Origin of the sequence: Caballeronia choica (assembly GCF_001544535.1) — a bacterium.
In the GTDB taxonomy this organism is placed as follows: domain Bacteria; phylum Pseudomonadota; class Gammaproteobacteria; order Burkholderiales; family Burkholderiaceae; genus Caballeronia; species Caballeronia choica.
In genome coordinates this window covers 1-47,010 of record NZ_FCON02000061.1, presented here as the reverse complement: position 1 = coordinate 47,010, position 47,010 = coordinate 1, and the positions used below count along the sequence as shown (strand labels likewise).

At 64.7% G+C, this 47,010-nt stretch carries 39 protein-coding genes and 1 pseudogene; 15 read left to right on the top strand and 25 right to left on the bottom strand.

The window, feature by feature from the left end; translation table 11 throughout:
- Positions 1–562: 562 nt before the first annotated feature.
- Together AWB68_RS24230 and AWB68_RS24225 are read right to left on the bottom strand one after the other, a co-directional pair.
- Positions 563–3,742 (bottom strand): bifunctional diguanylate cyclase/phosphodiesterase, encoded by a 3,180-nt coding sequence (locus AWB68_RS24230; protein ID WP_087646881.1) that lies wholly within the window; start codon positions 3,740–3,742, stop codon positions 563–565.
- Positions 3,739–4,533, bottom strand: a complete 795-nt coding sequence (locus tag AWB68_RS24225; protein WP_087646880.1) for a substrate-binding periplasmic protein — start codon at positions 4,531–4,533, stop codon at positions 3,739–3,741. The genes AWB68_RS24230 and AWB68_RS24225 overlap by 4 nt, the downstream gene beginning before the upstream one ends.
- A gap of 418 nt (positions 4,534–4,951) precedes the next feature.
- Here AWB68_RS24225 and AWB68_RS48315 point away from each other — a divergent pair, with 418 nt between their 5' ends.
- The gene (locus tag AWB68_RS48315; RefSeq protein WP_160110054.1) at positions 4,952–5,407 is read left to right on the top strand and encodes a universal stress protein; all 456 of its coding nucleotides are present in this window, start codon (positions 4,952–4,954) and stop codon (positions 5,405–5,407) included.
- 41 nt (positions 5,408–5,448) lie between these two features.
- On the opposite strand, the gene AWB68_RS24215 is transcribed toward AWB68_RS48315, so the two are convergent.
- Positions 5,449–6,768, bottom strand: coding sequence for an MFS transporter (locus tag AWB68_RS24215; protein ID WP_087646878.1), 1,320 nt, complete (start codon positions 6,766–6,768; stop codon positions 5,449–5,451).
- Positions 6,769–7,268: 500 nt separating this feature from the next.
- Here AWB68_RS24215 and AWB68_RS24210 point away from each other — a divergent pair, with 500 nt between their 5' ends.
- Both AWB68_RS24210 and AWB68_RS24205 read left to right on the top strand, forming a co-directional pair.
- Entirely contained in the window at positions 7,269–7,916 is a 648-nt protein-coding gene (locus tag AWB68_RS24210; protein ID WP_235028477.1) for a hypothetical protein, read from the top strand.
- A 25-nt stretch (positions 7,917–7,941) separates the two neighbouring features.
- Positions 7,942–8,301 (top strand): hypothetical protein, encoded by a 360-nt coding sequence (locus AWB68_RS24205; RefSeq protein ID WP_087646877.1) that lies wholly within the window; start codon positions 7,942–7,944, stop codon positions 8,299–8,301.
- 11 nt (positions 8,302–8,312) lie between these two features.
- Here AWB68_RS24205 and AWB68_RS24200 read toward each other — a convergent pair whose 3' ends face one another.
- From AWB68_RS24200 to AWB68_RS24180, 5 genes are all read right to left on the bottom strand, one after another.
- Positions 8,313–9,866 carry a phospholipase D family protein gene (locus tag AWB68_RS24200; protein WP_087646876.1) on the bottom strand — a complete coding sequence of 518 codons (1,554 nt, stop codon included), beginning with the start codon at positions 9,864–9,866 and terminating at the stop codon, positions 8,313–8,315.
- Positions 9,867–10,096: 230 nt separating this feature from the next.
- Entirely contained in the window at positions 10,097–10,390 is a 294-nt protein-coding gene (locus tag AWB68_RS24195) for a hypothetical protein (RefSeq protein WP_087646875.1), read from the bottom strand.
- A gap of 76 nt (positions 10,391–10,466) precedes the next feature.
- Positions 10,467–13,121 carry a glycoside hydrolase family 15 protein gene (locus AWB68_RS24190; protein WP_087646874.1) on the bottom strand — a complete coding sequence of 885 codons (2,655 nt, stop codon included), beginning with the start codon at positions 13,119–13,121 and terminating at the stop codon, positions 10,467–10,469.
- A 37-nt stretch (positions 13,122–13,158) separates the two neighbouring features.
- Positions 13,159–14,268, bottom strand: a complete 1,110-nt coding sequence (locus AWB68_RS24185; protein WP_235028476.1) for an extracellular catalytic domain type 2 short-chain-length polyhydroxyalkanoate depolymerase — start codon at positions 14,266–14,268, stop codon at positions 13,159–13,161.
- A gap of 258 nt (positions 14,269–14,526) precedes the next feature.
- Positions 14,527–16,104, bottom strand: coding sequence for a sensor domain-containing diguanylate cyclase (locus AWB68_RS24180; protein WP_087646873.1), 1,578 nt, complete (start codon positions 16,102–16,104; stop codon positions 14,527–14,529).
- A 374-nt stretch (positions 16,105–16,478) separates the two neighbouring features.
- On the opposite strand from AWB68_RS24180, the gene AWB68_RS24175 reads away from it, so the two are divergent.
- Positions 16,479–17,669, top strand: a complete 1,191-nt coding sequence (locus tag AWB68_RS24175) for a chromate transporter (protein ID WP_087646872.1) — start codon at positions 16,479–16,481, stop codon at positions 17,667–17,669.
- Here the strand turns inward: AWB68_RS24175 and AWB68_RS24170 are convergent.
- Complete coding sequence (locus AWB68_RS24170) at positions 17,666–18,493, bottom strand: ProQ/FinO family protein (RefSeq protein ID WP_087646871.1); 828 nt, start codon at positions 18,491–18,493, stop codon at positions 17,666–17,668. The two genes, AWB68_RS24175 and AWB68_RS24170, sit on opposite strands and share 4 nt — an antisense overlap.
- A gap of 391 nt (positions 18,494–18,884) precedes the next feature.
- Here AWB68_RS24170 and AWB68_RS24160 point away from each other — a divergent pair, with 391 nt between their 5' ends.
- From AWB68_RS24160 to AWB68_RS24135, 5 genes and pseudogenes are all read left to right on the top strand, one after another.
- Positions 18,885–19,757 carry an aldo/keto reductase family oxidoreductase gene (locus tag AWB68_RS24160; protein ID WP_087646869.1) on the top strand — a complete coding sequence of 291 codons (873 nt, stop codon included), beginning with the start codon at positions 18,885–18,887 and terminating at the stop codon, positions 19,755–19,757.
- Between the two features lie 390 nt (positions 19,758–20,147).
- Positions 20,148–21,209 carry a DMT family transporter gene (locus AWB68_RS24150; RefSeq protein ID WP_087646867.1) on the top strand — a complete coding sequence of 354 codons (1,062 nt, stop codon included), beginning with the start codon at positions 20,148–20,150 and terminating at the stop codon, positions 21,207–21,209.
- Between the two features lie 86 nt (positions 21,210–21,295).
- Positions 21,296–21,601 carry a panthothenate synthetase gene (locus AWB68_RS24145; RefSeq protein WP_087646866.1) on the top strand — a complete coding sequence of 102 codons (306 nt, stop codon included), beginning with the start codon at positions 21,296–21,298 and terminating at the stop codon, positions 21,599–21,601.
- Positions 21,523–22,038 (top strand): annotated as a pseudogene (locus AWB68_RS51110) (DUF6632 domain-containing protein). The gene AWB68_RS24145 and the pseudogene AWB68_RS51110 overlap by 79 nt, the downstream one beginning before the upstream one ends.
- 92 nt (positions 22,039–22,130) lie before the next feature.
- Complete coding sequence (locus AWB68_RS24135) at positions 22,131–22,805, top strand: HAD family hydrolase (protein ID WP_087646865.1); 675 nt, start codon at positions 22,131–22,133, stop codon at positions 22,803–22,805.
- A gap of 293 nt (positions 22,806–23,098) precedes the next feature.
- Here AWB68_RS24135 and AWB68_RS24130 read toward each other — a convergent pair whose 3' ends face one another.
- A complete protein-coding gene (locus AWB68_RS24130; protein ID WP_087646864.1) occupies positions 23,099–23,518 on the bottom strand; it encodes a DUF3597 domain-containing protein in 420 nt (139 codons plus the stop codon).
- A gap of 409 nt (positions 23,519–23,927) precedes the next feature.
- On the opposite strand from AWB68_RS24130, the gene AWB68_RS24125 reads away from it, so the two are divergent.
- Positions 23,928–24,218, top strand: coding sequence for a hypothetical protein (locus AWB68_RS24125; protein ID WP_087646863.1), 291 nt, complete (start codon positions 23,928–23,930; stop codon positions 24,216–24,218).
- An 86-nt stretch (positions 24,219–24,304) separates the two neighbouring features.
- Here AWB68_RS24125 and AWB68_RS24120 read toward each other — a convergent pair whose 3' ends face one another.
- Positions 24,305–26,239: a glycoside hydrolase family 28 protein gene (locus tag AWB68_RS24120; RefSeq protein ID WP_087646886.1), complete on the bottom strand. Its 1,935-nt coding sequence runs from the start codon at positions 26,237–26,239 to the stop codon at positions 24,305–24,307.
- 612 nt (positions 26,240–26,851) lie between these two features.
- On the opposite strand from AWB68_RS24120, the gene AWB68_RS24115 reads away from it, so the two are divergent.
- The 3 genes from AWB68_RS24115 to AWB68_RS24105 all read left to right on the top strand — a co-directional run bounded on the left by AWB68_RS24115 (position 26,852) and on the right by AWB68_RS24105 (position 30,046).
- Positions 26,852–28,171 carry an MFS transporter gene (locus tag AWB68_RS24115; RefSeq protein WP_087646862.1) on the top strand — a complete coding sequence of 440 codons (1,320 nt, stop codon included), beginning with the start codon at positions 26,852–26,854 and terminating at the stop codon, positions 28,169–28,171.
- A gap of 84 nt (positions 28,172–28,255) precedes the next feature.
- On the top strand, positions 28,256–29,068 hold the full coding sequence (locus AWB68_RS24110; protein WP_087646861.1) for an NAD-dependent epimerase/dehydratase family protein: 813 nt from the start codon (positions 28,256–28,258) through the stop codon (positions 29,066–29,068).
- A gap of 192 nt (positions 29,069–29,260) precedes the next feature.
- Positions 29,261–30,046: an HpcH/HpaI aldolase family protein gene (locus AWB68_RS24105; RefSeq protein WP_087646860.1), complete on the top strand. Its 786-nt coding sequence runs from the start codon at positions 29,261–29,263 to the stop codon at positions 30,044–30,046.
- A gap of 63 nt (positions 30,047–30,109) precedes the next feature.
- On the opposite strand, the gene AWB68_RS24100 is transcribed toward AWB68_RS24105, so the two are convergent.
- Positions 30,110–31,099, bottom strand: a complete 990-nt coding sequence (locus tag AWB68_RS24100) for a zinc-dependent alcohol dehydrogenase family protein (RefSeq protein ID WP_087646859.1) — start codon at positions 31,097–31,099, stop codon at positions 30,110–30,112.
- 640 nt (positions 31,100–31,739) lie between these two features.
- On the opposite strand from AWB68_RS24100, the gene AWB68_RS24095 reads away from it, so the two are divergent.
- Positions 31,740–32,114 (top strand): DUF3564 family protein, encoded by a 375-nt coding sequence (locus AWB68_RS24095; RefSeq protein ID WP_087646885.1) that lies wholly within the window; start codon positions 31,740–31,742, stop codon positions 32,112–32,114.
- Positions 32,115–32,601: 487 nt separating this feature from the next.
- Complete coding sequence (locus tag AWB68_RS24090; protein ID WP_087646858.1) at positions 32,602–33,030, top strand: phasin family protein; 429 nt, start codon at positions 32,602–32,604, stop codon at positions 33,028–33,030.
- Between the two features lie 146 nt (positions 33,031–33,176).
- Here AWB68_RS24090 and AWB68_RS24085 read toward each other — a convergent pair whose 3' ends face one another.
- From AWB68_RS24085 to AWB68_RS24025, 13 genes are all read right to left on the bottom strand, one after another.
- Positions 33,177–35,075 carry a DUF3857 domain-containing transglutaminase family protein gene (locus tag AWB68_RS24085; protein ID WP_087646884.1) on the bottom strand — a complete coding sequence of 633 codons (1,899 nt, stop codon included), beginning with the start codon at positions 35,073–35,075 and terminating at the stop codon, positions 33,177–33,179.
- 127 nt (positions 35,076–35,202) lie between these two features.
- Positions 35,203–36,006 (bottom strand): transglutaminase-like domain-containing protein, encoded by an 804-nt coding sequence (locus AWB68_RS24080; RefSeq protein ID WP_087646857.1) that lies wholly within the window; start codon positions 36,004–36,006, stop codon positions 35,203–35,205.
- Entirely contained in the window at positions 36,003–36,986 is a 984-nt protein-coding gene (locus AWB68_RS24075; protein ID WP_087646856.1) for a transglutaminase family protein, read from the bottom strand. Before AWB68_RS24075 ends, AWB68_RS24080 begins: the two co-directional genes overlap by 4 nt.
- Positions 36,987–37,394: 408 nt before the next feature.
- The gene (locus AWB68_RS24070; RefSeq protein ID WP_087646855.1) at positions 37,395–37,745 is read right to left on the bottom strand and encodes a Rieske (2Fe-2S) protein; all 351 of its coding nucleotides are present in this window, start codon (positions 37,743–37,745) and stop codon (positions 37,395–37,397) included.
- 1 nt (position 37,746) lies between these two features.
- Positions 37,747–38,835, bottom strand: a complete 1,089-nt coding sequence (locus AWB68_RS24065) for a branched-chain amino acid ABC transporter permease (RefSeq protein ID WP_087646854.1) — start codon at positions 38,833–38,835, stop codon at positions 37,747–37,749.
- A gap of 21 nt (positions 38,836–38,856) precedes the next feature.
- Positions 38,857–39,723, bottom strand: coding sequence for a branched-chain amino acid ABC transporter permease (locus AWB68_RS24060; RefSeq protein ID WP_235028474.1), 867 nt, complete (start codon positions 39,721–39,723; stop codon positions 38,857–38,859).
- Entirely contained in the window at positions 39,720–40,427 is a 708-nt protein-coding gene (locus AWB68_RS24055) for an ABC transporter ATP-binding protein (protein WP_087646853.1), read from the bottom strand. The genes AWB68_RS24060 and AWB68_RS24055 overlap by 4 nt, the downstream gene beginning before the upstream one ends.
- Before the next feature lie 2 nt (positions 40,428–40,429).
- Positions 40,430–41,152, bottom strand: a complete 723-nt coding sequence (locus AWB68_RS24050) for an ABC transporter ATP-binding protein (RefSeq protein ID WP_087646852.1) — start codon at positions 41,150–41,152, stop codon at positions 40,430–40,432.
- A gap of 16 nt (positions 41,153–41,168) precedes the next feature.
- Positions 41,169–42,467: an ABC transporter substrate-binding protein gene (locus AWB68_RS24045; protein WP_087646851.1), complete on the bottom strand. Its 1,299-nt coding sequence runs from the start codon at positions 42,465–42,467 to the stop codon at positions 41,169–41,171.
- 71 nt (positions 42,468–42,538) lie between these two features.
- Positions 42,539–43,597: a maleylacetate reductase gene (locus tag AWB68_RS24040; RefSeq protein ID WP_087646850.1), complete on the bottom strand. Its 1,059-nt coding sequence runs from the start codon at positions 43,595–43,597 to the stop codon at positions 42,539–42,541.
- Between the two features lie 4 nt (positions 43,598–43,601).
- On the bottom strand, positions 43,602–45,065 hold the full coding sequence (locus tag AWB68_RS24035) for an aldehyde dehydrogenase family protein (RefSeq protein ID WP_087646849.1): 1,464 nt from the start codon (positions 45,063–45,065) through the stop codon (positions 43,602–43,604).
- A 123-nt stretch (positions 45,066–45,188) separates the two neighbouring features.
- Entirely contained in the window at positions 45,189–46,181 is a 993-nt protein-coding gene (locus tag AWB68_RS24030) for a hydroxyquinol 1,2-dioxygenase (RefSeq protein WP_087646848.1), read from the bottom strand.
- Between the two features lie 55 nt (positions 46,182–46,236).
- On the bottom strand, positions 46,237–46,728 hold the full coding sequence (locus AWB68_RS24025; protein WP_087646847.1) for a cupin domain-containing protein: 492 nt from the start codon (positions 46,726–46,728) through the stop codon (positions 46,237–46,239).
- Positions 46,729–47,010: the final 282 nt, after the last annotated feature.

The following is a 47,010-nucleotide window of genomic DNA, read 5'->3' as shown; positions in this document are numbered from 1 at the left end:
TAGCGGGGTTTCATCGTTGTTGGCATGTAGAAGAGGCGCGCACGTCGCACCGCCATACGAAGTGGACCAGCAGTCATACATCCCGCCTCGCGCTACGCGCTCACCCGTTAGGTAAAACCGAAACCCATCGGTGAATCTGCGTCGTACTTCGTGCTGCCGCATGCTTCAATTCACCACCGCTTCGCAGACCTGTCGTCGGGCACGAAGTGCCAAGACGGATGAATGACTGCTGATCCACTCCGCGAAGCGGTGCGACGTGCGCGCCTTTTCTACATGCCAACAACGATGAAACCCCGCTAACGACACTCCCCCGGTTGGACCACTCCGAGGGAGCGGTCTGGAGGCGCATGGCAAGCATTGGCGGTGGGAAGCTGCTTTCTTTGCTTACTTTCTTTGCAGCAGCAAAGAAAGTGAGCCCCGCCCCGGACAGGGGCAGAGCTAATAAACCAAAACCAATACAAGTTCCATGGAAGCCTGAGTGCATCAAACGGCGTAACCCCCAACCCCACCCCACCCCAAGCGCCAGCGACCCCTGAAGTGCGGTGAGCTAAGGGTCTCGGCTTCATTCCGTCTCAATCCCATCACGCGATTCGACGTGCACCAGCCGTCCCTTCGCAAGCCGTTTCCGCTCGTTCGACAACCGCTGCCACGGATCGAACCTCCTCGTGAATTCCTCGAAGCCGTCGATCGGCAGCGGCCGGCAAAAGTAGTAGCCCTGATAGGCATGACATCCCGCGCTCGCGAGGAAGTCCCGCTGCGCGCCGGTCTCCACACCCTCGGCGATGACCCCGAGTCCGAGGCTCTGCGCGAGCGCCACGATCGTCTTGGCGATGGTCGCATCGTTCGGATCGACAAGCACATCGCGCACGAACGACTGGTCGATCTTCAACTGATCCAGCGGCAGCCGCTTGAGATACGAAAGCGACGAATAGCCGATGCCGAAGTCGTCGAGCGAGAAGACCACGCCCTTCGCCTTGAGCGCGTACATCTTCTGGATGATGTCCTGCACGTTGTCCACCAGCACGCTCTCGGTCAGTTCCAGCTTCAGCCGGTTCGCCCGCGCGCCGGTCTGGTGGATCACCGTCAGCACCTTGTCGACGAAGTCCGGCTCGCGCAACTGCTGCGCGCTGACATTGACCGCGATCGTCAGATGCGCCGTCTCCGGCCGCATCGACCAGAGCGTCAACTGCGTGCACGCGGTTTCGAGAACCCAGTTGCCGAGCGCGAGGATCAGGCCGGTTTCCTCGGCAAGCGGAATGAAGTCGGCCGGCGGCACGATGCCGCGCTGCGGATGCCGCCAGCGCACGAGCGCTTCCGCGCCCGTCACGCGGTCGCCATCGGCGACCTGCGCCTGATAGTGGAGCAGGAACTGATCGTCCTCGATCGCCTTGCGCAAGTCGGCTTCCAGGGCGGCGCGCTCGACCACGACCGTCTGCATCGCCGGATCGAAGAAGCACAGCGCGTTGCGCCCGCGTTCCTTCGACTTGTACATCGCGAGGTCGGCCTGCTTGAGCAGTTCGTCGATCGAGGTCTGATGGCCCCTGAACACCGTGGCGCCGATGCTCGCCGTGCTGCGGTACTCGACATCGTCGAGCTGGTAGGTGTTGCCGAGCACCGCGAGAATCTTCTCGCCGACGGCCTCGGTCTGGATCGCGGCCTCCTGCCGGTTTTCGTGCAGGCTGCCCAGCACCACGACGAATTCGTCGCCGCCGACGCGCGCCACCGTATCGCTCTCGCGCACGCTCGCGGCGAGCCGCCGCGCCACTTCCTGCAACAGCCGGTCGCCCTTGTCGTGGCCGAGCGTATCGTTGAGCGTCTTGAAGTGATCGAGGTCGATGAAGAGCAGCGCGCCGCACGTTTCGCTGTGAGCGCTCGCGGTGATGGCCTGCTTCAGCCGGTCGAGCAGCAGCGAGCGGTTCGGCAGGCGGGTGAGCGCATCGAAAAAGGCCAGCTCCTTGATCCGCTCTTCCGCGATCTTGCGTTCGGTGATGTCGTGATGCGTGACGACATAATGGCTGACGATGCCGCCGTCGCCGCGCACCGCCGAGATCGTGAGCCACTTCGGATAGATCTCGCCGTTCTTGCGGCGGTCCCAGATCTCGCCCTGCCATCCGCCGTCGCGATGGATCGTCTCCCACATCTCGCGGAAGAACGCTTCGTCGTGTCGGCCGGAGCGCAGCACGCGCGGCGACTCGCCGACGATTTCCGTGGACGTGTAGCCGGTGCACTCGGTAAACGCCGAATTGACGCGCAGGATCGTGTGGCTCGCGTCGGTCACCATCATCGCTTCGAGCGAATCGAACGCGACGGCCGCGATGCGCAGTTCGGCTTCGAGCTGCTTGCGCTCGGTGATGTCGCGCCCGCTCGTGCGAAAGCCGGTAAACGTGCCCTTCGCATCGCGGATCGGCGCCCACGAAACGGAGAACCAGACAATCGAGCCGTCCTTGCGGACGCAGCGGAATTCGAGGTCGTCGCCGCGCAAGCCCTGCCGTCCCTTGAGGAACTCGGGCGCGACGCGCGGCATGTCTTCGGGATGGATCAGCGTGCCGGCGAAGTCGGGCATCGCCATGCATTCGTCGACGGTGTAGCCGGTGTACTCGGTCACGGACGGGTTGATCCAGCGCGGCTTGCCGTCCGGCCCCCACCAGACTTCCCAGTTCACCGTGCAGTCGGCGATCGCGCGGAACTTCTCCTCGTTCTCGCGTAGCTCGCGAGTCATCGACGACGCCATTTGCATCGCGCGGCGGCGGCCCGTCAGCGTGAGCCACGCAAGCAACGCGAGCAGCAGGCTCAACCCCGTTCCCGCGACGGCGATCAGCATCTCGGCGTTGCGGCCGAAACGGGCCTTGAAACCGTCCTGGGCGGTCATCGAAAGCGTCCAGTCGTGTCCCGCGATGACGAGGTACTCGTTGGCCGAGGCGCCCGCGGGCAGATGCCGCTCGCCCCAGTTGCCCGAGCGGTAGAGCAGCGTCGCGGCCGACGGTTCGACACCGTCGTAGATCGCGAGCGCCACGCCCGGCGGGCGCTCGCCGTACAGGCTCGCGATCACGTCGCTCATGCGAAACGACGCGTACACCCAGCCGAGCAGATGCGCGCGGCGCTCGCCGACGCTGTCCTGCGGCTCGCCGCGCGCGTAGATCGGAAGGTACATGACGAAGCCGGGACGCGCATCGGCATCGGTATCCACGGTCAGGCGGACTTTGCCGGTGATGGCCGCCATGCCGGAATCGCGCGCCCTCTCCATCGCCGTCCGCCGCGCGGAATCGGCCCAGGCGTCGAAGCCGAGCGCGGCGCGATTGCGGCCGATGTACGGCTCGCGCTGCACGATCGGCGCGTAGTCCTGGCGCCGCCCTGCGGGCTGGATCGCGTAGTCGGGAAAACCCAGCCGCTGCATCCCGGCGACGTGGCTTTCGCGCCGCGCCTCCGGCACCCACTCGACGATCCCGATCGCCTGCACGCCCGAGAAATTCGGGTCGAGCGTGAGCGAGCCGACATAGTCGCGAAAGCTGTCACGGTCCAGATGATCGTTGGCGGCAAAAAGGCTCTGCACGCCGCGCAGCATGAGTTCGTAGGTCGCCATGCGCTGTTCGACCCGGCTGACCGCATCGCCGAGCGAATAGTTGAACTGCGAGTGCAGTTCATTGCGCGAGGCTTGCCGTTCGTGTTCCCAGACTGTCCAGGTGACGCCGAGCGCGGCGGTCAGGATCAGGATCGGCAGCAGGATCAGGCGCGCCCAGTTCACGGCGTCGACGCGAAATCGACCATCGAACGCGCGAGGTCCGGCCGGAAGTATTTCTCGAAGATGCGGCGCACGGTGCCATCGGCGCGCATCTCGTCAACGAGTGCGCGCCACTTGCCCTGCTCGCTCACCGACAGCGACTTCTTCGACATGATGAGACCGTGCGGCACGGCCGGATCGTTGAACTCGATGATGGTCGTGACGTCGCGGATCTTCCGTTCGTCGAGCGCGGGATAGTCGAACGGCTCGATGATCATGCCCTGGATGCGCCGCAGCATCAGTGCCTGGTACAGCGGATCGAGGCCGCCGGCGAGCGTCGTGCGGTTCGCCGCCGAGAGTTCGTCGACCACCCGGTTCGCCGAGTCGCTATAGCGGAAACTGCGGATCACGCCAAGCTGGAAATGGTCGTTGTGCTCGAAATCGGCCAGTTGGCGGATGCCGGCGTCGTTGCGCACGAGCAGATAGTATTTGTTGCTGAAGTACCATGCGAACGACGCGTAGCGGTCGCGGTCGGCGTTGGTGATGCCGGAGAGGCTGAAATCGAGCGCGCCGGATTCGATCAGTTGCCAGATGCGCGCGCGCGACATCAGGCTGACGCTGACCCGGCAGCCGCTGCGGCGGATCAGTTCGTCCGCGAAATCCTTGTCGATGCCGGTGTCGGTGTCGGCGGAATACAGCAGGCCGTGATCGTGCAGCGCCAGCGTGAACGGGCGCGAGCAGTCGGGACCGGCCGCCTGCGCCTGACCGAGGCAGCACAACGCGAGCAGCAGGCCGCCAAGTCCGTGTCGGATCACAATCTCTCCAATGATGATGACGCGTTTTCGATGCAGCCATGCGTTCGCAGGCTGGTTCGACGGCGCGATTGATCGTCTGTCCGCTTCGTTCGCGGATCGTTCCAGCGCGGCCTCTCGCGCAATCGCCCCGGCGGTAGGTCGCTGCCGGATGGCTCTCCTATCCATTGTCGGCACCGTTGCGCCATTCTTGAGGGGCAAGCGCCCGGTTTCGAAGGGTTTTTTCGACTGGGGACGGAGGTTCGTCAGTATCCTCGTTGCGCGTTCGGGCGCCATGTTGTTGGCGTCTGCGCTGCAAGCCTTGAGCTTTCGCCCTTCGGATACCTGCGTTCGGCGAGGCCGGGACCCCCCGCACGACGGGTGGCCTCCGCGCGCTGAATCCCAAAGAATGACGCGACAACGACATCTTCAAGGGCATCTCATGCGCTGCGTTCTGGTGGGATTCAACGGTTCCGACTGCGCTCTGGCGGCCGTGCTGCGTGCCAGGGATATCGCGCTCGAACGCGCCGCGCGCCTCCATATTCTGAGCGTCGCGACGGTGCCCGCATTCGGCTTCGACGCCTGCATGGACGACGTCATGGAGCAGCAGATAGCGCATTGCGAAGCGGCGCTTCAGTCGCTGAAGGCCCGGCTGCCGGAGACGCGCGACATGATCCGGTTGTCGCTGCGAATCGGCGATCCGTGGCGCGAGGTCGTCGACTACGCGGCGGAGTATGGCGCGGGGGAGATCGTCGTCGGGTGTCGCCGCCAGTGGTTTCAGCGCTGGCCGGCAAGCCGTGTCGTCCGGCGGATCGTCGCGCACGCGCCGTGCGCGGTCACTGTCGTCATGAACCAGCGATACGCCCCGCTTACTTCACCGCGCGGCGCCATTGCTTGATCAAAGAGGGCGAAGCGCCAGCGCTCCGCCCTCGGCGCGTTTCACCCAAGGCCCGCCTGCAACTCCGCCGCGCCGCCCCGCCGGTACAGCGTGAGCGTCGCCACGAACCCGCACAGCGCCGCGAAGATCAGCCAGTACGCGGGCGCTGCCTTGTCGCCAGTGGCCTGGATCAGGTACGTCGATACCGCCGGCGTGAAGCCGCCGAACACCGCCGTCGCGAGACTGTACGCAAGCGAAAATCCCGCGACGCGAACGTTCACCGGCATCACCTCGGTCAGCGCCGCGACCATCGCGCCGTTGTAGAAGCCAAAGAAGAACGAGAAGTACAGCAGCACCGCGAGCATGCGCAGGAAGCTCGGCGCGTGCGCGAGCCATTCCAGCGCCGGATAGGACGTCACGATCGCGAGTCCCGAGATGACGAGCAAGAGCGGCTTGCGTCCGATGCGATCCGACAGCGCCCCGCCGATCGGCAGCCAGATGAAGTTCGACACGCCGACGAACAGCGTGACGATAAGGCTGTCCGACGTGCTCAAGTGCAGCACCGTCTTGCCGAAGGTGGGCGTATAGACCGTGATCAGGTAGAAGGTGGTCGTGGTCATCGCGACCATCATCATGCCGGCGAGCACGGTCTTCCAGTTGGCGAGCATCGACTGGAACACTTCGGACGTGCTCGGATGATGACGGCGCGCCTGGAATTCGACGGTTTCCTGCAGCGAGCGGCGCAGGACGTAGAGGAACGGCACGATCGCGCAGCCGATGAAGAACGGAATGCGCCAGCCCCATGCGCCGGTCTGTTCCTGGGTCAGCATGACGTTGAGCGCGAAGCCGAGCGCCGCCGCGACGACGATCGCCACCTGCTGGCTCGCCGACTGCCACGCGGTATAGAAGCCTTTGCGGCCGGGCGTCGCCATTTCGGCCAGGTAGACCGACACGCCGCCGAGTTCCGCCCCGGCCGAAAAGCCTTGCAACAGGCGCCCGATCAGCACGAGCAACGGCGCGAAGAGGCCGATGGAGGCATAGCCCGGCACGCAGGCGATCAGGATCGTGCCGCTCGCCATGATCGACAGCGTGACGATCAGGCCGAGGCGCCGCCCGACCTTGTCGATGTATGCGCCGAGCACGATCGCGCCGAGCGGGCGCATCAGAAAGCCGGCGCCGAACACGGCGAAGGTCAGCATCAGCGAAGCGAAGTCACTCCCGGCCGGGAAGAACGTCTTGGAGATGAAGGTGGCATAGAAGCCGAAGAGGAAAAAGTCGAACTGCTCGAGAAAGTTGCCGCTCGTCACGCGCAGTACCGCGCCGAGCTTCGATGTGGTCGACGCGACGGCGCCGGCCGCAGGCGTTCGGGGATCTTGTGCCATGTCATCTCCAGATTCGTATGAAGGCGCCGTTGATGTTTGTTGGTTCGGCGCCGGTTTGCAACCGCCATCTTAATCCTGGATGAGCGATTCGCCGGGGGCTGCTGTTTCGGGTGGCTCGGTTTGGTGTAGTCGCACTGGGAAGATGTTGTGCGTGGGTTTTTTGTAAGCCACTGTAAGGCACGGGAAGGGCAGGCGAGCGGCGCGGAGCCAACACCACAACTGGCGGAACACGGCTAACGAACGACCTTGCCGCACTAAGTTCGCGATCCTATATTTACAGGCGGGCGGCGAGCAGTTTACAGAACATCCACGCAGCCGCGCAACCCACGCGCGCCACGAGCGTCTGCCGCCCTCCCCGGTTCCCGACTGAAAACTGCGGCAACCCCCGGCGCTGAATCACCCGATCGATACCCTTGCGAATCCACCTCGCAACAGGTCGAGCCCGCACCTGCGATCGAAGTGCGGCCGCCGAAACGTTTCGTTCAACGAGCGGAGTCCCCATGACAAGAAACCGGAACCGGCCCTGCCATCGACGCTCCGCATGGTTCGTCGCGCTGCTCTGCGCCACGATGCTGTTCGCGAGCGCCTGCACCGTGCAACTCGCGCCGCCCTACGATCAGTCGCTCATCGACGGCATTCGCGGGGTAAGTAACGACATCATGGAGATGTACGCGTCCACCAGCATGGGCGTGGCGAAGACAACCTTCGGGCAACGGGTGGACCGCTACAACCAGATCATCGGCCGGGCGGACGCGCTCGCGTTGCAGTCGCAGAACCGGCCCGTCGCCGACAGCGCCCTGCGCGACAAGGCCGAGCAAGCGATCAAGCAGAAGCTCGCGATCAACCCGCTGCCGACGTCGATGTCCGATGATGCGCTGACGATGGCCGCCAACGAATGCGCCGACGCCCGTCACGTGCCGCGCATGCCGGTCTTGCCGTCGTTCGGCCCGCTACCCGGCAGCGGCCAGCAACAATCACAACCTCCGGCGAGCGCCCTCGCCCTCACGCAGATCTCCCGCGCGATAGCGCTCTTGCGCGACACGGACTGCGCGCATGGACTGAACGGCGCCGAGGTGGCCGCCAACAAGGGATACGTCACGCACTTCGTTGCGGAAGCGCTCTTCTACGAGAACTTCCTGCAACGGTAATCGTCGCGTCAAACAAGGAGTCGTCATGGCACTCGATCTCACCAACGTCGCGGATGTCTTCAAGGACAGCATTTCGAACGCGGTCAAGACATCCACCAGCAAGGACCTCGCGAGCTTCACCGACTTCGCGCGCAGCCAGTTCCAGTCGCTCGTTCACCAGGCCTCGCTCGTCGCCGGGATGATCGAAGCCAACGTCTTCACGCCCGCGGAGCAATCGTTCTATCTGGACGGTCTCGGGCAGATGGTGCAAGGGTTCGCCGAGACGATCGTGCAAACCCTCATCGTGGAACTGGAGAAGGTGATCAACGCGGTGGTCGAGGCGATCTATTCGTCGATCAACAGCGTGGCCGGCGTGGCACTGGCCGTGCCGCGCATGGCGGCATAGCGCGAGGCGCATCACAACTGCGATTCGATCGGCAGGAGCCCGAGGAACCAGATGCCGGTGCGCCGCAGCGCCGAGACGTCAGGCTCCTGGTCGAGTTCGGTCACCGTGCCGTTCGCCGCGGTATCGATCCACACGATGTGACTACCGCCGTTCGCATCGGCGCGCAGTTCGAGCCGCCACGCGACGCGGTCGAGATTGGCATTGATGCCGTCGACCACCTCGCTCGCCGCCGCCCCGCTCTCGCAATAGACGCCGATCTCCGTGTTGAGCTCGACCGAACGCGGGTCGAGATTCATCGAGCCGATGAAGATGCCCGTGCGATCGAACACGTAGGTCTTCGCGTGCAGCGATGCCTTCGACGAACCGAACGTCGACTTCTTCCCCGCCGCTTCGGCGGTGGCGACGGGCTTCAGTTCGTAGAGCCGCACGCCGGCTTCCAGCAGATCCTTCCGGTAGCGCTGATAGCCCGCGTGCACGGCGGATACGTCGGTGGCCGCGAGCGAGTTGGTCAGCACCGTCACGCGCACGCCGCGCTTCGTCATCGCGCTCAGCCAGTCGACGCCGGCCCGCTGCGGCACGAAATACGGCGAGACGACCAGCATCTCGCGTTCGGGCTGAAGATCCAGCGCCTTGAACTGCGACATGAGATGCCCTTTTGCATCGGTCGGCGCACGCGTGATCTTCGATGGATCGTCGTAGAGCAGCGTCGCCTTGCCCCAGGAGAACTGGGCGCCGCGGGTCTGGAGCACGTCGGTCAGGCGCTCGCGCGCCTGCGTGAAGTACGGCGTGGTCCGCTCGGAGGCGAGGTACGCGTCGAGCCTGGCCCGGTAGCCCGCGAGCGCATCGGGGTCGGCGTGACGGCCCGTGAGGCTCTCGATCGGATAGGCAGCCTGCGAGTTCCAGTATTGATCGAAGGCGTTCGACACCTCGCGCACCACCGGCCCGTGCACGAGCACGTCGAGATCGCCGAACGCGACCGTCGTCGACGCGCCGAAGTATTCGTCGCCGATATTGCGGCCGCCGAGGATGGCGCCCTGGTTGTCGGCGATCAGCGACTTGTTGTGCATGCGCCGGTTGACGCGGAAGAATTCGAAGGCCGAGCCGAGCGTCTTGAAGCGGCGGCTCGCGACCGGATTGAAGAGCCGTACCTGCACGTTCGGATGCGACGCGAGCGCGAGCAGCACCTCATCGTCCGCGTTCGTGCCGAGGTCGTCGAGCAGCAGGCGCACCCGCACGCCGCGATCCGCCGCGCGCAGCACCGCGGCGGCGAGCGTGCGTCCGGTGGCGTCGTCGTGCCAGATGTAGTACTGCATGTCGAGCGTGCGGTCGGCGGCTTCGGTCAGGATGATGCGCGCGACGAGCGCATCCATCGCGTTGGGCAGCAGGTGGAACGCGTTGCTGCCCGGATGCGCCGCTTCACCGGGCGCAAAGGCGATGCCGAGCCGCGTGCCGGCGGTGTCCTGCACGGCGTGCGTCTCGGTGCGGCCGGTTTGCGGCGGCAGGCTCGCGCATGCGTTTAGAAGCAACGCGAGCATGAGCGCGATGAGACGTCGAAGGTGGATCATGTACGGCTCTCCGCCAGGCTGAAGGGCATTGATCGATATCGGACCCACGCGGTCCCGAGCGCTTTGGAAGCGTTGGGTAGGAGTGTAGCGTCAGTGGTTGAGCGCATGGGCGCGGGATTGCCGCTGGCGCTTGGGGTTGTGCTGTTCAAACCGGTGATGCGCTCAGACTTGCTTGGAGAAGCCTGAGCGCATCAACCGCTGCAAACACAACACCCGGAATCGAAGGCGGCTTATTCGCTCTTGTCCGGCAGCGGCTGGTCCGTGCCCGGTTCCACCGGCGTGGGAATCGCATCGCCGACCGGCTTCGAGATATCGTTACCCGGTGCGGTGTCCGGTTCGGCATCATCCCGATCGCCCGCCGCTGGCGTGGCGCCCGCCGACGCGTCGTTCTTTTCCGGGAGCGGCTGGTCGAGGCCCGGTTCGACGGGCGTCGGAATCGCATCGCCGACAGGCACCGACACGTCGGCCGGCGGCGCTTCCTTGTCTTCTTCCGGGCTTGCTGTTGCATCCGAGGGGGTTGTCATCAGCGTCTCCTGCCGGCAATTGTGATGACAACAACCCTGCGCAATCTTCGTACCACCGCCTTTCCCTGACCCACTGTTACCAACCGACCGTGTCGTTCAAGGCCACGCCTCCCGAGGCCGGCAGGTTCAGCGTGCGATTGCCGCCGCCGGGAAGGTTCTCCCACGTGACGCTGCCGTCCGCGTTCTTGCGGTAGTACTTGTACTCGACGCTGCCGCCCGCCGGCAAATTCACGGCGTTGCGCCATACCGGATAGGTGGCCGGGTCCACCGGCAACCCGAGATCCGTATTCCAGTTGCCGAGCGCGGCGACACTGCCCGTGATGTACATGTACTGCCCCGGCTGCGTCGCGGCGTCGACGCCGATCGTGGCGCCCACCTCCCCGCTCGACGGCGCGATCACGCAGTTGCTGTAGCGCGCACACACGACCGAAGGTATATCGACCACCCTGCCCGCCTGGATCGACGCGAGCAGGCTGATGTATTCGCCCATCGCCCAGTTGAGCGGCGCCATCGATCTGGTCGGCACGCCCGCCATGTATCCGGGCGGCGTCACGACTTGCCAGTTGCCGGGCAGGGTCTTCGTCTGCGTCCAGATCTGCTCGGGGATGAAACCCTCCGGGGTCGCGTAGGTTTTGATCGCGGCAAGGTACGCGCTGCCGCTCGCGCCGATGCCGGTGCTCGCGATGCTGTACATGCCGCGCTCGGCCGTGAAGATGGGCCAGTCGCGGCCGACGCCGGTGCCGTCGAAGTCGCTGCCATCGTTGTGTTCGCCGTAGCCATCGAAGTTGTAGCGGAACCATGCCTGGTCTGAGCCCTTGATGGTCGTCGCGAGCACGGCGTCGTAGGCGGCGAGCGTCCCGGTGATGGTCGGATCGCTCGCGCGCTTCACGCCCATGCGCACCAGCTCGAGGAATCCGCCATCGACCACGGCGCGTTCATCCCGCGTGCCGCCGCCGTTCTTCACGAGGAAGGTTTGCCCGGAGTCGGGGTAACTGACCGGCTCATAGACTTGCGGGCCGTTGCCCGATTGACGCTTGCTGGCCGGATTGATCCGCACGTAGTAGTGACCGTTGCCGTAGAAGCCGGTGTTGGTGTAGGTCCATCGCGTGACGTTCTGCTGCCAGTAGTCGGCGGCGGCGAGGTAGCGGCCTGCCCGCGCGGTGTCGCCGTTGTCTTCGGCGATGCGCGCGGCGGCCACGAGGCCCGCGACTTCAGCGGCAATCGTCGATGGCGAATATCCCGCGCCCTCCTCCCATCGATCCTGATAGGTCCACGGCCCCGTGGCGAGAATGTAGTCGGCGGTGAGACGGATCTGCGGCCACAGCGGGTTGTACACGCTCGGGCCGAGCCGCCACGCCAGCAGGATCGGCATCGCCTGCTCGTCCATCTGCGTGCCTTGCCAGTAGGGCCAGCCGCTCACCCACGAATTCTGCGGAAAGCGCCCCGCGCGGCTGAACCCTTGCGCGCAACCGTCGGCATCGTATTCGGCGGCGCCGCAGGCGGTCTTCTGCTGCTGCGTATCGAAGAGGTAATGGACGACCGTGGCCGGCGTCGCGGTATCGCCGGCCGTGATCAGCGCGTTCGCGAACTTGAACAGGTCGCGCGACCACACGAGGTGATAGCCGCCGAGGTTGCCGTCGCCCTGCGTCTCGCCCCACGGCGTGCCGATGCCCGCGATCATCGCGCCGTTGCTCTTGTCCTGCATCGTCTTGAGCGTCATCGCGGCGAGGTAGTACTCGTCGTCCGCGGTGTTGCCCTGCGTCGAAAGACCCGAGGCGTAGCCGTGCCACGCGTTGTCATAGTGCGCGCGCAGGCTGTCGAGGTTGTCGCCGAGCGTGCTGGTCGCGGTTTGCATCGCGCTCGTCGCGGACACGCTGTCGAACGAGAGCACCACGTTGAACGAGATGCTGCTCGGGTTGCCGTTGCCGTTGCCGTTGCCGTGGCCGAGGTCGAGCCAGCCCATCTGGGCGATGTTGCCGTTGGTCGCCGACGTGTAGGTCCAGTCCATCTTCCTGTCCGGCGACGTCCCGCCGAGCAGGTCCGTCCAGCCATCGCTCTGCGCGACGAAGCCGTTCGACACCATCGTCGTGCCGCCCTGAACCTTCCATGGCAGCGAAGCCGCGAGCGCCGAATAGCGCGCGTTGTGATTGCCGACCAGCATCACCCGTCCGTTGGCGGCGGTGGAAGTCGTCGCGGTGTTGCCCGAACCGGCGTTGTCGAGGTGCGGCTTGAACAGAAGATAAAGGTTGTAGTCGCTTGGACGCGTACCGTTCAGCGCCATGAACGTGACGCGCTCGATCAGCGAATTGCGCGTGGGATCGGTGTAGATCGTCTTGACGATCTGCCAGTTGTGAGCGGCATTGCCCGTCTTCACTTGCCAGCTCATCGTGCGCGAATCGGTCTGCGCAGCCGTATAAGGCTGGAGTTTTTCCTCGTCGACGTAAGTGCCCGCTGCATCGCCGACCAGAAACTGCAGGTCGACGGTTTCAGTCGTGTCGAGCACCGGGTAATACACCTCGGACACGATGCCGCGATAGCCCGTGAAGTACACCTGCGAAGCCGGGGTCAGCGCCGTCCCGAGAAAGGACTTTTGCGCGGGTCCATGCACGGGCGCAGCACCGGGCGTTCCGAATGCCTCGCCGGAAGTCGTCGCGTGAGCGGCGCCGAGCAGCAATGCGGCGCTAGCCGCGATGGCCCAGCGAAGCAGGGTGTCGAGTCTGATGGCGTGCATTTCCGTTTGGTGCCGTTGACACCCCAAGCGCCAGCGATCACCCGCCCTGCTTCGAAGCCAGCCGGTCGATCATGTTGCGGATCGCGCGCATCTGAACGCCTTGCTGATCGGCAAAATGCGCGCCGGTATAACCCCACCAGTCCCAGCATCCATTCGGATTGAGCCCGGGAATCGACACCGCCTGCGGAAACAGCACGACGATCCGGTTGTTGTCCGCCCAGGGCTCATAGCCTGCGTGACGCACGAACGTCGTGCCATAGAAAAGCCCGCCACCCGGCGGCGACTTCAGCGGCAAGTAGTCCTGCCCCTGCTCGCAGCCATGCAACACGATGTGCAGCCGGCAAGGCGCGCCGGTATTGCACGCAGCCGGCACGTAGAGCCAGCCGGTCGTGTCCATGCCGGTGGTCCAGGTGAAAGTGGAAGGCCGGTCGGCGGGCAGATAGCGGGTCTGGTCGAAGCGGATGTAGCGCCCCTTCGGCGTCGTGGCGGTGGGTGGCGCCAGCGGACCGGGGCCGTAGATCCAGCCGAGCATCGCCTTCGCGCCATCGACCTGACACTTGCCGATGTACGGCGTCTCCGATTCGCTGCATGCAACGCCGTAATTCAAGGTCGGCATCGTGTGCCCTGCATTGGGGATTCCGACCTTCAACATGTTTTGTGCCGGCACGCCGAGCGCGGCGTAATAGTCCTGCAGTTGCGCGACCACCGCCGGCGGCACGGTGGCATCGTCCCCGCCCGAGACCGTGACGACGCGTTGCGCAGCGATATTCGCGGCATCGTCGATGACATGACTCGCGGACGACGCCTTCGTGAACGCGACGAGCTTCGGCACCTCGGTACTCGTGGGCGTGACGGCGCATGCGCTCGCGGGCTGGATCGTGCACGAGCACCGGGTCGTCGCGATCACCACGTTGTTCTGCGCGCAATAGTAGGGACCGGCGGCGACGACGCCCACGCCCTTGATGATCGACGAGTACGCGACCGCAAGCTGCACCGCCATGAAGCCGCCCGACGAGAGCCCGGAGACGGAGGTCTGCGTGATATCGACGTTGAGCGCCGGCAACGGCGGGTACGTGGTGGAATCAGCGAAAGAGGCCGGCGACAGCGTCGCGAGCACAACGGCGCAAACACACAGGATGGCTTTCATCGGCTTGACTCGCGCGCGGTTCGATGTGCTTTTCGTGAGCATCGCGAAAGAAATCGCTGACCTTGCACGAAGGCCATCTCGCAGGCGTCGCGGCATTCGTGCGCGGATGCATCGCATTCATCTTAGTCAATAAATCGCGCCGGGGATCGAAGTCTTTTTGTCCCGGCGCGACGCGCACCAGATGAGGGAACGGCCAACTTTCTTGAATTCGCGACGACCGCTTATTCTAAAGACGCAGGACAAGCACGACGGCGGCGCTCAACGAAGCAGCAAGCCCTGTTCGATCGCAGGTTCCGCATCGTCCACCGCGACTTCGCCGGCGCAGGGATTCGCCACCGCCACCGCGTTTCTTCCCATCGCCTTCGCCCTGTACAGCGCGCGGTCCGCGTCCTTGATCATGTCGGACACGTCCATGCCGGACCCGGGTTCCCAGCTCGCGCTGCCGATGCTCGCCGTCACGCATCCGTACTCGCTGCCCGCGTGATCGAGCGACAAGTCGCAGATCGCCGCGCGGATCTTCTCGGCGATGAAGGACGCACCGGACGCGGGCGTGTTCGGCAGCACGACGACGAACTCCTCGCCACCATAGCGCGCCGCCGTATCGCCGGGACGCCGGATGCTTTCGCCGATGCACTTCGCCACCGCTGCAAGCGCGTGATCGCCGGCCTGATGGCCGTAAGTGTCGTTGTAAGCCTTGAAGCGGTCGATATCGACGAACAGCAGCGAGAATACGCTGCGGGCACGGTGTGCGCGGCGCCATTCCAGATCGAGGATCTCGCCGAAGGTGCGCCGGTTGTTGAGGCCGGTGAGCCCGTCGGTTCGCGCCAGCAACTGCAACTCCGATTCCGCGCGCATGCGCCGCCGCAACTGGCTGCCGAGCATCGCCGACAATCCGACGAACGCGCCGCCGAACGCCGCCATCAGCGAGCCGATGGTGAGCGCCCGGCGGCGCCAGCTGGCGTAGATGTCCTGCTCGGCCACGGCCACCATGATGATGAACGGCAGATGTGGCAGGGTCTTGAACGTATAGAGGCGGCGGACGTTGTCGATGGAAGCCGTGTCGCTGAAGTCGCCTTCCTTCTCGGCGATGAAGCGGCGGAAGGTGCTCGCGGTGCTGATGTCGCGTCCGATGATCCGCACGTCGTAGGGCTGGCGCATCACCATCACGCCGCCATGCCCGATCACCGAGGCCGACCCGCGCGCCCCGAGTGACAGCCCGGCGAAGAGATTGCGGAAATAGTCGAGGTTGACCGCGATCATCGCGATGCCGCCAAATGAGCCATCGGGGTGCGAGATGCGCCGGCTCAGCACGATGCTCGGCATGTCATGCGCAAGCGAGAAGCGCAGCGGATCGCTGATGAAAAGCCCCGCGTCGCGGTTGTCGCGCTGCGCGGTGAAGAATTTGCTGTTGGAGAAGTTGGCCTCGCGCGGAACGTCGCTGGTGGAATCGACGACGATATTGCCCTCGGCATCCAGCACCAGCAATGCTTCGAGGTACTTCGCAGTGGCCGCGCGATCGAACAGCACATCGCGCTTCAAATGCGCCGGAAGCGCGCTGACTTCAGGTTGCTGCAACCCTCCGATCACCGCCTGCAGCGAGAGATCATAAAGCTCGAAGTTGCGGACGATGTCACGCTCGGCGATCAGCGCGACGTTGCGCGACGATTCCCGCGTCCTTTCGAATGCATCTTCGCGGCTCTGATAAAGAACGAGTCCGCATAGCCCGACCATCACCAGCGCGATCAATGCGGCGCCATAAACAATGCCGTGAAGCGCAATGGACTCCTTGCATTTGAATCGTTCTCGCTGCCTAATAAACCATCCGTTCGTTTTCATTGACCTGATCTTTGAAACGTTTGCTCGACGATTCTATTTATAAACACACTTCAATGCTATTAAAAAAAATCTGACGAAACGTTTTCGTTGGATAAATCACGACGCGATGAAACATTGCCCGTTCGGGTTGCATTCTGTGTATTCGTCTGAGCTAGTATCGCTTGGCGCTCAGGCCCGCCACGCGGGGCTGAGCGGGACTGCGGGTTCGCCCGCGTTGTGCCGCGCCCCGGAACACGTTATGTAGCACGAACATTCGTAATGCTGTGAATGCGCTTTTCGTCCGAAGCGCATTTATTACCGGTCGATTACCGCACGCGCGGCGCCGGACAAAAACTGGCGGACGGTATTTGCATTTCTGAAACACGAACAAAAAGATGACAACCGTAGATATCAAGCTGAAGCGCGAGCATGAATCGCTTTGGCGACTGTTCTGGACCGTATGCGGCTTATCGTCGGTATCGTGGGGTGGACTGGCATTGATGGCGCAACTCGAACGCCATTACGTGGAGCGACAGCAGCGTCTCTCGGCATTGGCATTCGCCGATCTGACGGCGCTGGCATGGATGGTGCCCGGCCCGGTCGGATGCAACGTGGCCGTGCAGCTCGGGCATGTGTTGCGCGGCCGCGCGGGCGCGTGGGCGGCGGGCATCGCGAGCGTCCTGCCGTTTTTCCTGCTGATGACGGTCTTCGCGATCTTCTATCGCACGCCGCTGATTCGTTCGCTGACGTCGCCGACGCTCGTGAATCACTTCAGCGTCGTGCTGGCCGTGCTGATCGGCGTGACGTGGTACAAGCAGACGCGCACGATCCTGCGCGGCAAGATCGAATGGGCATCGGCGGCGTTCGCTTGCGCCACGCTCGCGCTGGCGCATGGTCCGGCGGCCTACGTGCTGGTGCTCGCGAGCACATTTGCCGCGGGCTGGATGCTGGAGGCGGAGCGCGAGACCAGCGTTGAAGTCGTGAAGGCGCGGCGGGACTGGCGACTGCCGGTAATTCTGCTTGCGCTGCTGCTGGTCTTCGCGCTGCCCCTGCCGACGCCGTGGCAATTCACGCTGCTGTGGCCGCGGCTCGCGGGCGCCGGGCTGACGCTCTTCGGGGGCGGCTTCTCGGCGCTGCCGGTGCTGAAGGCGCTATTCGTGAGCCCGCTGACGGGCGTGTCCGACAAGGACTTCACCCTTGCCTTCGCGCTCTCGCCGATCGCACCGGGCCCGTTGCTGAACGTGATCCCGTTCTTCGGCTATCTGATCGATGGGTGGGTTGGCGCGTTGATCGCGACCGTCGCGCTGTTCGTGCCTTCCGGGTGCCTGGTCATCTTCGCTCAGCGGCATCTCGCGGCGCTCAAGACCTACCCTCGCTTCGAGAACGGCATGCGCCTGCTGCGCGCGGCGACGACCGCGTTTCTCGCGATCGCGGTATTGAAGATCCTGTTGCATGTACCGCCGCAGCCCGCTTATCTCGTGACGGCGGCTTTCGGCTGCATGTGTCTCGCCAAGCTGAAGCTACCGGTTTACGCGGTCTATGCGACTGTCGCGGGGGCGTTTGGGGTGTGGCTGTTGTGCCATTAGGACGTGGCTCCTGAGGTCTGCTCCTGCGATACCGGTTCTTGCCGGGGCGCGTGCTCGTCCTGAGCCGCCTGTTCTTGCTGAGGTGCCTGTTCTTGCTGAGGCGCCTGTTCTTGCTGAGGCGCCTGTTCTTGCTGAGGCGCCTGCTCTTGCTGAGGCGCCTGTTCTTGCTGAGGCGCCTCGGCTTGTCCTTGCGCTTCCTGTCCTGCCTTGCGCGCCGCCTTGGCGGCACGATTGGACTCCGAGTTGCGGGCGCGAACCGAGTCTTCCGCCGATACGGCACCGGCTGCATTGCCGTCGAGGTCCATGCGCGGTGCGCCCTCGACAAGACTCGACCAGTACCGGCTGCCCCGGCACCAGATCTTGATGGCGTCGCGCAATTCCGCTTCGGTCAATGACAGCTCACCGGCCAGCGCGACCAGATCCTTGAAGATGCCGACCTTGAGCGGCACCTTCGCTGCCGGCTTCTTCGGAAACGCTGCCGGGAAACGATTCTGCAGCTTGCGGATCGTGAGGACGGCGGGGTCTGTCGGCTTCGTGTCCGCCGGTTTGGCTTGCACCGTCCTGGCTCGCGTGGGCCTCGCCTGTGCAGCTTTGGCTTGAGCGGCCTTCGCGTGCGCGCCTTTGATTTGCGCGCCTCTACCGTGCGTCGCATGGGCTTGCTTGGCTTTCGGTGCACCCGCCTTCGTTTCAGCCGCCTTCGCGTCTATAGCCGGCGCGTTGCGCTGCGGCCGATGCGGACGAGCCGGCTTTGCCTCTTTCGGCGGCTGTGATTTCGCCCGCTTGGCAAGTTGCTCTTTCAGTACGGCGAGTTGTTCGAAGCCCATGGTGATGCCTCAGGAAGTTGTCGATGCTGGTCGTGCGCAGGCTGACGCGTACAAAAAACCGGACGCCGCGCGACCGAAGAATGCACATGATACGCAACCGATTCACATCGTGTCGCAAACGGCGCCGAACGGTCGTGCCCGTCGGGGCGCGCCGCGGACAAAAAAAAGCCCGCGCAGGGTGGCGGGCGCAATCCATATCGGTTGAGACATGGAGGAGACAGCGTCAGTATAAACCCGAATCGCGATGACCGCTACTTCACGGCGTGGGCAGCGTTTTTCGCCGGAACTCATTGTGCGAACTTTCGCACGACCTGTACGAAGTGCCCGGCCTTATCCCACCGCGGTCAGGCGCCTATAGTGGTCTGCGTGCTCTCAACCACGGAGAATTTTCATGACTTCCTCGGCCAATCCCGGCGGCAGTTTCACGTTGGCAGGCGGCGCGATCACGGTGAACCGCATCGGTTACGGCGCGATGCAACTGGCCGGCCCTCACGTCTGGGGACCGCCAAAAGATATCGATGCCGCGATCGCGGTGTTGCGCGAGGCGATTACGCGCGGCGTCGATCACATCGATACCTCCGATTTCTACGGCCCGCACGTCACGAACCAGATCATCCGGCAGGCGCTGCATCCGTATCCCGACGATCTTGTGATCGTCACCAAGGTCGGCGCGAGGCGGGAGGCGGACCAGTCGTGGCCGGTCGCGCTCTCGCCGAAGGAACTCACCGATGCCGTGCACGACAACTTGCGCAATCTCGGACTCGAAGCGCTCGATGTGGTCAATCTTCGGGTGGGAGGCGTCGCCGGGCCGTCGTATGCGCCCATCGACGAACCGCTCGAAGTGCTTGCCGACCTCAAGCGTCGCGGACTCGTGCGGCACATCGGATTGAGCAACGTCACGTCGCGGCAACTGGAGGAAGCGCAGGCGATCACGGAGATCGTGTGCGTGCAGAATCACTACAACGTCGCACATCGCGACGACGATCCGATGATCGACTCGCTGGCCGCACAAGGCATCGCGTACGTGCCGTTCTTTCCGCTCGGCGGGTTTACGCCGTTGCAGTCGTCGGCGCTCGATCGCGTCGCGGCGTCGGCCGGGGCGACGCCGATGCAGGTCGCGCTCGCGTGGCTGCTCCAGCGCTCGCCGAATATCTTGCTGATTCCGGGGACTTCGTCGGTCGGGCATCTGCGTGAGAATCTGGATGCCGCGTCCTTGAAGTTGACGCCGGACATGTTGGCGGAGTTAAACGCGATTGGGCACTGAATAACCGGCGACCCGTTCGGGGATGGCTCCAGTGAAGCGTTTTCCGGTGAAACGCCTTGTGCGCATTCAAAACGCCGCGGGCCAAAACGGCACCTCGTCGCTCAAGTTTTGTCAAACGTTCCCTTGCGGGATGGCGCCCGGGAGCGTGGCGCCGTCCACCTGCGTTGCTGCATTTCGAGGAGAAACGCATCTTGAACCTGCACGTGGAGGTGTCGGGACACGACCGTTAGTTGCGAAATATGCGCACGTGGCCGCTCCCTCGCGAGATAGGCGCCCCGCCTCTGCGCGACCATCACGTCCACACTCGCCGCGTCGCGCTTGCATCGACGGAAACGTCGCGGCACGCCGGCCGACGTAGTAACGTGGTGTCCGACCCACGCATCCGCCACCATGACATCTCGATTCACGCCCGCCCTGACCGCGCTTACAGCGGCAGCCCTTTTCGGCGCCACGACCCCGCTCGCGAAGATGCTGCTCGGTTCGCTCGCGCCGTTCATGGTCGCGGGCTTGTTTTACCTTGGCAGCGGAGCCGGGCTGGGCCTGTGCATCCTCGTTCGACACATCCGCCGCTCACCCGCCGAGCGCGACAACGAGAGCCGCATTCCGGCATCGGAGATTCCCTGGCTGCTCAGCGCGATCGTCGCGGGCGGGGTCGCCGGACCGGCGCTCCTGATGTTCGGACTCGCCTCGACGCCCGCCGCGACGAGTTCGCTCCTGCTGAACCTCGAAGGCGTGCTGACGGCGCTGATCGCGTGGATCGTGTTCCGCGAGAACGTCGACTCGACCGTGTTCCTCGGCATGGTCGCGATCGTCGCGGGGGGGTTGCTGCTGTCGTGGCAGCCGGGCGCTGCGCGGCTCGCGGCCGGCGCGCTGCTGATCGCCGGCGCGTGCTTCTGCTGGGCCATCGACAACAACCTCACGCGCAAGGTCTCGACAAACGACGCGCTGGTCATCGCGTGCATCAAGGGGCTCGTTGCCGGCTGCGCGAACCTGTCGATCGCGCTGCTGCTCGGCGCGCATCTGCCGGCGCTGTCAAGGACGGCTGCCGCCATGCTCACCGGCTTCGCCGGCTACGGCGTGAGTCTCGTGCTCTTCGTCGTGGCGTTGCGCCAACTCGGCACCGCGCGGACCGGCGCCTATTTTTCCGTGGCGCCGCTCGTTGGCGTGGCGCTCTCGCTGGCGATCTGGCCCGAGCCGCCGTCGCTCTTCTTCTGGCTCGCCGCGTCGTTGATGGGGTTCGGCGTCTGGTTGCACATTCGCGAACGGCACGAGCATCGTCACACGCACGAGGCGCTCGAACACAATCATCCGCATGTTCACGACGCGCATCACCAGCACGCGCACGCGGTCCCCTACGATTCAGACGCGCCGCATACGCATCCGCACCGTCACGCGCCGATCACACACTCGCACGCACACTATCCGGACATTCATCATCGACACTCGCACTGACTGTCATTTCCCCCGTTCGCGTCTATAACGGTAGGGGTCGGCGGCGGCACCCGCCGCCGATCATCCAACCGAGGCAAGAGGCGACCATGCGCATTCTCGTGAACGTCCATATCCCGCACGAACCGTTCAACACGCTGGTGCGGGAGGGCACTGTCGGCGCGGTGATCTCGCGGATCGTCGAGGCCTGCAAGCCGGAGGCGATCTATTTCACCGAGTTGAACCGCAAGCGCGGCGCGGTGCTGGTGGTCGATCTCGCCGAAGCCAGCGATCTCCCGTCGATCGCCGAGCCGTGGTTTCTGCAGCTCAATGCGGAATGCGAGTTTCGCATCGCGATGAAGCCCGAGGACCTGCAAAAAGCCGGGCTCGACGCGCTCGGAGCGAAGTGGAAGTAACGCATCGGTCAAGTCTTAAGCGAACGGCGATCCCGCCCGTGAATGACGCCGATCGACTCAGGTATCTGCGGATCGCGCTCGTCGTGATCGGCTTGATTGCCATCGCATGCGTCTACCCTTTGATGCTGGTGTGGCCTTCAGGATGGGCATAGGAGTCGGGACATCCGGCGGGCCACTCGGACTATGCGCTGATGATCGTCGGCATCTACGCGACGCTCGGCGTCTTCCTGATTCTCGCGGCGCGCGATCCGCTCGCCCATCGCAGCCTGATCGGCTTTGCTGTCTGGTCGAGCGTGGTTCACGGCGGGATCATGGCGGTTCAGTCGCTGACGGAGGTGGGGCATCGCGGCCATCTGCTGGGCGATGTGCCCGCGCTCTTCATCATCGCGATCGTGCTGACCGTGCTGACCGTGCTGACGCCGCGTCGCGGGAAATGACGATTGCGGGGCAGTGTCCGCCCTGGACGCCAATCGTCGATAATCGTCTGACGCCCAACACCCCGGCGATCCCTCTGCGAAGGACTTACATCATGCGAATCGAAACGTCATTCCTGTTCGACCTCGACGGCACGCTCGTCGACAGCGTCTACCAGCACGTTCTTGCGTGGAAGGAAGCGCTCGACGAGGAAGGCATCAAGCTGTCGGTATGGCGCATTCATCGCAAGATCGGCATGAGCGGTGGCCTCTTCATGAACCAGTTGCTGCGCGAGACGCACGGCGATATCAGCGCGGATCGCGTCGACCGCCTGCGGCGCTTGCATGCGGAGGCTTACAAGCGGCTGCGCGCGCAGGTTTGCCCGTTGCCGGGTGCGCGGGAACTGCTCGCGGCGCTTACCGACGGCGGCACGCGCTGGGCAATCGCGACGAGCGGCCGGATGGAAACGGCGGCGGTGAACCTGGAAGCGTTGGGAGTCGATCCGGCGAAGGCGGTCGTCGTCACACGCGACGACGTGAAGTACGCGAAGCCCGATCCGGACCTGTTCATCGCGGCTGCGGAGCGGCTTGGGGTGCCGATCGAGAATACGGTGGTCGTCGGCGACAGCATCTGGGACATGCTCGCCGCACGGCGCTGCCGGTCGCTGGGCGTCGGGCTGATGGCGGGAGGCTACGGGATTGACGAACTCGAGCGCGCGGGCGCGTTGCGCGTGTATGAAGATCCGGCGGACCTGCTGCTGCATCTGGACGAAGTGGCGGCAAGGCCGTAGGCAGAGGCGAGTTGTTTCCTCAATGCAGCGAAGCCGGCGCGGCGATGTCTTGCCGCGCCTTGCCGGTTTCGTTAGTCGTTCGACGCTTGGCCCTTGACGTTCTGCTTTCCGCTAAGGCGACGCTGATTAATTCCTTTCCGTGCCCCGCAAACCCTTGTCGCTACGTGGGCAGTTACGAAAATCAGGTACTTGTTCAGCCGAGCCCTAAGCGATCCCGCTGGCACTTATCGATTCCGCCCGCCGCTTACTGATTTGCAGCGGGCGCTTTCCGTTTCGGGCCAGCGCGTGCTGGCTCAGCCCTTCAAATCGTCCGGCACCTTGCCGCCGTTCGCGGCAAGTTTCTGCATCACCGCCTTGTGCAGCCAGATGTTCATCGCGGCGGAATCCTCGGTATTGCCGCTGTAGTGCAACTCCCCCGCCAGTTCCTTGCGCGCCGACAGACTGCTGTCCAGTCCGAGCAGCTTCATCAAGTCGACGATGGACGTGCGCCAGTTCAATTCCTGACCCTGCGACGCCTGCATGCTCGACAGCACGGCCTCGACATCCACTTCCGGCATCGGCGCGGCGGGTGCCGGGGCCGCCGCGCCGGCTGCCGCAGGCGCGGATGACGCAGCGGGCGCAGCAGGCGCCGCGGCCGCGCCGGAAGCTGCTGCCGCCGCAGCCGGATGATCGTGCGGGAAAATCTTGTTGAGGATGCTCGAGAAAATACTCATGGTTCCTTCTCCGTGAAGTGGGCTGATGGGCCCGTTTGGAAGCGCAACGATCATACCTACACGCCGGAGATGACGCTTTCAGGACGCGAGCCGCGCCCACTGCGGCGCAAGCGGGAAAGCACGATCGGACGCCTCGGACGTTCACTGATGCCGAATTGCAACGCGCATCGAAAAAATGCCTGCCGGCCAGGAACCGGCGCCCTATAACACAATCAGGGAGCCGCGCTGGCACGCATGGACAAGGCCTTCTCCGCCCGGGTCAGGAACCGGCCGGCCATTCGTCAGACCGGACAAGTCGCTCCCGGGGCGCGTCCGCCTGGAGCATCGCGGTCCGCGCAAACCCCTTTCGAACCCATCGTCGACGAGAACAGGACTCTCGCAGCCCAAGCCTCATGCAAGGAGCATCAAAATGAAATCAACTTTCGTTTTGACCGCAGCCGGCGCCGCATTGCTTGTGTCGGCCAGTATCGCGAGCGCTCAGCAGCAGACACACGGCGCCCCGCCCTCCGCGCGAGCGATCATGCAGCAGAATGCCAACGACTCGGCCCAGTCCACCACCGACATGTCCTACGGCGGCGTCCTCGACACGTACGGCGACACCGGCGCAACGAACGGCCCGCCGTCCCCAGCCGCCGGCACGCTTCCGACCTCGGACAAGAGCGCAAAACCCGCGACCCAGCAGACGCCGTCGCACTGGTAGCCCGCTTCGCGACCCGCAGAAACCGCTGCCGGGCTTTTCCCGCAAAGCCCGGCCGGTTCGCGCAAATCAGCGCAAGTCAGCGCAGGTCAGCGCGCGTCGCTGACCGTCATGTTCACCGCCTTGCCCGCGATCAGCGTGTTCGTCAGCGTGATGTCGTGGACGTTGTACGCGTAGATGGGTCCGGGCGACGTCGATGTCGCGGGGCCGGCCGCGACCGGCGTCCCGAAGTCGCAATTGGTGATCGTCACGCCGGCGATCGGGGGGATCGCCGGGGTCGGCGCCGGACCGTTGTAGTCGAACGCGACCGGGCCTTGCGCGACGATCGCCTGGAAGCACGATCCCGTCACGCCGCCCAGCGTCACGTTGCTCGCCTTCACGTTCGATATGTTGACGTTCTGCACGAGCGCCGGACGCGTGCGGATCGCGTCCTTCGACGGCTGGTAGTCGCAGTCGAACGTGACGATGCCGCCTTGCGACGCCGACGGATTGCCCGCCGCCGCCGTCGCCACGCCGACCGGCACGCTCGCATTGATCGGGCTGCCCGCGAGCAGGCTGCTGCCGTAACCGGCGCCCGTCAGGCTCACGCCGTTCGGCAGCGTCACGCCGTCGACATAGAAATCCTTCACGAAGCCGCCGCGGTTCATGTTCGTCTTGATGCGGATCGCGATGTTGAGCGAGTTGGTCGCCCAGAACTGGTTGAGCATCGCGAGATTGCGCGCGTAGATTTTCTGCACGCCGCCGCCCATTTCGCTGCCGAGCGTGATGCCGCCGTGGCCGCTGTTCATCGTGCAGTTCTGGATGACGTGGTTCTGCGCCGGACCGTACTGCGTGTCGAGGTCCTTGCCCGACTTGATCGCGATGCAATCGTCGCCGGTATTGAATACCACGCTGTCGCACAGGACCATGTCGCAGGCGTCGGGGTCGAAGCCGTCGTTGTTCGGGCCGATGCTGTCCACCGTCACGGTGCGGATCACGACCCGGGTGCAATCGGTCGGATGATGCTGCCAGAACGGCGTGTTGTTGGTGCGGTAGCTTTCCATCAGCACGTTGGTGCAGCCGATGAATTCGACCATGCACGGCCGCAGGTAATGGCCGATGCCGAAAATGCGCTTCTCGATCGCGACACCCGCTTCCGACAGCGCCGGCAGATAGTTCTGGTCCTGCTGCCAGGGTGTCGCCGGATCGGTGAGCCTGGCGTAGAGCGTGTCGGAGATGCCGGGCACGGCCGTTTTCAGGTCGACGTTGTTCGGATTGCTGTAGGCCTGCGACGGCGTCGACGATCCCGCGAAGCCGTACGCGCCGCTGTTGCCCTTGAAGGTCCACCAGCACGTGCTCGTGTTGCCGGTGCCGGCGAACGGCGTCATCGCCTGGCCGTTGAGGACGGAGCTGTCGCCTTCGCCGGTGAGCGCGATGTTGGTCTGGTTGCGCGCGTAGACCGGCGGGCCGTAGTTCAGGCAATCGTTTGCCTGCCAGCGGCTGTAGTAGAGCTTGCCGTTCGCGCCGCAGTCGATCGGGCCGTCCTTTGCGTAGTCAGCGGGATTCGGGCTGAAGTAGATCGTGCAGTTCGCACTCAGGTGGAAGTTGACGTTGGAGAGCAGCACGATCGGGCCCGCGCAATACCACGCGCCCGTGGGGACCACGACGCGGCCGCCGCCCGCCGCGCTGCACGCCTGGATCGCGGCGAGAAAGGCCGGGCGCGAATCGAACGAGCCGGGCGCGTTGGTCTGGTCAGCACCGGTGGAAAGCGGCGATTTGGTCGGATCGGTGTACGGGTTCACCGCCGCGACGACCGCGCAGGTTTTCGCGCCGTAGTCGGTGACGAGGAACTGGCGGTTCGGAAACATCGACTGCGCCACGCCCTGCAGCGCGTTGATGATTTGCGTGCCTGAACCGGACGGACCCCAGATCGGATCTTCGGCGACCGGCGTCGGCGCGGGGTTCGAGCTGTCGTGGCCGCCGCCGCAGCCGCTCAGACCAATCGCCCCGAACAGCGACGCACCCGCCGACGCGCCCGCCATCATCACGAAAGAGCGTCGCGCCGGTGAGTGCGGAACGGATTGCGCGCGATGCTGTGCCTTGTCCTTGAGGTGTTTCAAGTTTGTCTCCTTATCCGGCGTGGCCGGTTGCTCACGTTGATCGTGTTTTTGGGGGCTCGGAACTGCACGCTTATAGAAACGATGTCATACAACTAGGTCGATCAATTCAGCGCCTTTGGAGCGATTTTCACAGCCTATTGTGCGACTGCCGGGCTCGGCGACCTGTAAGGAAGATACGAATCGATTGAAGAGATGTCAAGCAACTTATCCCAACGACATGGGCGTACAAACCCGTAGTAACGCCGCTTTACAAGAAGATAACGCGCCCGGGTATACCCGTTTTTGCCTGTTTTCTATTGACAGCATCCCGCGATTCGCCGAAAGTTGTCGTACATCTTCAAGAACAAAAAGCGCAGCGCAAAGCGCCACATGTTGTACGACATCTTATATTTCGCCGAAACAACGGCCGCATCCATACATCGATAAAAACACGGGCCCCGCCCACCGTTCGCTTCGGCGGACTCTGTTCATCAACCGCCCGGCACGACACCCCCACGCAGCCCGGCGAGAAACGCATCTGGAAGGAGACACGACGCCATGCTGGCAAACAAGATCAAGGGATTGAGGTGGTGGATCGTCGGGCTGATCATGCTCGGGACCATCTTCAACTATCTCGCGCGCAGTTCCCTCTCGGTCGCGGCGCCGACGCTCACCGACAAGCTGCACATGACCACGCAGCAATACTCGTACGTGGTCGCGGCATTCCAGGGCGCCTACACGGTGATGCAGCCGGTGGCCGGCTACATCCTCGACGTCGTTGGCCTGAAGATCGGCTTCGCGATCTTCGCGCTCGCCTGGGCGGCGTCGAACATGCTGCACGGCCTCGCGACCGGCTGGGGCTCGCTCGCGTTCTTCCGCGGCCTGCTTGGCATGAGCGAGGCGGCGATCTTCCCGGCGGGCATGAAGACCATCACGCAATGGTTCCCCGCCAAGGAGCGCTCGGTCGCGACCGGCTGGCTGAACACGGGAACCTCGGTCGGCGCGATGCTCGCGCCGCCGCTCGTCGTGTTCTGCATCCTCCAGTTCAACTGGCAGACGGCGTTCATCGTCACGGGCGGCGTGGCGCTGATCTGGGTCGCGCTGTGGGTGTTCTTCTACCAATCGCCCGCCGACCATCCGAACCTCTCGGAAGGCGAACGCGAGTACATCCTGAGCGGCCAGGAAGAAGGCAAGCTCTCGTCGACGAAGCGTCCGTCGTGGAAGCAACTGCTGAGCACGCGCCGCTTCTGGGGCATCGGCATCCCGCGCTTTTTGGCCGAGCCGGCATGGCAGACCTTCAACTTCTGGATTCCGCTCTACCTCGTGACCGTGCGTCACATGAACCTGAAGGAAATCGCGCTGTTCGGCTGGCTGCCGTTTCTCGCGGCCGACCTCGGTTGCGTGTTCGGCGGATACCTCGCGCCGTTCCTCCTCCGCAAGTTCAATACGAAACTGCTCACCTCGCGCAAGCTGGTGATGATCGTCGGCACGCTGTTCATGTTCGGCCCGGCATGTATCGGTCTCGCCAGCAGCCCGTATGTCGCGATCGCCCTCTTCTGCCTCGGCGCGTTCGGTCACCAGACCATTTCGGGTGCGCTCTACACGCTCGCATCGGACGTGTTCGGCCAGCACGAAGTCGGCACCGCAACCGGCCTGTCCGGCATGATGGGCTGGCTCGGCGGGATGATCTTCTCGCTGATCGTCGGCGCGCTCGCGACCACCATCGGCTATAACCCGCTGTTCGTCTGCCTCGTGCTTTTCGACATCGTTGGTGCTACCGTCGCATGGTTCCTGTTGAAGTCGAGTGACTACTCGGGCACGTTGCGCGCACCGAAGGTCACGGCGCCCGCGGCGCCCGCGACGAGCACCGGACGATAACCATCGATGGCCGCTTCAGCGCCGGAGCACCCGGCGCGAAAGCGGCCGAATCAAACGAATCAAACATTTCGAAGGATCCATATCGTGACCAAGATTGCATTGAGCGGTGCTGGCGGACAACTGGGCACCGTATTGCGGAAGGCCCTGCTCGAACGTGGCTACAACTTGCGCTCGGCGGCCGGTTCGCGCCCGCTCACCCCGATCGTCGAAGGCGAGGACGTCATGCACGGCGACCTGCGCGATCCGGAAGTGGTCGACCGGCTGCTCGACGGCGTCGATGTCCTGATCCACATGGCGGGCACGAGCGTCGAGCGTCCGCTGCCCGAGATCATCGACAACAACCTGCGCGGGCTCGTCGAAGTGTACGAAGGCGCGCGCCGCAAGAACGTGCGGCGCATCGTGTTCGCGAGTTCGAATCACTCGATCGGCATGTACCCGGTCGAAGACAAGCTCGCGGTCGATTGCGAGTTTCGTCCCGACGGCTTCTACGGCCTGAGCAAGATGTGGGGCGAAGGCATTGCGCGGATGTACTGGGACAAGCACGGCATCGAAAGCGTCTGCGTGCGCATTGGCAGTTGCATAGAGAAGCCGACGGAATTCCGGCACCTCAGCACCTGGCTCTCGCACGACGACCTGATGCAGATCGTCGAGCGCAGCATCGACGTGCCCGACATCGGCTATATCGTCGTATGGGGTGCATCGGGCAATACGCGCAGCTACTGGAACAACGACGGCGCCGCACGCCTCGGCTATCGCCCGAAGGACAACGCCGAGGATTACGCCGAAGAGATCCTGAAAAAGCCCAACCCGCTCGACGCGATCGGCCAGCGCTACCAGGGCGGCAGTTTTGCCGGCATCGACTTCACGCCGGTGGACGAGCGCGGCAGCAAGCGCTGACTGCGCGAAAACGCCTGTCGCCCCGTGCACGCTTGCACCCGCAAGCGTGCATTGAGGCTTTACCCTTGAGACCGCCCGTCCTGACGACGCAGCACGCATCCGCCGCAGCGAAAGCGCAACGGCCGCGTGCAACGGCGGCCCTTTCGAAGTCACGGGCCACAAGCGTGGCCTGCCAACAAGAGGAGCACGAGCATGCGTGAGAACCGGATTCGCTCGATCTGGAAAGCCGGCGGTGCGGTCGTCAACGGGTGGCTCGCCATCCCGAGCACGTTTTCCGCGGAAACGATGGCGCATCAGGGATGGGACTCGCTGACGGTCGATCTCCAGCACGGTGTGGTCGATTACCAGAAGGCGGTGGAGATGTTCACCGCGGTCTCGACCACGCAGACCGTGCCGATGGCCCGCGTGCCCTGGAACGAACCGGGCATCCTGATGAAGGTTCTCGATGCGGGCGCGTACGCCGTGATTTGCCCGATGGTCAACAGCCGCGCGGACGCGGAGCGGCTCGTCGCGGCGACGCACTACCCGCCGCTCGGAACGCGCAGCTTCGGCCCGGTGCGCGCGCTGCTTTACGGTGGCGCCGATTATCCGACGCATGCCAACGATACGGTCGTCGTGTTTGCGATGATCGAGACGCGCGAGGCACTCGACAACCTCGAGGAAATCGTCTCCACGCCGGGGCTGGATGCGATCTACATCGGCCCGTCGGACTTGTCGCTTGCGCTCGGGTGCACGCCGACTTTCGATGATGTCGATCCGCCGGTCGTTGAGGCGATCGAACGCATCCTGGCTTGCGCGAAGGCGCATGGGGTGGTCGCGGGGATTCACAATGGCACGCCGGAGAAGGCGCTTGAACGGATCGCGATGGGGTTTCAGTTCGTGACCGTCAGTTCGGATGCGCGGTTGATGGCGGCTGGCGCCCAGCAGGTGATGGGGAAGATGCGGGCTAAAGCGCCGAAGGAAGTCGGCGGGTATTGACCGCTGGCGCTTGGGGTTCGAGGATGGTCTTTCAACACCTCGCCCCCAAGCGCAGCCCCAAAGTCATCCACGAATTTTCAACACCGCAGCCCCCGTCACGCGCCCGTCGCGCAAATCGCCAAGCGCGCGGTTCGCATCGGCAAGCGGGTATGCGGTCGTGCGCATCTCCAGATGCCACTGCGCCGCAAGTTTCATGAACGCGCGACCGTCGTCGCGGGTCAGATTCGCCACCGACACCACGCGCCGCTCGCCCCAAAGCAACGCATAGGGAAACGACGGAATGTCGCTCATGTGGATTCCCCCGCACACGACGATGCCGCCCTTCGCCACAGCCTTCAGCGCCGCCGGCACGAGTGCCCCGGCCGGGGCAAAAATCAGCGCGGCATCGAGTTCGTCAGGCGGCAATTCGTCGCTGCCGCCCGCCCAGCAGGCCTTCAGGTCGAGCGCGAGTCGCTGCGCGGCGGCATCGCCCGGACGCGTGAACGCGTACACGCTACGTCCCTGATGGCGCGCCACCTGCGCGATGATGTGCGCCGCCGCGCCGAATCCGTAGATGCCGATGCGCTGTGCGTCGCCCGCCATCGCGAGCGTGCGGTAGCCGATCAGGCCCGCGCACATCAGCGGCGCCGCTTCGACGTCCGTGTAGCGCGGCGGCAGATGCAGGCAGTAGCGGGCATCCGCCGAGACACGTTCCGCATAGCCGCCGTCGAGCGTATAGCCGGTGAAGCCGGGTGCGTCGCAGAGGTTCTCGCGGCCCGTGCCGCAATACCGGCAATGGCCGCAGGTATGCCCGAGCCACGGCACGCCCACGCGGTCGCCCGGCACGAAGTCCGTCACGCCGACACCCACCGCCGTCACCGTGCCGACGATCTCGTGTCCCGGCACGAGCGGAAGCTTCGGAGCGGTGAGTTCACCATCGACGACATGCAGATCGGTGCGACACACGCCGCACGCGTGGACGTCGATCATCACCTGGCCCGTGTCGAGCACCGGATCGCGGATATCACATTCGCGCAGCAAGGGCGAAGTGCCGTCGAAAACCATCGCGCGCATGATGAATGTTCCTTTTAGGCAGGGACTTAAGGCACTCGGGCACTCGCATTGCTGCATTTGCGGAAGGCCGCGGCCGGTTGGAACAAGCCGCTTGTTGGGGCGTGATCCTCCCGCGCTGGTGCAGCCATGCACCGCTTCGTGCGGCCAAAGGCAACGCGGCATCGGCTGCGCGCGGTCATAGCCCGAGCATAAGCAATTCAGCGGCATGTGCATACCGATGCGACAATCGACTCGTGGACGGCACACACGAAACGGAATAGTGTGGATGTGACCCACCGGGCGCTGACTCGGCACTGTCAGATTGGATGTCTAGACTTCATCGATGCGGGGTCGAAAGCGAGCGCGCCCCAAGGCGCATCGAAAATACGCCGAAGATAGATTGAACTCGGCATTGCGCTTGCTTTCTTACCGCAGTGGAAGAATGCAGCCAGCGCCGGGTCCGGCGCCGTCAACAAGAAGTTGCTGCGATGCACAGCGTTTGATTCACATCCGCGTGCGTCGCCCGCTCATCAGACATGGCCGGTATGCGTGCAGTCCTTGCGCGCTGCCGAGGTCGGAAATACGAGTTCCCGAAACGCCGCAACGCGTACGATTGCCGCGCCGGCATCGGGGTCATCGAATCGAAATCATGGAGGACGTCATGCGTATTACCGTCAAGCTCGATACCTTCGAGCGCGTCGATTCTGCCGCATTCGCAATCCTGTGGCTCGACAAGGAATCTCGCCGCTGGTCGCGCGAGGGACATCAGAGCGTCGACCTGCCTGACTGGGGCGGTCTGCAAGCCCGGCCCGGTAGCACGCTGATCTGCGGACAGCATGCGGAGCGGCCGCTCTGCGTGCTAGAACGACTCGATTTCGATAGCGCCGCCGCACTGGTCGAAGGCCAGGCCGGGCGAGCGCTCTGGTACACCGACGCGTCGCGCGAACCGGCTACCGGCCGCTGGCACGTGCAGTGCATCGACCGCGAACAGATCAACGCCGAATACAGCGTGTTCGCGGGCGACGAAAGCGCCTGACACCCGGGCGTTTCACGGTTTTTCCCTGGGCGTCGGATCGAGGAAAACGACGCAGCACGCGACGCCCGGGATGATTGCCAGCACGCGGTAGTGCTGACGCGGTCGAGGTCGTAGAGCAGTTGCAGATGTCCGCCTGCGTAAGGAAACAGGCCACCGCTGCCAGACGACCCTCGATTCCGCCCACATCCTCAAGGCGTTCTCCCACTCGCCCACTGTATGTGCAGTGTCGCGTGCCTGTTCTCCGTGCTCGCGCCAGTCTCATCGGGAACGTGCCCACCTCCGATCTTTTCGGCAGGACCGGCGCTTGCGTTGTCCGAAACCCATGCCCTTCTTTGGTGTTTTCCCTCGGCCCTAGCAGCGTGCGTATATTGGTAGTATCCGAAGCACGCAGCTTCGTTCGATCGACCGTACCCGGCGCGGGCGAGCGGGGCGCCGCGCACTCGCGGCTCGAAGTGCGGCCAAGAATCGCAGACCCTGGGAGACATGAATGAATCAATCAAAATTCAGCGATCCGTTTAGCCAGTTCGCCGCGATATTCCAGCAATACAAACTGCCCGGATTCGACGTTTCAGCGATCCTGGAGGCGCGCCGCAAGGACGTCGAGGCGCTTGCCGCGACCAACCAGGTCGCGTTTGGCGGCATGCAGGCGCTGCGTGACAAGCAGCTCGAAATCCTGCGCCGGACCTTGAGCGAACTGGAAGCCATCGCGCAGCAGTTCGAGGCTTCGTCGAGCAAGCCGCCGTTCAACGCGACCGAACTCGTGCAACGCGCGCTGCGCGACGGTCTCGCCGACATGCAGGACATCGCGCGCACCACGCAGCAGACTCAGGCGGAAGCCTACGCACTCGTCTCGAGGCGCATGGAGGAGGCGCTGAAGGAATTGAAGACATCGGTCAACCGGCCATCGACGACGTAGGGTTTCGCCACGCGCCGAGCGAAGCGCGACGGCCGCAGCCGACTTCTTCGGCGGGGCACCCGCCGAAGAAGTCCGGCGTCGCGCATAGCTTTCGCGTCCGTCTTGCGCGGCTGGCCGCCCCCGTCGGTTGGCTTGCATGCCCGCACTCACCGCCCCGCCGCCTTCAAAATAATCTGCGCCTGCGTATCCCGCTCGATCTTCTTCAGCAGCACGAGCGCCGCATCGAATTCCGCCGGCGTGCAGACCTGCTTGCCGAAGTCCGCGTGCAGCCGCCGCGTCACCTGGATCACGTTGGTGTCCGGGTCGAACACATAGCGCGAGCGGAACGCGAAAAAGCCGCCTTCGACGCTCGTCCCGTCCGGCACCTCGACGACGCGCACGTCCTTCGGCAGCGCGATCTGCGAGACCTCGTCGAAGTCGCCGCCGACGCACACGTAAGGCTGCGTGCGCGTGCGCTCCGAGAGCCAGCCGCGCACCTGGGTCGCGATGCCGCCGGAAAGGCTCGTCAGCGCCGGCAGCGCGGTCGTGCCGTTCGGCCAGACGACGTCGTCGAGCGTGCCGCCCATCGTCGTGACGAACGGGCCGGCGGTGGCATCGACGTCGCTCGTCGCGAGCGTGGCGCGGCCGGCGAGGCCGGTCGCACGCAGCCGCTCGGCCGCTATCAGGTCGCGGCGCTGCGCAGTCGAGGCGCGCAGGTTCGAGCGCTCCATCTCCGCGCTCCAGCCAGCATCCCGCACCCAGTACGACAGCGCGGCCGTGCCGCCCGGCGCCACGTCGATCTGCAGGCGCGCGTCGCGCGCGAGCGGCTGGATCGCGGGCGTGCGCGCGAGCGTGCCGGAATCGACGAGGAGCGTCGGCCGGTCCATATCGGAGAGCGGCAGATAGCCGAACTCGACGCTCGCCGCCGTCGAATCCGGGTAGAGGTTCAGGTCGGGCAGCCAGGTGATGACGTGATTGATCGCGCCCGAGCCGTAACCGGGCACGGACGGCAGCGAGTACACCGAGCCCAAGCCGATCAGCGCCGGTTCGCTGCGGATGCCTTCCGCCGCGAGCAGCGCGCCGAACAGCGCGACATGGTCCTTGCAGTCGCCGTAGCGGTTGGCGAGGATCTCGGTGGCGTGGTGCGGCACGGCGGGGCTCTGGCCGATGAAAAGCCCGACGTAGCGGATATTGCGGCGCACCCAGTCATACAGCGTCCTCGCTTTCGCGCGGGCGTCCGGGTCGTTCTGCGTGAGCGTGTGCGCGAGATCGCGGATGGCCGGATCGTTCGCGGTGGGATCGGCGGACGGCTCGCGGTAGCTGGCCGCGAAGGTCGCGAAATCGGGGAAGGTCGAGACCATCAGGCGATCGCCGTATTGCAGATAGCCGACCGAGCCGTTCTCGATGCGCTCGAAACGCTCGCGGCCATAGTCGAATTCATAGCGCGTGCGGCCGTTCGCGGTGACGGGCGGCACGGCGACGTAGCCGCGCGCATCGGCGTAAAGTTTCTTGTCCTCGGGCAGGTCGAAGATCAGCCTCTGGCTTTGGACCGGCCTGCGGCCCGGCTCGACGAAGTAGTTGAACTGCCCGGCGACGACCGGCGTCGACTGGCTCTTGTGAAACCGCAGATACACGCTCGATCCGATGCCGACGCCCGGGAAGATCACCGCCCTCAGCTTCGCGTCCTGGAAGGTGGGCGCGCCCGCCGAGCGCGGTTCCTGGATATCGCGGATCTGGTCCGGCGTCACCGCGTGACGCACGCCGTTCATGTCGGTGGCGTAGGCGTCGACGATATCGACCTTCGACACGCTCTTGTCGAACCACACGTAGCGTTGCGCGATCTCGTCGATGCCGGCGGGCGTGTTCGCGCGCAGGGTCGTTTCGTCGTCTTCGGTGAGCGAGCCGTCTTCGGCGACGACAAAGACGTGCACGTCGCTCACGATGGTCGACGGTTCTTCCTGGTTCTGCGCCCCGGATGCGGGCAAAACGCCGCCGATCGCCAGCGCGCAGGCGAGGCAAAGACGGCGCAAGAGAGGGCCCAAGAGGGGGCGCAAGAGACGGCGCATGAGTTCGTACGATGGCTGGCGCATGACTGGCCGGTCTTGGCGCGCCACGCGTGATTGAACAAGTCATCGTACCGTAGATTCATGCGGCGTCGCGCGGTCCGTCGCGCCGCAGGCGCAACGCCGCGCGTCACTCGTCCGCGCAATGGACCTCGAACTTGACGAGCGTCGTCGGGCCGAAGTTGTTGCTGAGTGCGACATCCGCCGCATCGCGGCCGCGCGCCATCAGCACGCGGCCGATACGCGGCGCATTGTTGCGCGGATCGAAGATCTGCCAGGTGCCGCCCACGTACGCTTCGAACCATGCGGCGAAATCCATCGATGCGTACGGTGGCGGCAGGCCGACATCGCTGATATAGCCCGTGCAGTAGCGCGCCGGAATGTTCATCGCGCGGCACAGCGTGATCGCCAGATGCGCGAAGTCCCGGCACACGCCGAGGCGCTCCTCGTGTGCGTGCCACGCGGTCTTGGTCGGCCGGGCATGGTGGTAGCCGAAGGTGATGTGCCGGTGCACGTAGTCGCAGATGGCCTGCACGCGGTCGCTGCCGGGCTTGGTCTTCGCGAACAGCTGCCACGCGACGTCGGAAAGCAGGTCGGTTTCGCAGTAGCGGCTGCCGAGCAGGAAGACGAGGCACTCGTCGGGCAAATCCTCGACCGGGTGCTGGCGGCCGTCATGCGCGCGAGACTCGAACTCACCGGAGACTTCCAGCACGGCGGACGTCGAGAGCGAAATGTGCCCCTGCGGCGCGACGATGCGGCTGCACAGGTTGCCGAAGCCATCGCGGTACTGCCGGATCGGCACCGGCGGATTGACCGCCAGCACATCGGGGACGAGCACATCCTGCGCGTGCGAGAAATGGGTGTTCAGCATCAACATCATGGGTGTTGGTTGCGGACACTCATAGACCAGTTCGTAACCGACACGAAGTTTCATTTGGATGCCTTGGGTTGAGTGGGTTCGACTTGCTTGGGTGCTTCCTTGGGCTTCGCTGCCTCCTTTTGCTTTGCTTCCTTTTGGCCGATGGCGTCGTCGGAAGGCTCTTCGGTGACGTGCACGGTGACTTCCAGACCGCGAAACGCACCCGGCGCGCCGTTCCACGTGCCCCACAGCGGCAGCGCCTGATAGTGGTTCCACGCGACGGCCACGCGGATCAGATGGCGGTTGCCGATGATGCTGTTGGTCGGATCGAAATCCACCCAGCCCGCGCCGGGAAGATAGATCTGCAGCCACGCGTGGGTCGCGCCGCCGCCCTGCGTCGCGGAATGATCGGGCACGAAGATGTAGCCGCTCACGAAGCGCGCCGCGAGGCCGAGCGAGCGCACCGCGTCCATCATCAGCACCGCGAAGTCGCGGCAACTGCCGCTCTTGTGGCGCAAGGTGTCGGCCGGCCGGTTCACGCCCTTCTCCGTGCGGCGCACGTACTTGAAGTCGTTGGCGATGCCGAGCGTCATCGCCCGCAGCATCGCCAGCGTGCCGGTCGATGTCCCCGACGAGAGAAACTGCCGCGCCCACGTGCTGACATCCTCGTCGGGATGCTGGCGATTGCGCGCATTGACGAGATCGGACGCTTCCTCGTTCGTGTATGCAAACGGATACGTGGTCGCGTAGCGCTCGAGCGCGTAATCCGGCTGCGGCGCCTCGTAATGCTCGAGCGTCACCTGGCTTTCGAAGACGAGTTCCGATGCCGGGTCGGCGAATGTGGCGACCGCGACGGAGTTGTCGAACACGTCGTGCAGCCAGTGCAGATGCGCGGGCGTCGGCGTGATGTGCAGTTGCGTCGTGACGAGGCGCAGGTCGTGGCTCGACCTCGGCCGGAACATCATCCGATGCTCGCCGAACTCGACCGGTTCCGAGTAACGGTAGGCGCTCAGGTGCCGCACGGTGAAGCGCTGCGGATCGAAAGCTTGGGTCATCGTGGGGAAAGCCCTCTGGCCGCGCGGGCGGGCGCGGACGGTGAAAGGAAGGTCATGGTGCGGCTCAGGGCGAACGGCCGGGCCGGCGGGTTGTTGTCCGCGAACCGCACCTTCACGCGACCGGCGCTGTCGGCCCGACGGAATGACGCTCTTCGCTTAAGTGTGCGCCAGAAACAAACAATGTGCGGGTTAACGGCGAGCCAGCGCATGAAAATCACTCGGCGGCGAGCGTCGCGGGCTTGCAAAGTCCGTGCCGTGGTGGAGGGCTGCGCGGCGGAATGGTTCGACGGTAACGGTGAATGTCGTTTGCCGCCGGTGGGGAGCGGCGTGTGCGCCGTCTGAGCTTTTTTTTCTTCTATGAAATTTGCTCGGTTCGCGGCCTATTAGCTCGGCGTTCAGCGCCGACGACTACCCTCGCCCATCCTCGTCGATAAGGATCTTTCCGCCCTCGATCCGAATCGGAACCGGCGTGAGTTTCGCCCCCAGACACGGCCCGTCGATGCACTCACCATCCTCGAAACGGAACATCGCGCTGTGATGCGCGCACATCACAAGTTTGCCGCCATACGCCCAGAATGTGTTCGGCTCATAGTTCAACGGAATCGAAAAGTGCGGACACACGTTGCGATACGCCCACGCTTCATCCGCCCGGCGCAATACGAGCACCGCGTCGCCCGCTTCGAGCCCGCCGCCGTCGGGCACCTCGTCGAGTGTGCAAAGAACCTCGCTCACGTTCTGCTCCTGATATGAAGAACGCATCTCACGAACGCGGCGTTGCCGGCGTCGCCTGCAAATTGTCGCGAACCTCGCCAAGCGGCGACTCCGACGACTGCGACGACGACCCCGCATCGAAAAACACGACCCGCCGACCCAACGGAAAAAGCTGCAACCCAAACCGCCGCGATATATAGCCCCAGACGCCCTGCGGAAAGAACATCGTGACGACGATCGCCAGCGCGCCCAGGCCGATCAGATACCACGTCCCGAAGTCCGACAGGAACTTGTTCAGCAGGAAGAAGATCAGCGTGCCGATGATCGGACCTTCGAGCGTGCCAAGGCCGCCGATCATCACGATGAAGATCGCGAACGCGGTCCAGTTCACGGAGAACGCGGCATCGGGCGAGATGCGCAGCGTGCCGGCGAAGTAGAGGCCGCCCGCGAGCGCCGTCCCCGCCGCCGACACGAGATAGACCACGAGCCGCGCGCGCTTCACATCGACACCCTGGCTGTTCGCGGCAACCGCGTTGTCGCGCATCGCAGTGAGCGCAAGGCCGCGCTTTGACCGTAGGAACACGTAAAGCATGCCGATCGCCACCGCGACGATCGCGAGCGCCGTCCAGAGCGTCAGCGATTCGCGCAGCGCACGCGGCACGCCCTGGAACGCCGTAAGACTCGTGCCCGATCCGCCGCCGAGCCACGCGAGATTGGCCACCGAGAGCCTGAAGACTTCCGCGATCACCCACGTGCCGATCGCGAAGTAGCCGCCTTCGAGCCGGAACGCGACGAGCGACACCGGCACCGCGATCACGGCCGCGATCACAGCGGCGATCGGCACCGCGATGAACGGCGAGACGCCGCCATAGTTGGCAAGCACGAGCATCGCGTAGCCGCCGATGCCGAAATACGCCTGCTGCCCGATCGACACCATCCCGCCGTAACCCGCGAGCAGGTTCCACATCATCGCGAAGACGAGATAGGCGGCGATCTGCGTGAAGTCGCGCAACGTGTCGCGGCCGGCCCAGTACGGCATGCTCGCCACGATCAGCGCCGCTATCAAAAGGACGAGCACGGCAACCCGGCTCGCGCGCGTCGCTCGCCGAACCTCGAAGCTTCGTTCGCGCATGTTCATGTCAGTCACCTCGATGTAACGTCAAGCGGTCTTGGGGAAGAAGCCCTGCGGCCGCACGGTCAGCACGGCGAGGAACAGCACGTGTCCGAGCCAGATGCCCCAGCCGGGGTCGAAGTAGAAGCCGATCTGCTGCGCGATGCCGAGCGCGATGCCGCCCGCGAACGTGCCCCAGAACGAACCCATGCCGCCGATGATCACGGCCTCGAACGCATACAGCAGCAACGCGGGGCCATCCGCCGGCGAGACGGCGGTGCGCATGCCGTAGAGCGTCGCGGCGAGCGCGATCAGGATGAACGCGATGCTCATCGCGAGCGCAAAGGTGCGCCGCGGCGAGACGCCCATCAACTGCACGATCTCGCGGTCATCGGAGGTCGCGCGAAAGGCGCGGCCAAGCGGCGTGCGGCCGAAGAGCCATTGCAGCGCGAGCGTCGCGCCGATCGCGACAGCAAGCGTGAGCAACGGCAGCAGCCCGAGCGCGATCCCGCCCGGCAACGCGAAGCTCATCGATTCGAAGCCGCCCGTCGCGAGCGAGCGCGGGTCGGCGGAGAACACTTCCTGAAGCAGATTCTGGATGACGATCGACAGCCCGAACGTGACGACGAGCGACGGCAGCGGATCGCGTCCGCTCACGCGATTAAGCACGGCGTACTGCACGGCATACCCCGCGCCGAACGCGATCACGATCAGGAGCGGCACGGCGGCCCACAAGGGCACATGCGCCCAGTTGGTGAGCGCAAACAGCACGAACACGAGCAGCACGATGAAGTCGCCATGCGCGGTGTTCGTGAGGCGCATCACGCCGAACACGAGCGACTGGCCCATCGCGAAGAGCGCATAGAGCGCGCCGAGCAGTATGCCCTGCAATGCGATATTGACGATCGAACTCATGACACCACTCCGAAATAGGCTTGCGTGATGGCTTCGTCGGATACCTCAGCCGATGCACCCGCGAGCGATATGCGTCCTTCCTGGAAGCAGTAGAAGCGCGTCGACACCTTGCGCGCAAGCTGCACGTCCTGCTCCACGACGATCGCGCTCATGCCGCCCGCCACGATCGACGGCAACGCCGCGTAGATTTCCCGCACGATCACCGGCGCGAGGCCGAGCGAGAGTTCGTCGCACATGATGAGGTCCGGGTTGCTCATCAGCGCGCGGCCGAGTGCGACCATCTGCTGCTGTCCGCCGGAGAGCGCGGTCGCGGGATGACGGCGGCGTTCCTTCAATGCGGGGAAAAGCTCGTAGACGGTCTGCAGATTCCAGCGCCCCGGCCGCGCGCAATAGCCGCCGAGCAACAGGTTCTCTTCGACCGAAAGGCTCGCGAAGAGCCTGCGTCCCTCGGGCACGAGCGCGATGCCCTTGCCGACGATCGTCGCCGCCGGCATGCCGCCGATCGCCTCGCCCTTATAGACGACCTGCCCGGCCGGCGCACGCAACAAGCCCGCAAGGGTCTTGAGGAAGGTCGACTTGCCCGCGCCGTTCGAACCGATCAATGCGATCACTTCGCCGCTGTTCACCGTGACGTCCACGCCGAACAGCGCCTGGAAATCGCCGTAGTACGCGCTGAGCGCGCGTGTTTCGAGAATCGCCGACATGCTCACACCTCCAGTCCGAGATAGACACGCTTGACCTCGGGATCGTCCATCACCGCGGCCGGCTTTCCTTCCGCGAGACGCTTGCCGAAATGAATGACGAGCAGGCGGTCCGCCACCGCAAGCAACGCATGCACGACGTGTTCGATCCACACGATCGTGACGCCCTGCTCCTTCACGCGCTTGATCTCGTCGACGAGTTCGTGCGTCTCGGGCTCCGTCAGGCCGCCCGCGATCTCATCGAGCAGCAGCAGTTTCGGACGCGTCGCGAGTGCTCGCGCAAGCTCGAGCCGCTTGCGATCGAGCAGCGTCAGCGTGCTCGCCAACTGGTTCGCGCGGCGCTCGAGACCGGTGCGCTTCAATACATCGATGCACACGTCGTAAGCTGCCGATTCCGCAAGCGCGCCGCCGAAGGTCGCGCCCACCAGCAGGTTTTCGAACACCGTCATGCCGCCGAACGGACGCGGCACCTGATACGACCGGCCGATGCCGGCGATGCAGCGTCGATGCGGCGCGAGTGCGCCGATGTCGTTGCCGTCGAAGTGGATCGTGCCGGCGTCGGGCCGCACGTCGCCGCTCACGAGATTGAAGAGCGTCGTCTTTCCCGCGCCGTTCGGCCCGAGGATGCCGTAGGTTTCGCCTTGCTCGATCTCGAAGCTGATGTCGTCGGTGACCTTCAGCGCGCCGTAGCGCTTCGAGACGTTCGTCAGTGCCAGTACGCTGCTCATCGCGTCGTCTCCCCGGTCATGCGATCAGCTTGAGCGGGCCGGACAGCGGCACGTTCGGCGCAAGCTGGTTGTTCACGATCGCGAGATCGAAGCGATGCGCCCCGCCCGCTGGCGCCTTCAGCCACTGCCCGCCGACGAGCGGCGTCTTCGCCACGTTCCTGACCGGCCCGCTCCCCCACGCGACATGCCCGACGACCGTGTCGAGCTTCGTCGACGCGACGGCATCGCGGATCGCTTCGTTCGAATCGATGTCCTTCGCGCGCTTCAACGCATCGACGGCAATCTCGAAGAGCGCATGCGCGAAGCCGATCGGCTGCGTCCATTGCTTCGAGGTCGTCTTTTCGTAGGCATCGGCAAGCTGCCGCGCGGACTGCCCCGTCACCGACGACTTGAAGGGATGCGACGGCGACCACCACACTTCCGTCGAGAGACCATCGCCGAGGTCGCCGAGCGCTTCGATGGAAGTCGGGAACAGCAGCGCCTTGCCGATCGAGATGACCTTCGGCCTGAACGCCTGCTGGCGTGCCTGGACGAGGAAGTTCTTGGCATCGGGCGGAATCACGACGCCCGTCACGATCTGCGCACCGCCCTGCTTGAACGCGGAAATCTGCGCGGAGAAATCCTGCGTCATCGTCTGGAAGCGGCCGGGGTCCTTCAGCGTGAAGCCCTTTTGCGCGAGCACCGGCGGAAAGCCGAGCTTGCTGTCGCCCCATGCGTTGCCGTCGCCATCGTTCGGAAAGAGACCGCCGACCGCCTTGTTGGTCTGCACCGATTGCCACATGCCGGTGTAGACGGCAATCACGTCTTCGAGGCCCCAGAAGAAGTGATATGTATAGTTGAAGCCCTTCTTCGGATCGCCCTTGCGACCGAAGAACCACGGCTGCCATGGAACGACCGTCGAGACGCACGGCATCTCGTTCACTTCGCACGCGTCGCTGACGGGATTCGCCGTCTCGGGCGTGCCCGAGACGAGCATGATGTCGACCTTGTCCTTGAGGATCAGGTCGTTCGCCACTTCGCTCGCGCGATTCGGATTCGACTGGCTGTCCTTCACGAGGATCGACACCGGATACTGCTTGCCGCCGATCGTGATGCCGCTCTTGAGCGCGGTCTGCATCTGCTGGATCGTGAAGCGGTCGGCCTCGCCGAATGGCGCGAGCGGCCCCGTTTGCGGCGATACGTAGCCGATCTTCAGCGTGCGCGGACTCGCGGCGTTCGCGATCCGCGCGAGCAGCGGCGCGGCGCCCACCAGCGCGGCGCTGGCCGTGAGCTGCACGAACCGGCGGCGAGCGCCGTCGATGGAGTGGTCGTCCATGAGTGTCTCCTTCAGTCTCTTTTATCGTTACGCGCCGGCCTCTTGGCGGGCCAGGCTTGCGTGAGTGGTGCTCAGGCCGGAGCGCGGCCTTCGTAGGCCGCTTCGAGCAATGCTCGCAACGGCGCGCGTTCGAGCGGACGCGGATTCCCATAAGGGTTCTTCAATGCGATGTCGAGCGCGATCTCGATGTCCGCTTCCTTCATGCCGATGTCCTTCAGCGCGGTCGGCGCGCCGTTGTCGCGGGCAAGCTCGAATGCGCCTTGCGCTGCGTCCGCCGCGCCGAGCGCGCGTGCGATACGCTTCATCGCCTCGGGGGCGGCAGCGCGGTTGTAGGCCAGCGCATGCGGCAACACGATCGTGTGCGTCTCGGCATGCGGCAGGTTGAACGTGCCGCCGAGCGTGTGACACAGCTTGTGATGCAGCGCCATGCCGACACTGCCGAGCACCGCGCCGCACAGCCACGCGCCATAGAGACAGTCGCCGCGTGCGTCGAGATCGTCCGGCCGGGCAACGACCTTGCCGATGCCTTCTGCAAGCGCTCGAATGCCTTCCTCCGCCATCAGGCTGATGACGGGGTTCGCGTCCGCCGCATAGAGCCCTTCGGCCGCGTGCGCGATCGCGTTGATCCCGCTCGTCACCGAGAGCGATGCGGGCAGCGAGACGGTGAGCGCCGGATCGTAAATCACGGTCTTTGGCAGCACGCGCAGGTCGCGGCCGGTCTTCTTGAGGCCGGCTTCCGTGAGGCCGTAGATCGGCGTCATCTCGGAGCCGGCGTACGTGGTCGGCACGGCGAGGATCGGCAGCGACGAGGTCAGCGCGATCGCCTTGCCGAGACCCGTCGTCGAACCGCCGCCGATCGCCACCGCGCAATCGGCGCCGACACGCTCCGCGTAGTCGCGCGCTTCCCGCGCGGTCTCGACGGGCACGTGCATCACCGCCTTCGCGAACACGCCCGCGACCCGCGCCCCGAGGCGTTCGGCCAGCGCCTCGGCCTGTTCGCGCTGCTGCGGCGTCGAGAGCACGATGGCCCGCTTCGCACCCAGCAGATCGATCTCGCGCTCCAGGTGCTCGATGCTGCCCGCACCGAACACCACACGCGACGGCATGCCCTGATAGATGAACGGTTCCATGGCTTCAGCGCGGGTAGTAAGGCGGAATGTTCGCGTCGACGTTGACCCAGACCGACTTCGGCTGCGTGTACTCGCGCATCACCTCGAAGCCCATCTCGCGTCCATAGCCGCTCGCGCCGACACCGCCGAACGGCGACGCGGGACTCACGCGCTTGTAGCAGTTGATCCACACCATGCCGCTTCGCAACTGGCGCGCGACCAGGTGCGCGCGTTGCAGGTTCTGCGTCCACAAGCCGGCGCCCAGACCGTATTCGGTGCCGTTCGCGATCGCGAGTGCCTCTTCGTCGCTGCTGAAGGTGCTGACCGTCACGAACGGGCCGAACACTTCCTCCTGCGCCACGCGATCGGTCGGCTTGGCGGCGACGATCGTCGGTTCAACATAGCAGCCCTTCGCGAGCGCCGCGAGATCCGGCGCCTTGCCGCCCGACAGCACGCGCCCGCCCTGCTCGCGCGCGATATCGACATACGAGAGCACGCGGTCGCGATGCAACTGCGAGGTGAGCGGCCCCATTTCCGTCGACGGGTCGAGCGGATCGCCGATCTTGATCGAACGAGCCAGCGCGATGAAGCGTTCGAGCAGTTCATCGGCGACGGACTCGTGCACGATCAGCCGCGACGCCGCGATGCACGCCTGCCCCTGGTTGTGGAAGATGCCGAACGCGGAGCCCTGCACGACCGCATCGAGATTCGCGTCGCTGAACACGACGTTCGCGCCCTTGCCGCCCAGTTCGAGCTGCACCTTCTTCAGATTGCCGCTCGATGCCTGCACGATCTTGCGGCCCACGGCGGTCGATCCGGTGAACGCAACCTTGCTGATGTCCGGATGCTCGGCGATGTATTGTCCGGCGACGTGCCCAAGCCCCGGCAGCACGTTGACCACGCCCGCCGGAAAGCCGACCTCGGCCATCAGCTCGGCGATCGCGAGACTGGAGAGCGGCGTGAGTTCGGCGGGCTTCATCACCACACAGTTGCCGGCCGCGAGCGCGGGCGCCATCTTCCAGCTCGTGAACATCAGCGGGAAATTCCACGGCACCACTTGCCCGACGATGCCGACCGGCTCGCGCGTCATGTAGTTGAGAAAGCCCGCTTCGACCGGAATCACCGATCCTTCGATCTTGTCCGCCATGCCGCCGAAGTAGCGGAACGTGGCAGCGGTGCGCGGGACGTCGAGATTGCGCGTATCGCGGATCGGGTGGCCCGTGTCGAGGGATTCGAGGCGCGCGAGTTCATCGGCGTTCGCTTCGATCGCATCGGCGAGCTTGAGCAGCAAGCGGCCGCGATCCGCCGCCGCCATGTTGCTCCACTTCGGGAACGCGGCCTTGGCGGCATCGACCGCGCGGTCGATGTCGGCGCGCCCGGCCATCGACACTTGCGCGATCTCCGAGTTGTCGTGCGGGTTCAGGGTTGCGAGTGTCTCGCCGCTTAGCGCGGGGACGAAGCGGCCATCGATGAAGAGTTGCGTTTGCATGTCGGTCCTGCCTGGAGGGATGCCTGAGGGGATACCTAAGGGGATGCCTGAGGGAATCTTTGGACAAACCCGTCCCCGCGACGCCCGCGCTACCGGCGTCGTTCAGGGCGGGAAAGAAAGGGCTTAGAGCGGCACCGGATACGGCGCGAGTTCGCCGCTTTCGTAGCGCTTGGGCAGGTCGGGCGTCGCGTTCTCCCAGACCAGCAGCATCGAGCGCTTCTGCGAATAGCCCTTGTGGCGGATGTCGGCCGGCATCGCGGCGATGTCGCCTGCGTTCATCGTGATGCGGGCGCGCGGCTCGCCGGTGTCCTTGTCGGCGACGTCCCAGATGATCTGGTCGGACAGTTGCAGGAACCACTCGACGCGATCGTTGCCATGAAAGACCGGCAGCACGAATTCTTCGGTCGTCGGGCAGAAGAGGCTCTGCTTGCACACCGAGGTGACCGACGGATTCCACGTCACGTCCGAGCGCGACAGGTACTTGAAGAGACTGAAGGCATGCAGTTGGCCTTCGAAGCCGGGGGCCGCGTGAATCTCGGGTTCGTCCTGCTCGACGTCCGCGAACTGGCGGTTGACCGGCAAGTCGTCGCGCAACGGCGAGTCGCCTTCGAGGCCCGGCATGCGCTTCGTCGCGATACGCGTGCGGTCGATGGCCGCGATGTTGTCGCCGTGCTTCGTGCCGAAGGCCGAGCCGGTTTCCTCGGGAGCGGCGAACGGATCGAAGCCTTCGTTGACCCAGTCCCGCAGGATGGCCTTGAACGTCGCCATGATGAGCGGCGTCTCGAACTGCTGCGTGTAGTCGATGCCCGCTTCCTTGAAGCTCGCGTTATACGCGCCTGCGTACATGTCCACCTTGCCGTAGTGATTGCGCGTGCCGATCACTTCGTCGAAGTTGACCCAGCCGTAGAAAAAGCCCCACGCGACGTCGCGCATCATCGCGCGCAGGAAGTCGTCGGCGTGCATCTGGTGGGAACGGGTCTCGCCTTTCGACGGCCACTTGACCGTGACGAAGTAGGCATCGCGGCTGAATTCGAAGTCGCCGAGTTTGAAGGTGCGGTAGCCGGTCGTCGGGTCCGGGTCGGTTGCGGCGACGTTCTGAAGAATGGCGGAATTCATGATTTTGCTCCGGGAAGGATGGCGTGGTTCGTATGCGCGGGGTCGCAAGGCTGGCTTACTGGATGCAGATGTCGGCCCACTTCTCGACCGAAGCCGGGCCGAGGATCGTTTGCACCAGAAGCACACCGGTCGTCCGCGCTTCGAAGCGATATGCCGCGCCCGCGGGCAACAGCGCCTGATGACCGCGGCGCAGGCGCACGAAGCCCATCGACTGGCCTGAAGGCTCGCCTTCCAGACGCACCGTCCCTTCCGTTTGCTCGCCGACGAGCGGACCGTCGGACGGCTTGATGAAATGCACGTCGATCTCGCCGTCGAGCGCGACCGTGAATTCGTCGTGCGATGCGGTGAACCATGGCGACGTGCCTTCCGCGCGCAGCGTCTCGATCACGTACTTGAGGTTCTTGCCGACGACGACCTTCTCATACGGCGCGGACTGGTTCGCGACTTCGAAGACGTTCGACATCGCGTAATGTCCGGGTTTGCCCTTAATGATTTCGATCGAGCCCTTGCGATAGTTGCCGAGGCTGCCGAGATTGGTCTCTTGCATGTCTGTCTCCATTGCTCCGTTGATCTTCGTGAAGGTGCTGCCTTGGAACGAAGATTAGGGCCGGCCGCGCGGCAGGGCAATGGATCGAGGGTCGGGTTTGGCGAACAGTGCGTTCGGGGGTCGCTGGCGCTTGGGGTTGGGGTTGGGGTGGGGGTGGGGCCGTTGTCTACACCGTTTGATGCGCTTGGGCTTCTATGGAACTTGCTTTGTTTTTGGTTTATTTGCTCTGCCCCTGTCCGGGGCGGGACTCACTTTCTTTGCTGCTGCAAAGAAAGTAAGCAA

Coding starts and splice junctions, on each gene's coding strand:
- AWB68_RS24030 (WP_087646848.1), bottom strand. CDS start 46,181: ATGAATTCCGCCATTCTTCAGAACGTCGCCGCAACCGACCCGGACCCG.
- AWB68_RS24160 (WP_087646869.1), top strand. CDS start 18,885: ATGACTTCCTCGGCCAATCCCGGCGGCAGTTTCACGTTGGCAGGCGGC.
- AWB68_RS24105 (WP_087646860.1), top strand. CDS start 29,261: ATGCGTGAGAACCGGATTCGCTCGATCTGGAAAGCCGGCGGTGCGGTC.
- AWB68_RS24085 (WP_087646884.1), bottom strand. CDS start 35,075: ATGCGCCGTCTCTTGCGCCCCCTCTTGGGCCCTCTCTTGCGCCGTCTT.
- AWB68_RS24090 (WP_087646858.1), top strand. CDS start 32,602: ATGAATCAATCAAAATTCAGCGATCCGTTTAGCCAGTTCGCCGCGATA.
- AWB68_RS24120 (WP_087646886.1), bottom strand. CDS start 26,239: ATGATGGCGGGCGCGTCGGCGGGTGCGTCGCTGTTCGGGGCGATTGGT.
- AWB68_RS24135 (WP_087646865.1), top strand. CDS start 22,131: ATGCGAATCGAAACGTCATTCCTGTTCGACCTCGACGGCACGCTCGTC.
- AWB68_RS24025 (WP_087646847.1), bottom strand. CDS start 46,728: ATGCAAGAGACCAATCTCGGCAGCCTCGGCAACTATCGCAAGGGCTCG.
- AWB68_RS24075 (WP_087646856.1), bottom strand. CDS start 36,986: ATGACCCAAGCTTTCGATCCGCAGCGCTTCACCGTGCGGCACCTGAGC.
- AWB68_RS24175 (WP_087646872.1), top strand. CDS start 16,479: ATGACAACCGTAGATATCAAGCTGAAGCGCGAGCATGAATCGCTTTGG.
- AWB68_RS24100 (WP_087646859.1), bottom strand. CDS start 31,099: ATGCGCGCGATGGTTTTCGACGGCACTTCGCCCTTGCTGCGCGAATGT.
- AWB68_RS24210 (WP_235028477.1), top strand. CDS start 7,269: ATGACAAGAAACCGGAACCGGCCCTGCCATCGACGCTCCGCATGGTTC.
- AWB68_RS24065 (WP_087646854.1), bottom strand. CDS start 38,835: ATGAACATGCGCGAACGAAGCTTCGAGGTTCGGCGAGCGACGCGCGCG.
- AWB68_RS24130 (WP_087646864.1), bottom strand. CDS start 23,518: ATGAGTATTTTCTCGAGCATCCTCAACAAGATTTTCCCGCACGATCAT.
- AWB68_RS24035 (WP_087646849.1), bottom strand. CDS start 45,065: ATGCAAACGCAACTCTTCATCGATGGCCGCTTCGTCCCCGCGCTAAGC.
- AWB68_RS24125 (WP_087646863.1), top strand. CDS start 23,928: ATGAAATCAACTTTCGTTTTGACCGCAGCCGGCGCCGCATTGCTTGTG.
- AWB68_RS48315 (WP_160110054.1), top strand. CDS start 4,952: ATGCGCTGCGTTCTGGTGGGATTCAACGGTTCCGACTGCGCTCTGGCG.
- AWB68_RS24045 (WP_087646851.1), bottom strand. CDS start 42,467: ATGGACGACCACTCCATCGACGGCGCTCGCCGCCGGTTCGTGCAGCTC.
- AWB68_RS24195 (WP_087646875.1), bottom strand. CDS start 10,390: ATGACAACCCCCTCGGATGCAACAGCAAGCCCGGAAGAAGACAAGGAA.
- AWB68_RS24170 (WP_087646871.1), bottom strand. CDS start 18,493: ATGGGCTTCGAACAACTCGCCGTACTGAAAGAGCAACTTGCCAAGCGG.
- AWB68_RS24185 (WP_235028476.1), bottom strand. CDS start 14,268: ATGAAAGCCATCCTGTGTGTTTGCGCCGTTGTGCTCGCGACGCTGTCG.
- AWB68_RS24115 (WP_087646862.1), top strand. CDS start 26,852: ATGCTGGCAAACAAGATCAAGGGATTGAGGTGGTGGATCGTCGGGCTG.
- AWB68_RS24050 (WP_087646852.1), bottom strand. CDS start 41,152: ATGAGCAGCGTACTGGCACTGACGAACGTCTCGAAGCGCTACGGCGCG.
- AWB68_RS24080 (WP_087646857.1), bottom strand. CDS start 36,006: ATGAAACTTCGTGTCGGTTACGAACTGGTCTATGAGTGTCCGCAACCA.
- AWB68_RS24145 (WP_087646866.1), top strand. CDS start 21,296: ATGCGCATTCTCGTGAACGTCCATATCCCGCACGAACCGTTCAACACG.
- AWB68_RS24055 (WP_087646853.1), bottom strand. CDS start 40,427: ATGTCGGCGATTCTCGAAACACGCGCGCTCAGCGCGTACTACGGCGAT.
- AWB68_RS24150 (WP_087646867.1), top strand. CDS start 20,148: ATGACATCTCGATTCACGCCCGCCCTGACCGCGCTTACAGCGGCAGCC.
- AWB68_RS24060 (WP_235028474.1), bottom strand. CDS start 39,723: ATGAGTTCGATCGTCAATATCGCATTGCAGGGCATACTGCTCGGCGCG.
- AWB68_RS24180 (WP_087646873.1), bottom strand. CDS start 16,104: ATGAAAACGAACGGATGGTTTATTAGGCAGCGAGAACGATTCAAATGC.
- AWB68_RS24215 (WP_087646878.1), bottom strand. CDS start 6,768: ATGGCACAAGATCCCCGAACGCCTGCGGCCGGCGCCGTCGCGTCGACC.
- AWB68_RS24205 (WP_087646877.1), top strand. CDS start 7,942: ATGGCACTCGATCTCACCAACGTCGCGGATGTCTTCAAGGACAGCATT.
- AWB68_RS24190 (WP_087646874.1), bottom strand. CDS start 13,121: ATGCACGCCATCAGACTCGACACCCTGCTTCGCTGGGCCATCGCGGCT.
- AWB68_RS24040 (WP_087646850.1), bottom strand. CDS start 43,597: ATGGAACCGTTCATCTATCAGGGCATGCCGTCGCGTGTGGTGTTCGGT.
- AWB68_RS24070 (WP_087646855.1), bottom strand. CDS start 37,745: ATGCGTTCTTCATATCAGGAGCAGAACGTGAGCGAGGTTCTTTGCACA.
- AWB68_RS24095 (WP_087646885.1), top strand. CDS start 31,740: ATGCGTATTACCGTCAAGCTCGATACCTTCGAGCGCGTCGATTCTGCC.
- AWB68_RS24200 (WP_087646876.1), bottom strand. CDS start 9,866: ATGATCCACCTTCGACGTCTCATCGCGCTCATGCTCGCGTTGCTTCTA.